The 57671-nt window shown below is 69.9% G+C and carries 53 protein-coding genes (2 of these 53 running past the window's edge); 23 read left to right on the top strand and 30 right to left on the bottom strand.

Going from position 1 to position 57671, the window contains the following annotated elements:
* The 4 genes in view from L6E10_RS20485 to macS are tightly spaced (at most 36 nt apart) and all read right to left on the bottom strand, a layout consistent with a single transcriptional unit that may run on beyond the window.
* Window positions 1-194 carry the 5' portion of an SDR family oxidoreductase gene (locus tag L6E10_RS20485; protein ID WP_236221072.1) on the bottom strand. 1261 nt of this gene lie to the left of the window's left edge, so only the first 194 of its 1455 coding nucleotides appear in the window; it begins with the start codon at window positions 192-194; its stop codon lies off the left edge, out of view.
* A 36-nt stretch (window positions 195-230) separates the two neighbouring features.
* The gene (locus L6E10_RS20480) at window positions 231-767 is read right to left on the bottom strand and encodes a DUF1707 domain-containing protein (protein ID WP_236221071.1); all 537 of its coding nucleotides are present in this window, start codon (window positions 765-767) and stop codon (window positions 231-233) included.
* Window positions 764-1411 (bottom strand): response regulator transcription factor, encoded by a 648-nt coding sequence (locus tag L6E10_RS20475; protein ID WP_236221141.1) that lies wholly within the window; start codon window positions 1409-1411, stop codon window positions 764-766. Before L6E10_RS20475 ends, L6E10_RS20480 begins: the two co-directional genes overlap by 4 nt.
* Window positions 1412-1422: 11 nt before the next feature.
* Window positions 1423-2583: a MacS family sensor histidine kinase gene (gene macS, locus L6E10_RS20470; RefSeq protein WP_236221070.1), complete on the bottom strand. Its 1161-nt coding sequence runs from the start codon at window positions 2581-2583 to the stop codon at window positions 1423-1425.
* 117 nt (window positions 2584-2700) lie between these two features.
* On the opposite strand from macS, the gene L6E10_RS20465 reads away from it, so the two are divergent.
* Entirely contained in the window at window positions 2701-3903 is a 1203-nt protein-coding gene (locus tag L6E10_RS20465) for a diguanylate cyclase (RefSeq protein WP_236221069.1), read from the top strand.
* Window positions 3904-3907: 4 nt separating this feature from the next.
* Here the strand turns inward: L6E10_RS20465 and L6E10_RS20460 are convergent, their stop codons facing one another.
* On the bottom strand, window positions 3908-5059 hold the full coding sequence (locus tag L6E10_RS20460; RefSeq protein WP_236221068.1) for an AI-2E family transporter: 1152 nt from the start codon (window positions 5057-5059) through the stop codon (window positions 3908-3910).
* An 80-nt stretch (window positions 5060-5139) separates the two neighbouring features.
* Between L6E10_RS20460 and L6E10_RS20455 the strand changes: the two genes are divergently transcribed.
* The 3 genes from L6E10_RS20455 to L6E10_RS20445 all read left to right on the top strand — a co-directional run bounded on the left by L6E10_RS20455 (window position 5140) and on the right by L6E10_RS20445 (window position 11600).
* On the top strand, window positions 5140-7317 hold the full coding sequence (locus L6E10_RS20455; RefSeq protein WP_236221067.1) for a hypothetical protein: 2178 nt from the start codon (window positions 5140-5142) through the stop codon (window positions 7315-7317).
* A gap of 139 nt (window positions 7318-7456) precedes the next feature.
* Window positions 7457-8218, top strand: a complete 762-nt coding sequence (locus L6E10_RS20450) for a hypothetical protein (RefSeq protein WP_236221066.1) — start codon at window positions 7457-7459, stop codon at window positions 8216-8218.
* 196 nt (window positions 8219-8414) lie between these two features.
* Entirely contained in the window at window positions 8415-11600 is a 3186-nt protein-coding gene (locus tag L6E10_RS20445; RefSeq protein ID WP_236221065.1) for a chaplin family protein, read from the top strand.
* Between the two features lie 194 nt (window positions 11601-11794).
* Here L6E10_RS20445 and L6E10_RS20440 read toward each other — a convergent pair whose 3' ends face one another.
* The gene (locus tag L6E10_RS20440) at window positions 11795-12649 is read right to left on the bottom strand and encodes an SDR family oxidoreductase (RefSeq protein ID WP_236221064.1); all 855 of its coding nucleotides are present in this window, start codon (window positions 12647-12649) and stop codon (window positions 11795-11797) included.
* Window positions 12650-12772: 123 nt separating this feature from the next.
* On the opposite strand from L6E10_RS20440, the gene L6E10_RS20435 reads away from it, so the two are divergent.
* Window positions 12773-13369, top strand: coding sequence for a TetR/AcrR family transcriptional regulator (locus L6E10_RS20435; RefSeq protein ID WP_236221063.1), 597 nt, complete (start codon window positions 12773-12775; stop codon window positions 13367-13369).
* 112 nt (window positions 13370-13481) lie between these two features.
* The gene (locus L6E10_RS20430) at window positions 13482-13718 is read left to right on the top strand and encodes a hypothetical protein (protein WP_236221062.1); all 237 of its coding nucleotides are present in this window, start codon (window positions 13482-13484) and stop codon (window positions 13716-13718) included.
* Between the two features lie 220 nt (window positions 13719-13938).
* On the opposite strand, the gene dnaB is transcribed toward L6E10_RS20430, so the two are convergent.
* From dnaB to L6E10_RS20400, 6 genes are all read right to left on the bottom strand, one after another.
* Window positions 13939-15897: a replicative DNA helicase gene (gene dnaB, locus L6E10_RS20425; RefSeq protein WP_374237109.1), complete on the bottom strand. Its 1959-nt coding sequence runs from the start codon at window positions 15895-15897 to the stop codon at window positions 13939-13941.
* A 665-nt stretch (window positions 15898-16562) separates the two neighbouring features.
* On the bottom strand, window positions 16563-17018 hold the full coding sequence (gene rplI / locus L6E10_RS20420; RefSeq protein ID WP_236221060.1) for a 50S ribosomal protein L9: 456 nt from the start codon (window positions 17016-17018) through the stop codon (window positions 16563-16565).
* Between the two features lie 17 nt (window positions 17019-17035).
* Window positions 17036-17275 carry a 30S ribosomal protein S18 gene (gene rpsR / locus L6E10_RS20415; protein WP_030465683.1) on the bottom strand — a complete coding sequence of 80 codons (240 nt, stop codon included), beginning with the start codon at window positions 17273-17275 and terminating at the stop codon, window positions 17036-17038.
* 59 nt (window positions 17276-17334) lie between these two features.
* A complete protein-coding gene (locus L6E10_RS20410; RefSeq protein ID WP_086666964.1) occupies window positions 17335-17838 on the bottom strand; it encodes a single-stranded DNA-binding protein in 504 nt (167 codons plus the stop codon).
* Between the two features lie 29 nt (window positions 17839-17867).
* A complete protein-coding gene (rpsF, locus tag L6E10_RS20405) occupies window positions 17868-18176 on the bottom strand; it encodes a 30S ribosomal protein S6 (protein WP_236221059.1) in 309 nt (102 codons plus the stop codon).
* Window positions 18177-18277: 101 nt separating this feature from the next.
* Complete coding sequence (locus L6E10_RS20400; protein WP_236221058.1) at window positions 18278-19204, bottom strand: hypothetical protein; 927 nt, start codon at window positions 19202-19204, stop codon at window positions 18278-18280.
* A gap of 131 nt (window positions 19205-19335) precedes the next feature.
* Here L6E10_RS20400 and L6E10_RS20395 point away from each other — a divergent pair, with 131 nt between their 5' ends.
* The 3 genes from L6E10_RS20395 to L6E10_RS20385 are packed head-to-tail and all read left to right on the top strand — an operon-like array spanning window position 19336 to window position 22532.
* Complete coding sequence (locus L6E10_RS20395) at window positions 19336-20106, top strand: deoxyribonuclease IV (protein ID WP_236221057.1); 771 nt, start codon at window positions 19336-19338, stop codon at window positions 20104-20106.
* On the top strand, window positions 20103-21506 hold the full coding sequence (locus tag L6E10_RS20390) for a glycosyltransferase family 87 protein (protein ID WP_374237065.1): 1404 nt from the start codon (window positions 20103-20105) through the stop codon (window positions 21504-21506). The genes L6E10_RS20395 and L6E10_RS20390 overlap by 4 nt, the downstream gene beginning before the upstream one ends.
* An 18-nt stretch (window positions 21507-21524) precedes the next feature.
* Window positions 21525-22532, top strand: coding sequence for a GDSL-type esterase/lipase family protein (locus L6E10_RS20385; protein WP_236221056.1), 1008 nt, complete (start codon window positions 21525-21527; stop codon window positions 22530-22532).
* Here the strand turns inward: L6E10_RS20385 and L6E10_RS20380 are convergent.
* The 3 genes from L6E10_RS20380 to L6E10_RS20365 form a co-directional block, all read right to left on the bottom strand.
* Window positions 22444-24057 (bottom strand): glycosyltransferase family 87 protein, encoded by a 1614-nt coding sequence (locus tag L6E10_RS20380; RefSeq protein ID WP_236221055.1) that lies wholly within the window; start codon window positions 24055-24057, stop codon window positions 22444-22446. The genes L6E10_RS20385 and L6E10_RS20380 overlap by 89 nt on opposite strands.
* A 150-nt stretch (window positions 24058-24207) precedes the next feature.
* A complete protein-coding gene (locus L6E10_RS20375; protein WP_275676716.1) occupies window positions 24208-26655 on the bottom strand; it encodes a transglycosylase domain-containing protein in 2448 nt (815 codons plus the stop codon).
* Window positions 26656-27059: 404 nt separating this feature from the next.
* Entirely contained in the window at window positions 27060-27458 is a 399-nt protein-coding gene (locus L6E10_RS20365; RefSeq protein ID WP_236221054.1) for a DUF5318 domain-containing protein, read from the bottom strand.
* Window positions 27459-27623: 165 nt separating this feature from the next.
* Between L6E10_RS20365 and L6E10_RS20360 the strand changes: the two genes are divergently transcribed.
* Window positions 27624-28169, top strand: a complete 546-nt coding sequence (locus L6E10_RS20360; RefSeq protein ID WP_236221053.1) for a PadR family transcriptional regulator — start codon at window positions 27624-27626, stop codon at window positions 28167-28169.
* A 31-nt stretch (window positions 28170-28200) separates the two neighbouring features.
* Window positions 28201-29286, top strand: coding sequence for an inositol-3-phosphate synthase (locus tag L6E10_RS20355; protein WP_236221052.1), 1086 nt, complete (start codon window positions 28201-28203; stop codon window positions 29284-29286).
* Between the two features lie 37 nt (window positions 29287-29323).
* Here L6E10_RS20355 and L6E10_RS20350 read toward each other — a convergent pair whose 3' ends face one another.
* Complete coding sequence (locus L6E10_RS20350) at window positions 29324-30058, bottom strand: SDR family NAD(P)-dependent oxidoreductase (protein WP_236221051.1); 735 nt, start codon at window positions 30056-30058, stop codon at window positions 29324-29326.
* Between the two features lie 99 nt (window positions 30059-30157).
* Complete coding sequence (locus L6E10_RS20345) at window positions 30158-30787, bottom strand: HAD family phosphatase (RefSeq protein WP_236221050.1); 630 nt, start codon at window positions 30785-30787, stop codon at window positions 30158-30160.
* 249 nt (window positions 30788-31036) lie between these two features.
* On the opposite strand from L6E10_RS20345, the gene L6E10_RS20340 reads away from it, so the two are divergent.
* The 3 genes from L6E10_RS20340 (at window position 31037) to L6E10_RS20330 (ending at window position 36087) form a co-directional block, all read left to right on the top strand.
* The gene (locus L6E10_RS20340) at window positions 31037-33058 is read left to right on the top strand and encodes a PhoX family phosphatase (RefSeq protein WP_236221049.1); all 2022 of its coding nucleotides are present in this window, start codon (window positions 31037-31039) and stop codon (window positions 33056-33058) included.
* Window positions 33059-33187: 129 nt separating this feature from the next.
* Complete coding sequence (locus L6E10_RS20335) at window positions 33188-35281, top strand: PhoX family phosphatase (RefSeq protein WP_236221048.1); 2094 nt, start codon at window positions 33188-33190, stop codon at window positions 35279-35281.
* Window positions 35282-35547: 266 nt separating this feature from the next.
* Entirely contained in the window at window positions 35548-36087 is a 540-nt protein-coding gene (locus L6E10_RS20330) for a DUF3455 domain-containing protein (RefSeq protein ID WP_236221047.1), read from the top strand.
* On the opposite strand, the gene L6E10_RS20325 is transcribed toward L6E10_RS20330, so the two are convergent.
* Window positions 36060-37235, bottom strand: coding sequence for an MFS transporter (locus tag L6E10_RS20325; RefSeq protein WP_236221046.1), 1176 nt, complete (start codon window positions 37233-37235; stop codon window positions 36060-36062). The two genes, L6E10_RS20330 and L6E10_RS20325, sit on opposite strands and share 28 nt — an antisense overlap.
* 12 nt (window positions 37236-37247) lie before the next feature.
* On the opposite strand from L6E10_RS20325, the gene L6E10_RS20320 reads away from it, so the two are divergent.
* A complete protein-coding gene (locus L6E10_RS20320) occupies window positions 37248-37925 on the top strand; it encodes an SDR family oxidoreductase (RefSeq protein ID WP_236221045.1) in 678 nt (225 codons plus the stop codon).
* A 427-nt stretch (window positions 37926-38352) separates the two neighbouring features.
* Here L6E10_RS20320 and L6E10_RS20315 read toward each other — a convergent pair whose 3' ends face one another.
* The 5 genes from L6E10_RS20315 to L6E10_RS20295 form a co-directional block, all read right to left on the bottom strand.
* Window positions 38353-39660: an amidohydrolase family protein gene (locus L6E10_RS20315; RefSeq protein ID WP_236221044.1), complete on the bottom strand. Its 1308-nt coding sequence runs from the start codon at window positions 39658-39660 to the stop codon at window positions 38353-38355.
* A gap of 430 nt (window positions 39661-40090) precedes the next feature.
* Window positions 40091-41254, bottom strand: coding sequence for a sensor histidine kinase (locus L6E10_RS20310; RefSeq protein ID WP_236221043.1), 1164 nt, complete (start codon window positions 41252-41254; stop codon window positions 40091-40093).
* Between the two features lie 298 nt (window positions 41255-41552).
* Window positions 41553-42659: a nitric oxide synthase oxygenase gene (locus L6E10_RS20305; protein WP_308102830.1), complete on the bottom strand. Its 1107-nt coding sequence runs from the start codon at window positions 42657-42659 to the stop codon at window positions 41553-41555.
* A 132-nt stretch (window positions 42660-42791) separates the two neighbouring features.
* Window positions 42792-43436 (bottom strand): tRNA (guanosine(46)-N7)-methyltransferase TrmB, encoded by a 645-nt coding sequence (gene trmB, locus L6E10_RS20300; RefSeq protein WP_236221137.1) that lies wholly within the window; start codon window positions 43434-43436, stop codon window positions 42792-42794.
* A 68-nt stretch (window positions 43437-43504) separates the two neighbouring features.
* Entirely contained in the window at window positions 43505-43909 is a 405-nt protein-coding gene (locus tag L6E10_RS20295; RefSeq protein ID WP_236221042.1) for a hypothetical protein, read from the bottom strand.
* A 260-nt stretch (window positions 43910-44169) separates the two neighbouring features.
* Here L6E10_RS20295 and mycP point away from each other — a divergent pair, with 260 nt between their 5' ends.
* Entirely contained in the window at window positions 44170-45339 is a 1170-nt protein-coding gene (gene mycP / locus L6E10_RS20290) for a type VII secretion-associated serine protease mycosin (protein ID WP_236221041.1), read from the top strand.
* On the opposite strand, the gene L6E10_RS20285 is transcribed toward mycP, so the two are convergent.
* From L6E10_RS20285 to L6E10_RS20275, 3 genes are all read right to left on the bottom strand, one after another.
* Window positions 45305-46207: an ABC transporter ATP-binding protein gene (locus tag L6E10_RS20285; RefSeq protein ID WP_236221040.1), complete on the bottom strand. Its 903-nt coding sequence runs from the start codon at window positions 46205-46207 to the stop codon at window positions 45305-45307. The genes mycP and L6E10_RS20285 overlap by 35 nt on opposite strands.
* An 89-nt stretch (window positions 46208-46296) precedes the next feature.
* A complete protein-coding gene (locus tag L6E10_RS20280) occupies window positions 46297-47046 on the bottom strand; it encodes a hypothetical protein (protein ID WP_236221039.1) in 750 nt (249 codons plus the stop codon).
* Window positions 47047-47051: 5 nt separating this feature from the next.
* On the bottom strand, window positions 47052-47963 hold the full coding sequence (locus L6E10_RS20275) for an ABC transporter ATP-binding protein (RefSeq protein WP_236221038.1): 912 nt from the start codon (window positions 47961-47963) through the stop codon (window positions 47052-47054).
* A gap of 130 nt (window positions 47964-48093) precedes the next feature.
* Between L6E10_RS20275 and L6E10_RS20270 the strand changes: the two genes are divergently transcribed.
* Window positions 48094-48528 carry a PPOX class F420-dependent oxidoreductase gene (locus L6E10_RS20270; RefSeq protein WP_236221037.1) on the top strand — a complete coding sequence of 145 codons (435 nt, stop codon included), beginning with the start codon at window positions 48094-48096 and terminating at the stop codon, window positions 48526-48528.
* A gap of 6 nt (window positions 48529-48534) precedes the next feature.
* Here the strand turns inward: L6E10_RS20270 and L6E10_RS20265 are convergent, their stop codons facing one another.
* Window positions 48535-49323, bottom strand: a complete 789-nt coding sequence (locus L6E10_RS20265) for an HAD family hydrolase (protein WP_236221036.1) — start codon at window positions 49321-49323, stop codon at window positions 48535-48537.
* A 48-nt stretch (window positions 49324-49371) separates the two neighbouring features.
* Between L6E10_RS20265 and L6E10_RS20260 the strand changes: the two genes are divergently transcribed.
* Genes L6E10_RS20260 through L6E10_RS20250 form a run of 3 tightly spaced genes read left to right on the top strand, consistent with a single transcriptional unit; the run spans window position 49372 to window position 51276 of the window.
* Window positions 49372-49899, top strand: coding sequence for a TetR/AcrR family transcriptional regulator (locus tag L6E10_RS20260; protein ID WP_236221035.1), 528 nt, complete (start codon window positions 49372-49374; stop codon window positions 49897-49899).
* Entirely contained in the window at window positions 49899-50372 is a 474-nt protein-coding gene (locus L6E10_RS20255; RefSeq protein ID WP_236221034.1) for a pyridoxamine 5'-phosphate oxidase family protein, read from the top strand. Before L6E10_RS20260 ends, L6E10_RS20255 begins: the two co-directional genes overlap by 1 nt.
* Window positions 50356-51276 carry an SDR family oxidoreductase gene (locus tag L6E10_RS20250; protein ID WP_236221033.1) on the top strand — a complete coding sequence of 307 codons (921 nt, stop codon included), beginning with the start codon at window positions 50356-50358 and terminating at the stop codon, window positions 51274-51276. Before L6E10_RS20255 ends, L6E10_RS20250 begins: the two co-directional genes overlap by 17 nt.
* A gap of 323 nt (window positions 51277-51599) precedes the next feature.
* On the opposite strand, the gene L6E10_RS20245 is transcribed toward L6E10_RS20250, so the two are convergent.
* From L6E10_RS20245 to L6E10_RS20235, 3 genes are all read right to left on the bottom strand, one after another.
* Window positions 51600-52256 (bottom strand): response regulator transcription factor, encoded by a 657-nt coding sequence (locus tag L6E10_RS20245; protein WP_236221032.1) that lies wholly within the window; start codon window positions 52254-52256, stop codon window positions 51600-51602.
* A gap of 9 nt (window positions 52257-52265) precedes the next feature.
* Window positions 52266-53444, bottom strand: coding sequence for a sensor histidine kinase (locus L6E10_RS20240; protein ID WP_308102829.1), 1179 nt, complete (start codon window positions 53442-53444; stop codon window positions 52266-52268).
* Window positions 53445-53912: 468 nt separating this feature from the next.
* A complete protein-coding gene (locus L6E10_RS20235; RefSeq protein WP_236221031.1) occupies window positions 53913-54350 on the bottom strand; it encodes a hypothetical protein in 438 nt (145 codons plus the stop codon).
* Window positions 54351-54398: 48 nt separating this feature from the next.
* Here L6E10_RS20235 and L6E10_RS20230 point away from each other — a divergent pair, with 48 nt between their 5' ends.
* The 3 genes in view from L6E10_RS20230 to L6E10_RS20220 are tightly spaced (each overlapping or abutting the next) and all read left to right on the top strand, a layout consistent with a single transcriptional unit that may run on beyond the window.
* Window positions 54399-55907, top strand: coding sequence for a dynamin family protein (locus L6E10_RS20230; RefSeq protein ID WP_374237106.1), 1509 nt, complete (start codon window positions 54399-54401; stop codon window positions 55905-55907).
* The gene (gene grpE, locus L6E10_RS20225) at window positions 55904-56269 is read left to right on the top strand and encodes a nucleotide exchange factor GrpE (protein ID WP_236221029.1); all 366 of its coding nucleotides are present in this window, start codon (window positions 55904-55906) and stop codon (window positions 56267-56269) included. Before L6E10_RS20230 ends, grpE begins: the two co-directional genes overlap by 4 nt.
* A protein-coding gene (locus L6E10_RS20220; RefSeq protein WP_236221028.1) for a dynamin family protein crosses the window boundary here: on the top strand, window positions 56266-57671 show its 5' portion. 415 nt of this gene lie beyond the right edge of the window; 1406 of the gene's 1821 nt are visible here — the first part of the coding sequence; its start codon is at window positions 56266-56268; its stop codon lies off the right edge, out of view. Before grpE ends, L6E10_RS20220 begins: the two co-directional genes overlap by 4 nt.

Genomic DNA, 57671 nt, shown 5'->3' with positions numbered 1-57671 from the left:
TCGACGTCCCGCATGGCCTCGCCGAGGTCGCCGAGCACGTCACCGCGCACGATCTCGACGTCAGCGGCCCACGGGACGTCGCGCAGCTTCTCGGGTGAACGCACCAGGCAGCGGACCTCGTGCCCCTCGGCCAGCAGCCGGGGCACGAGTCGTCCGCCGAGGTATCCGGTCGCGCCGGTCACGAGGCATCGCATGCCCCGATCCTGCGGCTTGGGAAGTCGCCGTGCAGATCAGCGCTTGCTGCGCTTGATCACCACGGTTCCCCCGCGCACCACGCCCTTGAGCTGGAAGTGCGGGTTGCCCACCGTGCTGCGCACCTTGTCCTTCACCTCACCCGCCGTGATCTCGACGGCGTCGACGTTGACCGAGGAACCGGCGGGCAGCACCAGCTTCACCGTGCCGAGCGACACGTCCAGGTCGACGTTCACGACCGGCGGCACGTCGGCCGCGGTGAAGTCGAGGTTCGTGGTGCCGAGCGTGTTGCGGATGACGAGCTCCTGCGGCACGACCCAGTGCCCCTTGCGGGTCGTGGTGCTCATCGTGTTCTTCAGTTCCGTGCGCGCGTGGGCCAGCTCGTTGTTGACCATGCCGGGCAGGTCGACCAGCACGACGTTCAGGTCGGCCCGCGTCGTGGCTGCCAGGGCGGTGTCCGTGCGGACGGTGAACTCGTCCAGCGTGATCATGCCGCGGCCCACCGCCTTGTTCAGCAGGCTGACGACGTGCTCGCGTTCCGCGTCGGACACGCGTAAGTCTCTGGGGTCTGTCATTTCTCTGCCTCCGGTTCGGCGTCGAGACCGTGCTCGATGGCATAACGCGCCAACTCCACCCGGTTGTGCAGTTGGAGTTTCCGCAAAGTCGACTGGACGTGGTTCTCGACCGTGCGGTGGGAGATCACCAGGCGGTTCGCGATCTGCCGCGCGGTCAGGCCCTTGGCCACGAGCCGCAGCACCTCGGTCTCCCGTTCGGTGAGCTGCGGCTTGTCCTCCGCGTCGTCCGGCGCGGCGGCCATGCGCCGGTACTCGCCGAGCACCAGGCCCGCGAGCCCCGCGGTGAACACGGCGTCCCCGGCGGCGGTGCGGGACACGGCCTCGACCAGTTCCTCCGAGGACGCGGACTTCACCAGGTAGCCGGACGCACCGGCCTTCACGGCCTGCAGCACGTCGTCGTGCTCGCCGGACGCGGACAGCACCAGCACGCGCGTGTCCGGCAGCTCGCTGGTGATCATGGCGGTGGCGTCCACTCCGGACAGCTCGCCGAGGTTGAGGTCCATCAGGACCACGTTCGGCCGCACCGCCTTCGCGATGCGCACCGCCGAGGGCGCGTCGCCCGCGGTCGCCACGACCTCGAAGCCGCGCTCCTGCAGGTCGCGCGCCACGCCTTCACGCCACATCGGGTGGTCGTCCACGACCATCACCGAGACCGTCACCTTGCCGCCCCCTTCCTGAACACCCGAACCTCCCACTCCGTGCCCTCCCCCGGCCCGGTCTGGAGCTCCAGCGTTCCGCCGAGCGACTCCACCCGGCCTTTGATCGACTTCTCGATGCCCATCCGGCCTTCCGCGGCAGCGAGCGCGAGGCGGCCTTCCGGAATCCCCGGTCCATCGTCCCTGACGCTCAGCACGATCTCCTCGCCGAGGTCTTCCAGCAGCACCCAGGCCCGCGTGTCCTCACCGCAGTGCTTGTCCACGTTGGACAGGGCCTCGCGCACGAGCGACGTGAGCTCGCCCGCCGCGGCGGCCGCGAACATGACCCGCGTGGCGGGCGTCGAGACCTGGATCCGCGGCGTGGCGAGGACCTGCAGACCGGGCCGCAGGTCGATCTCCCCGTCCACGGTGGAGTCGACGGGGGCGGCGGCCACGAGGTTCCTCAGCGCGACCTCCTGCTCACCGGCCATCTGCGCCAGCTCGGCCGCCTCGCCGCCGACCTCCAGACCGCGCTTGCGCACGCGGGCGAGGACCTGCAGCACGCTGTCGTGGATCGAACGGGCGAGGCGCTCGCGTTCCGCCGTCGCGGCTTCGGCTCGCAACGCCTGCGCGAGGAGCACCGCGGACCGCCGTGCGGTGGCGGACGCCATGCCGACGACCATGCCGGCACCCGCCAGCAGCACGACGTCCCGCAGCAGGTCGAGGCTCGGCACGCCCTTCGACAGGTAGGTGGAGAGACCGACCGCCAGCCCGCCCGCGAAGCCCGCGTACGGCCCGCCGAGCGCGCCCAGGGCGACCGCCGGAACGCACGCCCAGATCGTCGTGATGAGCGGGACGTTGAGCGTCAGCAGCTGGTGGTCGGACATGATCAACTGCGACAGCGACATGAGTCCGCAGGTCAAAGCCAGGTCGACGAGCACGAGCGGCCACCGCCTGCCCCACGTCGTGCTGTACGCGCGGCTGGTGAAGACGGACCACAGCGCCATCACCCCGAGCGTGGTCCACGCGAGCCACGGCCGGATGTACTCGGAATGGTTCGCGATGACGTTGGCCGCCGCGAAGAGGAATGTGACTATGCGTAGCGCGATCGTCCCTCGCCACAGGGGTGTGGCCGGGTCGTCGATCACCTTCGTCACACGTTCGGCTGGCTCTTTGGGCACGCTGTGCTCCTTTCGGCCACCATCCTGCCGCGTGAACGTGGCGTAGCTAACCCCCAGGTGGCCGTCTTCTGCCAAACGGAGGAATGTGCGACGCTCTCCGGGTTCGGGGGAGGAGTGGTGCGGGTGCGCGATTGGCCGGTGTGGACTTTGCGGCGGCCCGCGCTCTGCTACTGGCTGTTGATCGACGCGGCGGCCCTCGCCACCGTCACCTACGCGATCGTCGCCTCCGAAACGCCGTCACCCTCCGAAATCGCCAGGTTCGCCGCCATCGCGGGCACCGCGGGCGCGGTCGTCATCGGCAGCTCCATCTACAGCCACCGCCTGGGCGAGACCGAACGCAACCCGTGGGCGGCGCACCTCTGCTACCTGACCGCGGGCATCCTCGCCCTGCCGCCGAACCTGATGGTGCTGCTGCTGTTCGGCCCGGCCCTGCACTGCCTGCTCGCCCAGCGCCCCGAGACCTACCGCTGGCTCTTCACCCTCAGCGCCACGACCCTCGCCGTCTTCGCCACCCGCTACCTGCTCGGCTGGGTCGACCCGGACGCGAACCTGCTGTTCATGACCCTCGGCGCCAGCGCCCTGCTGATCCTGCGGGCGGCCCTGATCGCGTTCGGCCTGAAGCTGCGCACCCCCGACGCGACCTTCGAGGAGAACGTCGGCGAACCCATCGACGCCGTCCTCGGCATCGTCGCCGTGTCGATCGGTGGCCTGATGGGCTGCGTGGCGGAGTCGAACGCCATCCACGTCCTGATCGCCGGCCCACCGCTCGCCCTGCTGGAACGGGCGGCCCAGCTCCCCCAGTGGCGCCGCTCGGCCCAGCGCGACGCCAAGACCGGCCTCGCCAACGCCGTCCATTGGGACAGCCGGGCCCGCTACGAACTCGCCAAGGGCTCCACCCGCACGCGCCCGATGGCCGTGATGCTCCTGGACCTCGACCACTTCAAGAGGGTCAACGACGAGGTGGGCCACCTGGCGGGTGACGCCGCCCTGGCCGCGATCTCGCTGCTGCTGCGCGGCACCGTCCGCCGGGGAGACCTGGTGGGCCGCTTCGGCGGCGAGGAGTTCGTGATCCTGCTGCCCGACGCCACCCCGGACGAGGCCGAGTCGGTCGCCGAACGCGTGCGCAAGGCCGTGGCGGCCCTCCGCGTGCCCACGATGGCCACCGACGGCAAGCCGCACGAGCTGCACGGCCTGACAGTCTCCATAGGAGTGTCGACGACGACGAGGTTCGGCTACGAGCTGCCGGACCTGCTCGTGGCCGCCGACGCCGCGTTGCTGGCGGCCAAGGCGTACGGCCGCAACCTCGTCTCGATGGCCTAACGGGTCAGAGTTCCTCGACCCGTTCGCTCTTGTCGTCCTCCGGAGCCGTCTCCTGCGGGTCCAGCACGTCCACCTTCTGCGGGTTCTGCTCCGCGTCCGCATCGGACACCAGCGACCGGATGCCGGAGTTCAGCACGGCCAGCAGCGGCACCGCCAGCAACGCCCCGGCGATGCCCCCGGTCACCAAACCGCCCGCGATCGCCAGCACCACGGCCAACGGGTGCAGCTTCACCGCACGCCCCAACAGGATCGGCTGCAGCACGTGCGACTCCAGCTGCATGACGCCGATCAGCACAGCCAGCACGACGAGAGCAGCGATAGGCCCGTTGGTCACCAACGCGATCAACACGGCGACCGCGCCCGTGAACACCGCACCGATGATCGGGATGAACGCACCGAGGAACACCAACGCGGACAACGGCACCACGAGCGGCACGCCGATGATCGCCAGACCGATACCGACACCGACGGCGTCCACGATCGCGACCACAGCCGTCGCGCGCACGTACGAAACGAGAGAGCTGAACCCGCGACGGCCGGCGACGTCCACACGCTGGCGCACGTCGCGAGGAACCGCACGAGTCACGAAGCGCCAGATGCCGTCGCCGTCGTGCAGGAAGAAGATGAGGGTGAAGAGCGCCAGCAGCAGGCCGGTCAGCACCTCGCCGAGGGTCGCGGCGGTCGTCAGGGCACCGGACGTGATCTCCGCCTGGTTCTCCTTGATCGTCTGCACGATCTCGTTGACGTAGGTCTGCAGCTGCTGGTCCGACAGGTGCGCCGGCCCGTCCTTGAGCCACGTCTGGATGGTGTCGAGCGAGTTCGCCACCTGCGACTGCAGCTCCGGCAGGCCGCGGGAGAACTCGCTGATCACGAACGTCAGCACGCCGCCGAGCACGCCGAGCCCGATGATCATCATCACGGTCACGGCGACACCACGCGGCACCCGCCACTCGACGAGCTTCGACACCCCCGGCGACAGCAGCGCGGCCAGCAGCAGCGCGATTGCGACCGGGATCACTATCGACGCCAGGAAGCCGAACACGTACGCGACCACGTACAGCGCGGCCACCACGACGACGAACCGCCAGCTCAGCGCGGCACTCACCCGTAGCAGCAGCGGAACGCGACTGCTGATCTCCGACCCCGGCGCCCTCATGGACCTCACGTTAACTGTTCGGACCCTCGCCAAACCGGAACATCGTTGGGGATGATCCGACTCGTCAGGGGGAGGACGAAGTGATCAAGCCGGAAGACTTGACCGAAGTGGAGCGCCAGGTCGCCGGGGCCTACGCGAGCGGCACCGAGATCGACCTGACCGGGCAGAGCACGCGCGGCGAGGTGCTCACCGGTCTGCTGACCGGCATGTACCGCGTTCCGCGCAAGGGATTGCCCGCGCTGCGATTGCGAAACGCCCGGATCACCGGCAGGTTCGAGCTGGAGGGCACGCGCGTCACGAGGGTCATCGACCTCACGCACTGCACGTTCGAGAACCCCCTCGACCTCCGCATGGCCCGCCTCATCGGGCTCCGGCTCCGCGGCACCCGCGTCCCCGGCCTGCAGGGCCGCAACCTCCGCGTCTTCAGCGACCTCGTCCTCGAAGCCGGCTTCACCTGCACCGGCACCGTCGACCTCACCGACGCGGCCATCGACGGCACGCTCCGGCTCGCGGGCGCGGTGCTGCGCTCCGGCACCGACCACGCGCTGCTCGCCGCCCGGCTGCGGGTCAGCGGGTCGGTCCAGGCCATCGCGCTGCGGGCCGACGGCGAGGTGCGCTTCCGCGGCGCGTCCATCGGCGGCAGCGTCCACCTCGGCGGCGCACGCCTGATCAACACCGGCCGCGACGCGCTGGAGGCGTCCGGGATCGTGGTGGCGGGCAACGTCTTCTGCAACGCCGAGGGCGGCCGCTTCACCGCGGACGGCCGGGTGCTCTTCGACGGCGCGCGCGTCGGGGGCAACCTCGAGTTCACCGGCGCCCGCCTGCACTCCACCCACCGCGTCGACCACCAGGTGCTGGTCCTGCCGCACGGACTGGCCGACGAGGCGGCGACGCTGGTGGCCGACCGCATCCGGGTCGAGGGCAACGTCGAGCTCGACAGCGGCTTCACCTCCACCGGCACGGTCCGGCTGCCCAACGCCATCGTCGGCGGCTACCTGCGGCTGTCCGGCGCGGTGATCGGGCCGCGCGACGTCGCCGAGGAGCTCGCCGGTGACGTCACCAACCGGATCCCCGTCGCCCTGCACGCCGACGGCATGCAGGTGCGGGGTGACGTCGAGGCCCGCAGCGCCGCGAACAACGGAGGCACGCGCACACCGCCGTTGCAGACCTACGGCCAGGTGCGGCTGTCGAACGCCCAGATCCAGGGCAGCGCCAGCATGTCCGGCGTCTCGCTGCACGGCCCCGGCATCGACGTCCTGTTCGCCGACCGCCTCCAGATAGGGGGCACGCTCTTCCTGCGGGAGCTGAAGGCCAAGGGCTCCGTCCGGCTGCAGAACGCCAACATCGGCTCCACCCTCGACCTCTCCGGCGCCGAGCTCACGCTGCCCCGGCTGCGCGCGAACGGCACGCAGAAGCCGTCGCTGGACGCCCGTGCCATCACGATCGGCAAGGACCTCCTGTGCAGCCGCGGGTTCACGGCCGTCGGCGGCGTCCGGATCCGGCTGGGCGAGGTCGGCAAGATGGCGACCTTCAGCGACTCGCACCTCGGCTCGACGGCCGCGGACATCGCGCTCAACGCCTACGGCCTCACCGTCCACCAGTTCCGCCTGCACATCCCCGAGGGCCAGCAGCCCAAGGGCAAGGTCGTGCTGAGCCGGCTGAAGGCGGTGTCGGTGACCGACGGGCCGGGCCTGTGGGACGCCGAGGGCGGCGTCGCCGTGGACGACTTCGAGTTCGCCGGCATCACCGCCGACCCGGACGTGCCGGTGCAGACGCGGCTCCAGTGGCTGCGCAAGGTGCAGCCGGACTTCGCACCCGGACCGTACGAACAGCTCGCCGCCGTGTACCAGCAGGGCGGCGAGGAGGAGTTGGCGCAGAAGGTCCAGCTGGAGAAGCAACGCCGCCGCTACGCCGAACTCGGGCCGGCGGGGCGGGTCTGGGGCGTGGTGCAGAGGTGGACCGTCGGCTACGGCTACCGGCCGTGGCTCGCGATCTGCTGGCTCGCCGTCTTCTGGCTCTTCGGCGCGCTGTGGTTCAACTGGCACCCGATGGCCAGGCTCAACGACGACGAGAACCCCGTGTGGAACTCCGCGCTCCTCGCGCTCGACCTGCTGATCCCGATCATCGACTTCGGCCACGACGGCAAGTGGCAGTTCACCGGTGCGTCGCAGTGGGTGTCGTCGCTGCTCGTGGCCGTGGGCTGGGTGCTCGCGTCGACCGCTGCCGCCGGTGCCGCAAGGGTTTTGAAGCGCGTGTGATCGTCACACGATGTAGTTAATCGGACGCTCTGGGCGTGCTTTCCGGGTGGCGGGACTGGCAAAGTCGCCGACGTCGACTTGATCAGTTGGTCGTCGGCGATTTCCCCCGAGTGCCATCCGAGTAGCGAGGTTTCCTGCGTTGTCCGCTGATCTGCGAGCGAAGACGGGAGCGAACGGCATCCGCCGGTTCGCCACCCGAGCGCTGCTCGCCGTCGGCGGGGCGATCGCGGGAACCGCCGTTGCCTGGGTGCTCACCACGTCGTCGGCCCACGCGGCGGACGACGCGCAGCAGTTCGACGTCGTCAGCGAGATCGTCGCCAAGACGGACGAGAAGCTCCCGGTCGTCGCGCCCGCTGCCGAGGCAGTGCACAAGATCGACGAAACGCTGCGTGCCGAGCACGAGAAGGCTCGCACCTCCATGCCGGACGTGCAGGTCCCCCCGGTGGTCGCGCAGATCACCGAGCGGGTCCTGCCGCAGGTCGACAGGACCGGTCAGTCCGACAGCGCCGCCACGGCGCGGTCGATGGACGTGACGTTCCCGGAGATCCCGGCCACCCCCACCGCCGAGGTCGAGCAGTCGCCGGCACCGGTGGTCCCGCAGTTCACCGGCCCCTCCGGTGCTTCGTGGACGGACCTGTTGGAGCACAACGACTCTGTCGTGCCCTCCGAGCAGCGTCCGTCCCTGCCCAGCAACCCGTTCCCGAAGCTGCCCGCCCCGGCGCCCGCGCCTGTGCAGTGCTCTTCGTGCAACGACGGTTCTGGTTCTGCAAAGGGCAGCGCCACCGCTGCTCTCGCTGCGTCCGGCAACGCTCACGGCATCTCGTCGACGCGCGCTCTCGCGCCGTCCACCGACGAGGTCACCGTGACGCCGGGCAAGCAGCCCGGTATCAACCCCGACTGATTCCAGCGCGCGGTCCGCGGCAGCCCACTCCCCTGGCTGTCCGGAAGTCGACCGTCGCGCTTTTTTCTTGCGCTCCTTCGGTCGATCACCGCGTGCGACTCCCCCGGTGATGACGCGCCTTCCCCTGCGCGTTTCGGCCCCACCCCCCATGAGCCCCCCGTCGCTCGCAGACGGGAAATTGGAAGAAGGAGATCTAATGCAGACCTGGGCAAAGCGCGGACTTCAGACCGCGTTTGTCACTGGTGGTTTGCTGATGCTCGGTACGGGCATCGCTTCTGCCCAGGAGAACGTCGACCCGGACGCGCCACCTTCGCCCGTCGACGTCGCGGCCTCGGTTCCGATCAAGGCTGACCAGAACAAGCTGGCCACGCCGGCCAGGGAAGTCACGGTTCCCAAGGTCGACCGCACGGTCAGCACGGACCGCGTCACCAGCGCGGTGCCCACCCGCACGGCCGCGCCCGTCGCGAACCCGCTGGTCCGCCAGACGCACGAGCGCCTGCGCAGCACCCCGACGCAGCACGTCGTGCGCGGCAACAGGATGCAGGGGCACCTCGACGTGCCGATCAACATCTGCGGCAACGCGATCGCGGTTCTCGCCGACACCGAGGCGACCGGCGCCTGCTCGCAGGCCGCGCACCGCGACGGCACCGTCGCCACCGATGGCGCGGGCCAGTCCCTCGCCGGCAACGTGTTCGCCGTCGGTCACGTGGTCCCGGTCCAGGCCACCGGCAACGCGGTCGGCGCGGGCGGCAACGCCGCCACGAGGACCAGTGACGCCGAGCAGGTCACGACGACCGGCGGCGACATCACCACGAGTGGTGAAAAGGGCACGATGTCCGGCAACGTCGTTGCCGAGCGGGGTGCGACCCCGGTTCAGGTCACCGGCAACGGTGTGGGCGCGGGCGGCATCGCCGAGGCCGACTCCTCCGCCGCCACGTTCGCCTCGTCCGAGGGCGACATCGTCACGAGCGGCCGGAACGGCTCGATGTCCGGCAACGCCATGCCGGTGCCCGTGGCCCCGCTGTTCGAGGTCAACGGCAACTCGGCCGGCGCTGCGGGTAACGCCGCCAGCAACTCGACGCAGACCGGCGCCGCGTACGCCGGCGGCAAGACGATCACCAACGGCGACCCCGCCACGCTGGCCGGCAACATCGCCGAGCCCTCGTTCGCCGGCCCGGTCACGGTCGACGACAACGCCGGTGCCCTCGGTGGCAACGCGGCCGCGGTCAGCGACACGACCAACGACTCCCGCGCCGGCGGCTCGAAGCACACCACGGGCAACGGCTCGACGGGTTCCGGCAACGTCGCCGGTGCGCCCGTCTCGCTGCCCGTCGCGGCCGGTGGCAACGGTGGCTCGGTGGTCGGCAACGCCGTGACCGACCACGCGAACGAGGCCAACTCCACCGCCGGTGGCGAGGCCTACACGATCGGCGACAAGTCGGTCCTGTCCGGCAACATCGCGGACCTCCCGCCGGCCACGGCCGTGGACGCCTGCGGCAACGGCGCCGGTGTCGTCGGCCAGTCCACGGGCACCTGCGAGAACAACGTCAAGTCGGTCACGTCCGGCTACCAGGGCACGACGGGCAACGACTCCGTCGGCTCCGGCAACATCGGCTCGATCCCGGTCGCCACGCCCGCCGAGGTCTACGGCGTGGCGGGTGCGGTCGGCGGCCAGGCCCACGGCTCGGCCGACGAGGTCAAGGAGGTCCGCTCCGGCGGCACCCCGAACACCGCGGACGACCGCGGCACGGTCTCCAGCAACATCGTGACCGCACCGACCGCGGCCGCACCGCAGGTCTTCGCGTTCACCGCCGGCGTGGTGGGCAACACCACGTCGGACGCGTCGAACGACACCACGGTCACCGCGGGCAACGCGCCGCAGGCGACCGGCAAGAAGAGCTCGGTGTCCGGCAACATCATCCAGGCCCCGACCTCGACGCCCGCCCAGGTCTTCGCCGACGGCTTCACCGTGGTGGGCAACAACTCCACCACGGGCGACAACGCCACCGACATGAAGGCGGGCGGCGACGCCGTCACCACCGGCGAGAACGGCTCCATCGCGGGCAACGCCGTCTCGACCCCGGTCGCGACCGGCTCGCAGGTGCTCGGCTGGTCGGCCGGTGGCGGCAGCAACGTCGACTCCACGTCCACCAACGACCTGTCGTCCGTCGCCGGTGGCGACGTCAGCAGCAACGGCGACGGTGGTTCCGTCTCCGGCAACCTGGTCGGCGCGCAGCCGGCCGTGCTCCCCGCGGTTCCCGGCAACAGCGTCTCGGCGGCCGGCATCACCGAGTCCGACTCGGTGTCCGACACCAACGTCGTGTCCGGTGACGACAGCTCTTCCTCGGCCGAGGACGCCTCGCTCTCCGGCAACCTGGTCAACGCCCCCGCCAACGCCTTCACCGGCGTGTACGCGGACGCGGTCGCGGCGGCGGGCAACGCGACGACGGTCACCGACAAGTCGTCGCACAGCAAGGCCGGCGGCGAGATGACCACGGAGGGCAACGGCCCGCTGACCGCCCGCGAGACGACCGTCCCGGTCGAGGCGGCCGCGAAGCTCGCGCGCATCCCCGTCGAGGTGCTCGGGCAGGCCATCGTCGAGGGTGTCGACGACGACGAGCAGCTCACCGGTGAGGACACCGGCACCCTGCGCGCCACGCAGCTCAAGGGCATCCAGCTGCCCAAGGGCATCGACAGCCTGATGAAGGTCGACGAGGTCCCGGCGTTCCACGGTCTCGACAAGCTGCCCGTGAACCAGCTGCCGAACCCGGCCGCCCTGCTCGCCGTGACCAACCAGCTGCCCCTCCCGGCGCTGCCCGGCCAGCTGCCCGCCCCGGCTCTGCCCGGCAAGCTCTCCGCTCCGGCGCTGCCCGGTCTGGCGAAGCAGCGCGCCGGGCTGCCGCTGAACGGCGGCACGGCTGGCATCACGCCGAACGTCCAGGGCCTGCCGCTCGGCCAGGTGCTGGAGGTCGCGAAGCGCCTCGTCCCGTTGGGCGCCACCCAGCGCGCCGGGCTGCCGCTGAACGGCGGCACGGCCGGCATCACGCCGAACGTCCAGGGCCTGCCGCTCGGCCAGGTGCTGGAGGTCGCGAAGCGCCTCGTCCCGCTGGGTGCCACCCAGCGCTCGGTGCCGTCCGTCCCGGTGACCGCCCCGGCCCTGCCGCTGCCGGTGCAGCTGCCCGCGGTGCCGACCGAGCGCTCGCTGCCGACGCTGCCCGTCAACGGCCCGGCCTCGCTCTCGGGTCTCGACCTGAACCCGACCCGCGGCCTGGCCCCGCAGGCCGAGGAGCGCTCGCTGCCGCAGCTGCCGCTGGCGAACAACCCGGCGCTCACCCTGATCGACCCGGCCAACCTGTTCCAGAAGGTGACCGGCTCGCTGTAACACCCCCGCAGTTGTAACACCCTCCTCCGGTAAGAAGCCGAGCCCCGGCGACACGACGGTGTCGCCGGGGCTCGGTGCCGTCCAGGGGTTCCGCGCCGTGGCGAGCACTTCGTCGGGCCTGGCGTCACCAACGTGCCGCGGGTGCGAGCGCGGACCGGCACCGCCGTCCCGTACAACCCCGCACGGGTGAGCCGTCATGAAGCCGTCGGTGCGGGAACCGCCTTCTCCGCGGCCCGGCTGGTCTCCTCCCAGGCGGCCCAGGTGTCCATCCGCCGCCGGGAGATGTCGAAGGCGACGTCGTAGACCATGCTGCCGAGCAGGAGCCGCAACGGCGGTTCGTCGCTCGCGACCAGCTTCATCACCGCTTCGGCGGCAAGCCGGGGCTCGCTGTCGACAGACCCCTCGGCCCACTGCTTCTCGAGCTCGGCGCGGAGATCGCCGTAGACCGGGTTCGGCTCGGTCGCCCTGCTGCTGGTGTAGAGGTCGGTCCAGTACCCGCCGGGCTGGACGATGGTGACCTTGATGCCGAACTGCGCGACCTCGGCGGCGAGGGCCTCGCTCATCCCCTCCAACGCGAACTTGCTGGCGCTGTAGAGCCCGGTGCTCGGAAAACCACCGAGCGCACCGACGCTGGAGATCTGCAGGAGGCGTCCTCCCCCGGCGGCGCGCAGGTGCGGCACCACCGCCTGGCTCACCCAGAGCGCGCCGAAGAAGTTGAGCTCGACCTGCGCGCGGGCCTCGGCCTCGCCGAACTCCTCCACCATGCCGGTGAACAGCGCGCCGGCGTTGTTCACGACGACGTCGAGCCGTCCGAAGTGCTCGACCGCCCTGCCCACGACCTCGAAGACCGCCTCCCGGTCCGTGACGTCGAGACCCAGCCGGAGGAGCGCCTCGGGGTGCCGCTCCGCGAGGTCGTCGAGCGGCGAGAGGTCGCGGGCCGCGCCGACGACCCTGTCTCCGGCGGCCAGCGCGGCCTCGGTGAAGGCGCGGCCGAGACCCCGGCTGGCACCCGTGACGAACCAGACCTTGGAACTGGCTGACGTGACCACATCGTCCCCCTGGAGTCAGTGGCGAGACGAACCGTCTCGTCTCGCCGATGGCCACAGCTTGCCCGCGTTCCTCCGCCTCGTCAAGACGGACCGTCTCGTCTCGCCCGCCGCTAGACTCCCCGCGTGCCCACGAAGGTCGGTCCCGATCCCAGCCGCCGCAACGACAACGCCCGGCGCGCCATCCTCACCGCCGCCATCGAACTGGTCGGGGAGGTGGGATATCCGAAGCTCAGCATCGAGGGCATCGCCCAGGCTGCCGGCGTCGGCAAGCAGACGATCTACCGGTGGTGGCCGTCGAAGGGCGCGCTGCTGTTCGACGCCTTCCTCTCGTTCGCCGGCGAGGGCGAGGCCGCGGCACTGCCCGACACCGGCGACCTGTCCGCGGACCTGAAGCTCGTCCTCAAGGCCACGGTCGACGAGCTGGAGGACCCGCGCAACGACAAGGCCATGCGCGCGATGCACGTCGAGATCGTCACCGACCCGGCCCTCGCCGCCGACTACCGGGCGCGACTGGACCAGCCGATGCGCGAGCTGAAGAAGGAACGCCTCCGCGCCGCCCAGCGCGCCGGCCAGCTCGCCGAGGACGTCGACCTCGAGGTCGCCGTCGACCTGATCTTCGGCCCTGTCCTCAACCGGTGGCTGCAACGCACGGGTCCACTGACCCACGAGTACGTCGAGCACGTGGTGGACACGGCACTGCGCGGCCTGGAGCCGAGATGACCCTGATCTGGGTGACCGGCACGTCGGAGCCGGCAAGTCCACCGCCGGCGACCTGCTGAAGAGCAGGGGGCACCAGGCGTTCGACGCGGACTGGGAGGGCTGCAACCGGTGGGTGGACCGGCGGAGCGGCGAGGTGGTCCTCGCCCCTCCCGACCCGGTGCCCGCCGGCTGGCTCGACCGCTACGGCTGGAGGATCAACCGGGACGAGGTCGAGGCACTGGTCGCGAGAACGCACGCCGAGACGGCGTTCTTGTGTGGAAGCGTCGAGAACGAGGAAGAGGTCCGGGGCCTCTTCGACCTCGTCGTGTGCTTGGTGATCGACGACGAGACGCTCCGGCACGCCTCCTGAGCCGCACCACGAACGCCTTCGGCAAGCACTCGGAGGAACTGGCCGCCTCACTCGGGCACAACGCACAGGTCGAGCCCACGCACCGGCGGCTGGGCGCGACCGTCGTCGACGGCTGCCGTCCGCTGGAGGAGGTGGCCGATGCGGTGTTGGAGGCCACCCGGCACTTCGCCGGAGGTCAGCCACCCGTGACCGGGCGGACGGATGTGCCTGGACGTGGCGCTTAGGTCTGCGCCAGGTCCGTGAAGCGGCTGTAGTGCAGCTGGTGCGCGACGGTGATGGTGGCGGTCGGGCCCGCGCGGTGCTTGGCGATGATCAGGTCGGCCTCGCCGGCTCGCGGGTCGTCGCGTTCCCAGGCGTCGGGGCGGTTGATCAGGATGACCATGTCGGCGTCCTGCTCGAGCGAGCCGGACTCGCGGAGGTCGGAGAGCATCGGGCGCTTGTCGGTTCGCTGTTCCGGGCCTCGGTTCAGCTGGGAGATCGCGATGACCGGGACTTCGAGCTCCTTGGCGATCAGCTTGAGCGACCGGGAGAACTCGGAGACTTCCTGCTGGCGCGACTCGGTCTTCTTGCCGGACGACATCAGCTGGAGGTAGTCGACGACCACGAGCTTGAGGTCGTGGCGCTGCTTGAGGCGACGGGCCTTGGCCCTGATCTCCATCATCGTGAGGTTGGGGCTGTCGTCGACGAACAGCGGGGCCTCGCTGATCTCGCTCATGCGGCGGGCCAGGCGGGTCCAGTCGTCGTCGCTCATCGTGCCGCCTCGCATGTCGCCCAGGCGGATCCGCGCCTCGGCGGAGAGCATGCGCATCACGATCTCGGTGCGGCTCATCTCCAGGCTGAAGATGGCGCTGGTCAGGCCGTGCTTCACCGAGCACGACCGCGCGAAGTCGAGGCCGAGCGTCGAGTTGTGGGTCGGGATCATCGTCTCGCCCGCGAGGTACAGGTGGTCGTGGTTGTCGACCTCCACGCACCTCACCGGAACGGAGGCGATCGGGCACACCGCGACGATCTCCACCCGGTCGTGGCGGCCGAGGCTCGCGACGAGCTCGTCGACGTCGCGGCGGAGGCGGGCGAAGCGGCCGTCGATCCGCAGCGCTGCCAGCAGTTCCTCGCGCTGCCGGCGGGACGCGCGCAGGTACGCGGCGGGGATGTGCGGGACGTCGGCCAGGCCGAGTTCCTTGGCGACGCGCAGTTCCTCGTCGGTCAGCTCCAGGTCCCCCAGGCCCGAGAGGAACAGGCCGAGAGCGCGCGGCGAGAGGGGCAACGGCAGCGCGGGCAGTTCCCAGGCGGCGGACATGCGGATGAACTGGCGGCACAGGCCGGAGCGGTCGAACAGCTGCGCGGTGGTGCGGATCGCCCAGAAGCCGCCGGTCTCGCTGCACGACTCCGTCAGCCACTGGTGCTCGGCGTCGGCCACGATCACGGTGCCGTCGGAGAACTCCACCTCGAAGCACGGGCGGCCCGTCATCACCTCGGTCGCGGCGACCACCCTGGTCGGACGGCCGTCGGCACCGATCAGGAACGAGCCGACCTCCACCTCGCCCATCGTCGTCCAGCCGGACGGGGTGGGCAGCGGGGTGTCGAGGGCGAGCGCCTTGCCGACACCGGGGCGGGCGGCGACGATGATCATCTGGCCGCCGTGCAAGCCGTTGGTGAGCGCGTCGAGGTCGGCGAAGCCGGTCGGGATGCCCTGCGAGATGCCGCCGCGGGACGCGATCGCGTCGATCTCGTCCATCGTCGGCTGCAGCAGGTCTTCGAGGGCCACGTAGTCCTCGGTCGTGCGGCGGTCGGTGACCTCGTAGATCGCGGCCTGCGCCCGGTCGACCACCTCGTCGACGTCCGCGCCCTCGGCACCGTTGTACCCGAGCTGCACGATGCGGGTGCCGGCCTCGACCAGGCGCCGCAGCACCGCCTTCTCGGCGACGATCTCGGCGTAGTAGCCGGCGTTCGCGGCCGTGGGCACCGTCGCGATCAACGTGTGCAGGTACGGCGCGCCACCCACGCGCAGCAGCTCGCCGCGGCGCTCGAGCTCGGCGGAGATGGTGATCGGGTCGGCGGGCTCGCCGCGGCCGTACAGGTCGAGGATGCAGTCGTAGATCGCCTGGTGCGCCGGGCGGTAGAAGTCGTTCGGCGCGAGCGCCTCGATGACGTCCGCGATGGCGTCCTTGGACAGCAGCATGCCGCCCAGGACGGACTGCTCGGCGGCCAGGTCCTGGGGAGGCTGACGCTCGAATGCGGGCTCCGCCATGCCCCGGTCGTCCACGAGCGCCACTGCTGAATCACCCCTGCGAAGAGTCGAGAGCCGGTGCCTGGTCCCCTAGTTGTACTTCACTGCACCGACAATTTCGGGCGGCCACGCTGCGCGATGGCCTCTCCCTGGCAGCGACGCTAGAGGGACCCGTCCGGAGCAGGCAAACCAGCGTGTGGATCGCCCTGTGGACAACTGGGGGACAACCTGTGGATGGTTGCCCACAGGGCTCATGACGCTGGGGACAACCTGTTGACAACCGGTGGAGTGACAGAAGTAACTCCAGCTCAAGGGCTGTGTACAAGTTGTGGAAAAACTTGTGGGGCGCACCGTCGGCGTGTCGTGAAGAACACCTTCTTCGGCGTGTCGCCGACACGCTGTACGCCGCGTTTATCCACAGGGCGTGGACAGATCAACACTGGTCCGAACGAGCGAAAGCGCCACCCGCCCGGAGCATTCCGGGCAGGTGGCGCTTCGGCAATCCGAACCGCAGGCGAACCTGCCGACGAGTCGTCATCGGGGTCTGCGGGGTCGCCCCCGCAACGGACACCCGAAGCCGAGCCCTGCGAAGCCGCGTCAGCGGCGAGCAGGACTGGTCACTCGGCGGAGGTCACGTTCAGCGGCAGCGCGACGGTGACCTCCGGGTGGAGGCGAACCGTCACCGAGTGCTTGCCGGTGGTCTTGATGTGACCCGGCAGCTCGATGGCGCGCTTGTCCAGGACCGGACCACCGGCGGACTTGACGGCAGCCGCCACGTCCGAGCTGGTGACCGAGCCGAACAGCTTCTTCGAACCCGAGGCGGCCTTCGCGGTCAGGGTGACGCCACCCAGACCCTCGAGAGCGGCCTTGATCTCCTTCGCGTGGTCCAGGTCGCGCACGCGGCGGGTGTCCTGCGCGCGGGTGATGACCTGGATCTGCTTCTGCGCGCCGCGGGTCGCGACGATCGCGAGGCCGCGCGGGAGCAGGTAGTTGCGGCCGTAGCCGTCCTTGACCTCGACGATGTCGCCGGGAGCGCCGAGGCCGGAAACGTCAGCGGTGAGGATGAGCTTCATCGCGGTGTCCCCTTTCCTTAGCGAGCGGTCGAGGTGTAGGGCAGCAGGGCCATCTCACGGGCGTTCTTCACGGCAACAGCGACGTCGCGCTGGTGCTGCGAGCAGTTGCCCGTGACGCGGCGGGCACGGATCTTGCCGCGGTCGGAGATGAACTTGCGGAGGAGCGTCGTGTCCTTGTAGTCGATCAGGTTCGCGCTCTTGTCCTTGCAGAAGGCGCAGACCTTCTTCTTGGGCTTGCGCACAGGCGGCTTGGCCATGTGTCTCTAACTCCTGGATACGCGGTGAATGAAGTACTGGGTGACCGGTGCAGTTCGGTCTAGAAGGGAGGCTCGTCGGCGAAGCCACCGGAGCCGGCCGGCGGGGCGGAACCCCACGGGTCGTCCGCCGGAGCGCCGCCGCCACGAGACTGCTGACCGCCGCCGCCGCCGAAGCCGCCGCCACCGCCGCCGTCTCCACGGCTGACCTTGTTGACCTTCGCGGTCGCGTAGCGCAGCGAGGGGCCGATCTCGTCGACCTCCAGCTCCACGACAGTGCGCTTCTCGCCTTCCTTCGTCTCGAAGGAACGCTGGCGCAACCGTCCGGAGACGAGCACTCGCGAACCGCGGGTGAGCGACTCGGCCACGTTCTCGGCGACCTGCCGCCACACGTTGCACCGCAGGAACAGCGCTTCGCCGTCCTTCCACTCGCCGGACTGGCGGTCGAAGGTGCGGGGCGTGGAAGCGACCGTGAAGGACGCCACCGCGGCACCGCTCTGGGTGAAGCGGAGTTCCGGGTCGGCGGTCAGGTTCCCGACCACCGTGATCGTCGTCTCACCAGCCATGTCTTGGGAGCTCCCCTAATCGAGGTTCGTCAGGCCTTGGCGGCCGACTTGGCGGGCTCGCGGCGCAGGACCTTCGTCCGGAGCACCGTCTCCTGCAGACCGAGCTGGCGGTCCAGTTCCTTCACCGCGTCGGGAGTCGAGGTCAGGTCGAGCACCGCGTAGATACCCTCGGTGTTCTTGTTGATCTCGAAGCTCAGCCGGCGCTTGCCCCACACCTCGACCTTCTCGACGTTTCCACCCGTGGTGCGGATGACGCCGAGGAACGTGTCGAGGGACGGCGCGATCGTGCGCTCGTCGAGACTGGGGTCGAGGATGACCATCACTTCGTAATGACGCATGAGGACCACTCACCTCCTGTGGACTCGCGGCCACGGGCTCTCCGTGGCAGGAGGGTCGTCGCGTCAGCAACTGAAGAAGGTTAACAGGGCGCGTCCACCGACTACGCAGGGGTGCGGCGAAGCGCCCAGGTCCTCACCAGCGCGCCCGTCACCAGGGCCAGCATCAGCACCGCGACCAGCACCGGAGCGCCGACGCCACCGGGACCGCCCAGCCTGGGCAGCGCCGTCGCACGGCCGGCGGCCTGCACCGAGTCGCCCTCGATGCCGTTGCCGCTGGACGCGCGCGGGACCTGCGAGCCGTAGCGCACACCGGGCGACGGCGAGTACAGGCCGGGCATCGCGAACGGCAGCGAGCCGTAGCTGAACAGCGGCACGCGGCCGAAGTTCGCGCCGACCGGGTACAGCGAGAAGTCGCGGTTGCTCGGCGCGCCCGCACCCGTGCCGGGAACACCGGGCTGGGTGCCGGGCTGACCGGGCGGCGTACCGGGCCGGGGCTGCTGTGCGGGGGGCTTGGGTGCGCCGGGGACCGCGCCGACGGCCTGCTGGGAGGCGTCCGCGACGGCCTTGCTGCCGTCCTGGATCGGCGCCGCGACCTGGTTCACGCCGGTCACGGTGACCTTGCAGCCGCTCGTGAGCGTCGCGCGGACGGTCTGGTCGAGCGTGCCGAGGATCGGGCCGAGCAGCGGGATCTTCGCGACCTCGACCATCACCGCGTTGGCGATCGTGCCGCCGCTGATGGTCGTCGTCCCGGCCTGCACCGCACCGATCGGGATGGGCTTGACCTGCGAGAACGCCTGCTTGAACGGCTCCGCGAGGGGTGGTCCGAGCAGGGGCACCGCGCGCACGAGGTCCGTGATGGGCTGCGTGACGGCGGCGGGGCTGAGTGAGACGGGGGTGCCGGGCGCGCCCTGGATCGACGTCGCACAGCTGCCGATGACGATGGGCTCCGCGGCCGTGGCCGGACCCGCCCCCACGCCGGCGGAGGCCAGCGCCAGACACGTCGCGGCGGTGACGCTCAGCAGTCGCATGCCAACCCCTTTCCTACTCTCTGGTAACGACCGTAGGTCCTGGTGGTGACGCGAACCACCCCCAGTTTTTCCGATTACTCCTATCGGCGGCGGCTGCGATGGCGTTGCGGGTGCCGACTACCCTCCTGTGCATGCGCATCGGGGCCCATGTACGCGACGACGACCCGGTCGGCGCCGCGGCCGAACGCGGGGCCGAGGTCGTCCAGTTCTTCCTGTCGGACCCCCAGGGGTGGAAGAAGCCCAAACCCCATCCGCAGACGGAGGCGCTGCTCGCCTCCGACCTCGAGGTGTTCGTCCACGCCCCGTACCTGATCAACGTCGCGTCGCTGAACAACAAGATCCGGATTCCGAGCAGGAAGAACGTGGTCCAGCACGCGGAGGCCGCCGCGGCCGTGGGCGCGAAGGGCCTGGTCGTGCACGGCGGCCACGTCACGAAGGGCGAGGACCCGGCGGAGGGCTTCGCGAACTGGCGCAAGTTCTTCGAGCGCCAGGTCGCCGAGGGCGGCTTCGCGGTCCCGGTCCTGATCGAGAACACCGCGGGCGGCGAGAACGCCATGGCCCGCACGTTCGACTCCCTCAAGCTGCTCTGGGACGCGGTCGGCGAGTTCGGCGCGGGCTTCTGCCTCGACACCTGCCACGCGTTCGCCGCCGGTGAGGACCTGGTCGGCGTCGTCGACCGGGTGAAGGCCATCACCGGCCGCATCGACCTCGTGCACCTCAACAGCTCGCGCGACGAGTTCGGCTCCTCGCGCGACCGGCACGACAACATCAGCACCGGCACCATCGACGCCGAGCAGCTGGCCGCCGTGGCCGCCACCGCCGGATGCCCCGTCGTGGTGGAGACACCGGACGAGGGCCAGGCCGCCGACATCGCCTTCCTGCGCGACCGCGCCGGCCGGTGAGCACCGTGCACGAGGTGGTGAGCGTGACGCCCGAGCGAGGCGAAGCCCGGCGTTTCGCGAACCGCTTCGGCAGCGCCGCCGCTGCCGTGCTCGTGCTCCTGTGCGGCCTCACGATGCTGCTGGGCTTCATCAACAAGGACCGCTGCACGGGTCCTGCGTTCGACCAGTGGGGCCGCACGCAGCCCGACTACGACGAGCGCAACAAGGAAGACGTCTGCTACTCCGACATCCAGCACCTCTGGATCGGGCGCGACATCGACCGGCACGTCTTCCCGTACGTCGACGGCGGCATCAACGACAAGGGCGTCCTCGTCGGCGGCTCGGTCGAGTACCCGGTGCTCTCCGGCCTGATCATCTGGGCCGGTGCGATCTTCGCGCACAACGACGCGGAGTACCTGCTCTACTCGTCGCTGCTGATGGCGCCGTTCGGCCTGCTCACGGGCTGGTTGCTGGGCAAGCTCGCCCGCTGGCGCGCCTTGCTGTGGGCGATCGGGCCACCGCTGGTCCTCTACGCGTTCCACAACTGGGACCTGCCGGTCGTGCTGTGCTCGGTGGCCGCGGTCTTCGTGGTGCACCGCTGGAACCGGCCGCTGGTCGAACGGGCCGTGGTCGCGTCGGTGCTGCTCGGGCTCGGGTTCGCGTTCAAGGTCTACCCGGCGGCGTTCGTGCTGCCGCTGATGCTCTTCGTCGCCACCGGCGGCTGGCGCGGCCAGGAGATGCCCGAGGGCAAGAAGGTCGACGTCGCCGGCGCGGCCAAGGTCGCCCTCGCCTCGATCGTCACGGTCGTGCTGGTCAACCTGCCGTTCGCCTTCGCGGGCTACGACGGCTGGCTCGCTTCGTTCGAGTTCCAGCAGCTGCGCCGCGTCGACATCACCACGAACTCGATCTGGTACTGGGGCCTGCGGCCGTTCATCGGCGACGACGCGATGCAGTCGCTGGTCGGCGTGATCTCGCCGATCACGATCCTGCTCTCGTTCGCGATCGCCGCCGGCTACGGCTGGCTGCGCTTCCGCCGCGAGGGCACCTACCCGTGGATCGCGGTGTCCGGCGCGATGCTGTGCGGCTTCATGCTGCTGCACAAGGTCCACTCGCCGCAGTACACGCTGTGGCTGGTGCCGTTCCTCGTGCTCCTGCGCGTGAAGCTGGTCTGGGCGTACGTCTACTTCGTGGTCGACCTGGCGATGGGGATCGGCATCTTCCGCTGGTTCTGGGCCATCGAGTTCGGTCAGCCGGCCGGCATCTACGACAGCTTCTCCGCGCAGGCCGTGATGATCGGCGTGTGGGGTCGTGCGGCGCTGCTGGTCGCGCTGTTCGTGGTCTTCCTCAAGGCCCGGGGCGTGACCGAGGACGACCGGGAAGACCTGAAGTTCCTCCGCGGGGCAGTGGCAGCGAAGAGCTGATCGTCGCAGACTTCACCCGTGAGGGTGATCATCGTGCTGGCGTTGCTGCTGGCCTGCGGCGCCTCCGGCGTGCCCCCGCGGTCGGAGGTGATCCGCTGGCTGCCCGTGTGGCAGGCCGTCCCGACCCTGTCGGGAGCGGTGCCCGACCGGAGCGTGCGGACGACGATCGACCTCACCGCGGGCGGCACCTCGGTCCGGGTGCGCCTGTCGAACCTCATGGGCACCGAACCCGTCCGCGTCGAGCAGGTCACCGTCGCGGCCGGCGGTGAGACGCGGCAGCTGACGTTCAACAGGTCCCGCGCCGTCACGATCAGGGCCCGCGACGAGGTCTACAGCGACGCCGTCCAGCTCGCGGTCACCAAGACGCTCGACATCAGCACGTACACCCCGGCCGGCACACCGTGTCAGGCACGCGCACACCGCACCATCACCTCCACACGTGAGCACATCTGCCTGGTCTCGGCGGTCGAGGTCGCGGGCTTCACGGCACCGGGCGCGGTGGTGGCGCTCGGCGACTCGATCACCGAGGGCTTCTACGACGACACGTGGCCCTCGTTGCTCAAAACCGACCACGCGGTGCTGAACGCGGGCATCAACGGCAACGGCGTGGTGCTGGGCAACGCGCCGATGGTCATCCGCATGTCCCGCGACGTGCTCTTCAGCCGGGAAGTGCGGAAGGTCTTCCTGCTGGGCGGCATCAACGACCTCCAGAACGGCGTCAGCGCCGAGAACGTCATCGCGGGCATCCGCACGATCCAGCGGCGTTGCGAGAACGCGGGCGTGCAGTTCCACCTCGGCACCATCACGCCGTGGCGCGGCTGGTACACCTGGACCGAGGCCAAGGAGCAGCAACGGCAGAAGGTGAACGCGTGGATCCGCGCCACCTTCCCCGGCCACGTCGACTTCGACGCCGCCGTCCGCGACCCCGCCGATCCGCTCAGACTGCGTCCGGAGTTCGACTCCGGTGATCACCTGCACCCGAACGCGGCCGCATTCGATGCGATGGCTCGCCTCGTGCGGGTGTGATGAGCTGCCGGTCCGGCGCATCGACCAGGACGCCCGCCAACGGGTCGTCGCCCGCCATGCGCACGAGGTCCCGCTCCGGGTTGTAGATCTCCCTCAAGATGAAGACGCACAACGCGATGACGGCCGCGTCCCGCAGCAGCACGGCGCCGAGGAACCAGTCGATCGGCAGTCCCTTGTTGTCCGTGCCGAGGTAGAAGTACATGCGCGGCACCCACACCAGCGCGTCGACCGCCATCCAGGCCAGCAGCAGCTTCCAGCGCGGCAACGCGAGCACCGCCAGCGGCACCAGCCACAGCGAGTACTGCGGGCTCCACACCTTGTTCGTCAGCAGGAACGCCGCCACGACGAGGAAGCCGAGCTGCGCGAGCCGTGGCCGCGTCGGAGCCGAGAGCGCCACGTAGGCGATGCCGGCGCAACAGACCAGGAACAACACCATGCTGACCGTGTTGAGCACCGTCGGCGGTTGTCCCTGCGCCAGTCCGGGGTCGAAGCCCTGCCACCCCGTCCACTGCACGAGCACGTTGTAGAGGGTGTCGGGGTCCGCGTTGCGCTCGGTGTTGAGGCGGAAGAACTCCCTCCACCCCGTGTGCGAGGCCGGGTTCAGCGCGATCGGTGCGTTGACGAGTGCCCACGCGCCTATGGCCGCCGCGGTGGTGGTGAGACCCACCTTGAGTCTGTTGGACCGCCAGCACAACAACAGCAGCGGTCCCAGCAAGAACAACGGGTAGAGCTTCGCCGCGCCACCGAGCCCCAGCAGCACACCGGCGAGCACGGGCTTCTTCCGCGCCCAGGCCAGCATGCCTGCCGTGGCGAACGCCGTTGCGATCGTGTCGAAGTTCGTGAACGCGTGGACGATGACCAACGGCGACACGGCGACAATCGCCGCGTCCCACATCCGGCGACGCGCAATGCGCGCAACGCAGAACACGGTGACAAGCCACGCCACGGCCAACCAGAACGCCGTCACGTTGAAGAACACGATCACCGTCATCGGCATGCCCGGCACGAGCGTCACGAGACCCTGCGCCACCCGCGCGTTGAGCCACATGAACAGCCCCGTGACCACCGGGTACTCCATGTACCGGACGTGCTCGGTCGGCTTGCCCTCGTCGTCCTTCCACGACGTGATGTACGGGAAGGAACCGCGCTGGTCGAGCCGCTCCGCCGTGTACAGCGGCACCGTGTCGGAGTAGCAGAGGGCCGTGAACTGCCTGCTGCCCCGCCAGTCGAGCTGCACGACGCCCTTGTCGTCGACGTACTGCTGGATGCACGGCGACTTCTGCACCCACCCCAGCAGCAACGTGACCACGGCGAGCATCAGCACGACCCGCACCGCCGTCCAGAAGTAGTTCCTGCCGACGAGCGCGTGCTCGCCGAGAGGACCGCCGAACGGTCTGCTCAGGCCGCGGGCGAGCGACTCGGTCCACGTGGGTGCGACCCGCTCTTCACGGGTGAGCGAGACGGTGTCCTCGGCGTGGTCCTCGGTCGGGACCTCGGCGGGAAGCTCGGCAGGGCTGCTGGGCACCTCGCGGATGTTACGGCCAAGACCGTTTGACCGTGGTCAACATCCCTGGACCGATCTCGGTCCGGCCGTGCGGTGCCGGGCAACGGAACGGGCCCGGCGCATCGGCGCCGGGCCCGTTCGGTGTTCAGTTCCTCAGATCAACCCGGGCGTTCAGGTGTCGCCGGGGTCGCGGCCCCCCGTCGGGTTTCCGGGTCCCGGCTTCGACGACGTCGAGGTGTTCGGGTTGCTCGGAGGACAGATCAGGCCCTGGCACGGCTCGCCCGTCGGCTTGGTCGGCCTCGTCGGGGACTCCGGCGTGTTCGACGACGGCGTGTTCGACGGGGTGTTGGACGGCGTGTTGGACGGGGGTGGCGGCTCCGACTTCCGCGGCGGGTTGAAGTTGCCGAGGGGCTTGGGCTTCGCGAACGGCTCCTTCTGAGCGCCCGCGAGAGCCCCGTCCATGAACTTCTTCCAGATCTGGCCGGGGAGACCCGAACCGAAGATCGCCCTGCCTTCCTTGTTCTTGATCGGCACGTTGCCGGCGTCCTTGCCCATCCAGACCGAGGCGGCGAGCTGCGGCGTGTAGCCGACCATCCACGCCTTCGAGTTCTGGTCGATGCTGCCGTCGAGCTCGTGCGTACCGGTCTTGCCGGCGCACTCGCGGTTGCCCGCGCAGCCGATCTTCGAGTAGGTCGGGATCTCCTTCAACGCCTCGGTGACGTTGTCGGCGATGTCGCGGCTCTTCTCCTCCACCGGGTCGAAGGCCGGGACCGGCTGGTCGACGTGCTGGTAGAGGACGTCGCCGTTCGGGCCCGCGATCTTCGTGACGAAGAACGGCGCGCGGTAGATGCCGCGGGCGGCGAACGTCGCGTAGGCCGAGGCCATGTCGAACGGCCGCACCTGGGCGTTGTCGGCGCCGATGGCGATACCGGCGTTGGGCTTGCCGCCGCCTTCACCGACCAGCAGCTGCTTCGCCTTGCCGTCGACCATGACGCTCTTCGGAATGCCGGCCTCGTACGCCGCGTTCGCGACGGCGACCGTGCCCGTGCCGTTCGGGCTCGCCACCATGTCGTAGAACACGGTGTTGAGCGACTCCTTCATGGCCTGCCTGATCGTGCATTCCTTGCCGCACGTCGTGTTCGAGGCGTTGCGGATCGGAACGCCGGCGATCGTGCGCGGCGTGCTGTCGTAGGTGTCGCCGATGCCCTTGCCCATCTTCAGGGCGGCGACCAGGTCGAACGGCTTGAACGACGAGCCGGCCTCCTGGATCGTGCCCTTGGCGTAGTCGATGCCCTTCAGACCGTCCTTGCCCGGGTAGTACGCCCTGACGGCGCCGGACTGCGGCTCGATCGCGCTGAGCGACGTGCGCAGCTCCGGGTCCTGGCCCTGCATGACGGAGTTCACGGCGTCGACCGCGGCCTGCTGCATCTTCGGGTCGATGGTGGTGTGGACCGTGACGCCGACCTTCTGCGCCTTCTCCATCGTGAGACCGATCAGCTGGCTGTCGATCTCGTTCTGGACCTGCTGGCTCACGCGGGCGAGCGGGCCGTCGAGACCGGCGGGCTGCGTCTGCTCGAACGGCAGGGGCGTCGGGTACTGGCGCGCGTCGTAGTCGGCCTGGCTGATCCACTTCTTCTGAAGCATCTGGAGCATCACGAACTCCCAGCGCTTCTTCGAGTACTCCTGGTCCTCCGACCACGAGGGCGTCTGGATCATGCCGGCGATGAGGGCCGCCTCGGAAGGCGTGAGCTCCTTCATCTCCTTGTCGTAGTAGACCTGCGCCGCCGCCTTCATGCCGTTGGCGCCACGACCGAAGTACACCGTGTTCAGGTACGCGGTGAGGATCGTGTTGTGGTCCGACTCGTTGCTCATCTTGTAGGCCTTGACGAGCTCCGTGAACTTGCGGGTGATCGTGGCTTCTTCCTTGCCCGTCGCCTTCTTGATGTACTGCTGCGTCAGACCGGAACCACCACTGCTGCCGCCGGTCGCCTGGATCCAGACGGCGCGGACGATGGCCTTGGCGTCGAAGCCGGGGTTGTCGTAGAAGTTCGCGTCCTCCGCGGCCATGACCGCGTTCTTGACGGTGTCCGGGATCTCCTCGTACGTCAGCATCGTGCGGTTCTGACCGGGTGAGGTGATCTTGCCCATCTCGGTGCCGTCCGAGTAGAGCAGCGTGATCGTCTTGTCCTGGTCGGCCGCGATGTCGTTCGGCCGCGGCCAGTCGACCAGCGGGTACGCGACGGCGACGGCGATCACCGGCCCGAGGATCATCAGGCCGATCGCGACGAACGCACCGATCCGGACGCGCTTCCAGAGCTTCTTCTTGCGCAGGCGGCGCTCCTCCTCTTCGGTGAGCTCCGGCTCGTCGTCGTACTCGTAGTCGTCGTCATCGTCGGCGACACCGGCACCGACGCCCGCCATGAGGAACTCGTCCTCCGGCTCGCGGTGGGTGATCAGCTCCGGTTCGCGCTGCGTCGGCCGGTTGACCGGCGGCATCTGCGTGGTGCGTTCCTCACCGGGGTTGCGCGGGGGAACGCCGGGACGACCGGGACCGCCCTGGGGGCCGGGACCGCCGGGACCACCGGGGCGGCGGCCACCGGGAGGCGGGGCGATCGGCATGCCGCCGGGAGGCGTCGGGGGACGGCCGGCGGGACCGCCGGGTCCACCAGGACCGCCGGGACCGGGCGGACGGCCGGGACCGCCCTGCGGGCCACCGGGCCCACCCTGCGGACCGCCTGGTCCGTTCGGGCGGCGTGGGGGCTGCTGCTGTGGGAAACCACCGGGCGGCGTGCCACCCTGGGGAGGGCGCGCGAAACCGCCGGGCGGAGTTCCCGGTCGCGGCTGATTCGGGACATCGCGTCTCGTGCCGCCGCCGTCCGGGTCGTCCCCGGTCGGCCATTGCGGTTCGCCTCCGCGCTGCCTGTCATCATGCTGGTCGTTCACGTGAAAAGGCCTCCCAGACCGGCGTGCGTCAGCACACGGTTCGGTGGTCGTACTTCATTCGGAGCAGTGTCACCTGTGGGTCATTCCGCCGCGGTCCTCCTGCGTGGCTTTTCCAGCCCACGCTTCCCCAGGACGTATGACTGCACCAGGTGGTTCCAACTGCACGTGCGGCAAACCTCCACCACGTACACGGAGAACTCCTCGAAGAGGTTCGCCATCTTCGCGAGTTCTTCGGGTGCGCGGGCCGAGCCGGCCGCGTGCTTGAGCTCGTCGCCGTAGACCCACGAGACGTGCGTGAGCGGTTCCTTCCGGCAGACCGGGCACGGCACTTCGGTCGCCGTTCCGTGGAACTTCGCAGCTCGCAGCAGGTACGGGGACGCGTCGCAGACCTCCATGGTGCCCGTGCGACCGGCATAGACCTCCGCCAGCAGCGCGCGGCGCTGCAGCGAGTAGTCCACCACCTGTCGTTGGGTCAACACGAGACAAGAGTACGTGCCGGCCGCTTTGGCCATGATGGGCCGTTCAGGGCAGCGGGCCCGGACGCGGTATCACGGTGTGCCACATCCCACAGTTGAGAGGACCCACCGATGTATCGCATCGATATAATCGCCTCACCTATCGGTGCAGGCGCGAGGAGGTGACTCGTGTTCGAGTTCGCGCTGCTCGGCCTGCTGCACGAGGCGCCCATGCACGGCTACGAGCTGCGCAAGCGCTTGCATGACCTGCTCGGAGCGTTTCGAGCGTTCTCGTACGGATCGCTGTACCCAACACTGCGGCGACTCCAGCGTGCGGGCCTGATCGTGGAGGAGGGGCCGGAAGAGTCGGCGCTTTCTTGGGGACGTCGGGCGCGCAAGGTCTACAAGCTCACACCGGAGGGCAAGGAGCGGTTCGCCGAACTCCTCTCCGACGCGGGCCCGCAGACCTGGGACGACGACTCGTTCGGAGTCCACCTGGCGTTCTTCTCACGCACGCCGGCCGACGTCAGGATGCGCATCCTGGAGGGCCGCCGGCGGTGTGTCGAAGAACGCAGGGAGGGGCTGCGCGAGCGGCTCACGCGCACGGGTGAGCAGATCGACCGCTACACGCGTGAGCTGCACAGGCAGGGCCTGGAGAGCACGGAGCGCGAGGTGCGGTGGCTCAACGAGCTCATCGCGCACGAGAAGCACGAACTGTCCGAGCAGGACGAGTAGGACTTCAAAGTTGATCAAGGAGGACTCGGCAATGGGCGAAAACCGCCGCACCGTTCGAGTGGCCATCGTCGGGGTTGGCAACTGCGCGGCGTCGCTGGTGCAGGGCGTCCACTACTACCGTGACGCCGACCCGAGCACCCGCGTGCCCGGTCTGATGCACGTGCAGTTCGGTGACTACCACGTGCGCGACGTCGAGTTCGTCGCAGCGTTCGACGTGGACGCGAAGAAGGTCGGTGTCGACCTCGCCGAGGCGATCGGGGCCAGCGAGAACAACACCATCAAGATCGCGGACGTGCCGCCCCTCGGCGTCGTCGTCCAGCGCGGGCACACCTACGACGGTCTCGGCCGGTTCTACCGCGAGACGATCGAGGAGTCCGACTTCGAGCCGGTGGACGTCGTCGCGGCGCTGCGCGAGGCCGAGGTCGACGTGCTCGTCTCGTACCTGCCGGTGGGGTCGGAGGAAGCGGACCGCTTCTACGCCCAGTGCGCCATCGACGCCGGTGTGGCGTTCGTCAACGCCCTGCCCGTCTTCATCGCCTCGGACCCGGAGTGGGCGGAGAAGTTCCGCGCCGCCGGCGTCCCGATCGTCGGTGACGACATCAAGTCCCAGGTGGGCGCCACCATCACGCACCGCGTGCTGGCGAAGCTCTTCGAGGACCGCGGTGTGCAGCTCGACCGCACCATGCAGCTGAACGTCGGCGGCAACATGGACTTCCTGAACATGAAGGAACTGGAGCGCCTGGAGTCCAAGAAGGTCTCCAAGACCCAGGCCGTCACGTCCCAGGTGGACCGCGAGATGGGCAAGCGCAACGTCCACATCGGCCCGTCGGACTACGTGGCGTGGCTCGACGACCGCAAGTGGGCCTACGTGCGCCTCGAGGGTCGCGCGTTCGGCGACGTGCCGCTGAACCTCGAGTACAAGCTGGAGGTCTGGGACTCCCCGAACTCCGCGGGCATCATCATCGACGCGGTCCGCGCGGCGAAGATCGCCCTCGACCGTGGCATCGGCGGCCCGATCCTCTCGGCGTCGTCGTACTTCATGAAGTCCCCGCCCGTGCAGTACTCGGACTCCGAGGCGCACGAGGCCGTCGAGGCGTTCATCCGCGGCGAAGCCTGATCGGAGGAGGGGCCGCCTTCCCGGGCGGCCCCTCTTCTCAGCGCTTCGAGAGCCTGAGCTTCTGCCAGCTGCCGTCCGCGGTCCACCCGCCGTCGACGGGCAGTGCGACACCGTTGACGTACTTCGCGTTGTCGCTCGCCAGGAACCGCACGGCCTGCGCGATGTCGTCCGGCGCCGCGAACCTCCCCGCCGGCACGTGGTCGGTGATGTCGTCGTCCACGTAGTAGCCGCCGGCCTGCGACTCGACGTCCATCTCGGTCTTGACCCAGCCGGGGCACACGGCGTTGACCCTGATCCCCCGCCCGCCCCACTCGACGGCGAGCGTGCGCGTCAACCCGATCAACCCGTGCTTGGTGGTGTTGTAGGCGGCCCGGTCCGCCACCCCCTGCAACCCGGCGACGGACGCGATGTTGACGACGCTGCCGCCGCGCTGCTCGAGCATCACCCTGCCCAGCGCCTGCGTGAGCAGGAACGGCCCGGTCAGGTTGACCGCCATGATCCGCTCCCACTGCTCGAGGCTCGTGTCCTCGAACGGCACGATGCCCGCGATGCCGGCGTTGTTGACCAGCACGTCGACCCGTTGGTGGGTGTCGAGGACGTGCTCGGTCAGGCGCTGGACGTCCGCGGCGCTCGCCACGTTGCCGACGATCCCGCCCTCGCTCTCCCGCAGGTCGAAGCCGACGACGGCGTACCCGTCCTCGCGCAGCACCTCGGCGATGCGCCGACCCATGCCCTGCGCGGTGCCGGTGACCACAGCAACTCGTTGCGTCATGGACGCCACGCTAAGGACAGACGGCGCCCTGCGGGAGGCACCTGGCCGTGGTTCTGGTGCTCAGCACCAGACCTGCCGGCAGAGGCAGCAGGAGATGCGTCACGCCAGCGCAGCCGGCAGCTCCGAGATCGACCCCAGCACCCGCACCTGCTCCAGCACCTCCGCGGCGGGCGGGAAGTGCGGGTTCGGCACCGCGAGCACGGTCATCCCCGCGGCCAGCGCCGCCTTCAACCCGTTCGTCGAGTCCTCGACCGCATAGCAGGAAGCGGCGGACACCCCGAGCCGTGCAGCCGCCAGCAGGTACACGTCCGGCGAGGGCTTCCCGGCAGCGCACTCCTCCGAAGACACGGCCACGGGCACCGGCAGCCCTGTCACGTCGAGGAAGACCCTGATCAGCACGGCGGGCGCCGAGGAAGCGATCGCCACCGGGAACCGCGAGGCCACCGCGCGAACAGCCTCGACGGCACCGGGAACCACCGGCAGGTGGGCCGCGTAGGCCTTCTCCATCTCGGCGATCACCCCGGCGGAGGCCTCCTCGGGCTCCAGGCGCACCCCGACCGCCTCGACCAGGTACGCGCCCCACTCCGGCGTCGACATCCCCTGCATGTCACGGGTGGCGGTGGCCGTCCACGTCCCGCCGTGCGCGGCGGCGAACGACTGGCGCACCTCGTCCCACACCTGCTCGGAGTCGATCAGCACGCCGTCGAGGTCGAAGATCACCGCATCCACACCGGGAACCGTACCCGCGCGGTCGTCGCCGCGACGGCGCGGTTCGGGGCCAAGCGCACGCTCGTCGGCGGGCCCGCGCTGGTCGTCGTCGCCACGCCGGCGTGCTCTGCCGACGTTCAACCGCGCGGGCACAAGGGGCGTTCCGTCCGAAGCTGTGCTCGCGGGTGAACAACTTGTGGGTTAACAAAGCATGAACGGACGCCTACGGTCGGGTGCGGTTCCCCAGCCGACCGTAGGAGGCCCTCCACCATGATTCCTCTGCCTCTCGTCAACCACCGCGTCGGCAGAGCAGCGGTGACGTGCGAGTACCGCTGCGGGGACGCGTGCTTCCACGACGTCCCGAACACCTCCGACAACCCCTACTTCGGCGACCTGGTCAGCCGCCGCACCGCCCTCAAGGCCGGTGCCGTGGTCGCGGCCACCGCGACGGTCGCCCTGCCCGCGACCGCCGCCGCGGCCCCCGCGCAGGCGCAGGGCCACCGCCCGCCGAAGGGGCTCGACTTCAAGCCCGTCGAGGTCAACACCCTGGACGAGGTCGTCGTCCCCGAGGGGTACGAGCAGGGGATCGTGATCCGCTGGGGCGACCCGCTGTTCCCCGGCGTCCCCGAGTTCGACTTCGACGACCAGACCGCCGCCAAGCAGGAGAAGCAGTTCGGCTTCAACTGCGACTTCGCCGCGATCCTGCCGCTGGACCCGCTGGAACTGAGCGGGATCATGGTCACGAACCACGAGTACACCAGCGAGACGTTCATGTTCCGCGGGTACGACCCGAACAACCCGACCGAGGAGCAGGTGAAGATCGGCTGGGCCGCGCACGGCCTGTCCGTCTTCATGATCAAGCGGTCGCTGTTCTCCGGGCACTACCGGCCGAAGTTCAGCAAGTACAACCGCCGCATCACGCTGCACACGCCGTTCGAGGTGCGGGGTCCCGCCGCGGGCAGCGACCTGCTCAAGACCTCCGTCGACCCGACCGGCCGCAGGGTGCTCGGCACGATCAACAACTGCGCCGGCGGTGTCACGCCGTGGGGCACGATCCTGTCCGGCGAGGAGAACTTCAACCAGTACTTCGCCAACGCCGCCGGCCGCAACGACCCGCGCCTGACCCGCTACGGCGTCACCGGGAACGCGACCACCCGCAAGTGGGAGCGCTTCGACAAGCGCTGGGACCTCGCGCAGGAACCCAACGAGGTCAACAGGTTCGGCTGGGTCATCGAGCTCGACCCGCACGACCCGGACTCCACCCCGGTCAAGCACACCCACCTCGGCCGCTTCAAGCACGAGACCGCGAACATCCGCGTCGCCGACGACGGCCGCATCGTCGCCTACTCCGGTGACGACGAGCGGTTCGAGTACATCTACAAGTTCATCTCCAACGGCAAGATGAAGCGCGGCAACAGCAAGGCCGCACGCCGCCACAACATGACGCTGCTCGACGACGGCACCCTGTACGTGGGCCGGTTCAAGGGCGACAGCCCCGTGAGCGAGATCGACGGCACCGGGAAGCTGCCGAGCGACGGCAAGTTCGACGGCACCGGCGAGTGGATCCCGCTGGCGGCGGGCGACAGGTCCTTCGTGCCCGGCATGACCGCCGAAGAGGTGTACGTGTTCACGCGCCTCGCCGCGGACAAGGTCGGCGCGACGAAGATGGACCGCCCCGAGGACATCCAGTGCCACCCGCGCACCGGTACGGTCTACTGCGCGCTCAGCAACAACGTCGAACGCGGTGTCACGCCCGGCAAGGAGGGCGCGACCGAGCCGAACCCGCGGGTCAACAACCGCCACGGCCAGGTGCTGGAGATCACCGAACGGCGGGGCGACGCGCTCGCGCTGACGTTCGACTGGGGCCTGTTCCTCGTCTGCGGCTTCCCCGACGACCCGGGCACCTACTTCGGCGGCTACGACAAGTCGCAGGTCAGCCCGATCTCCAGCCCGGACAACGTGGCGTTCGACCGGCACGGCAACCTGTGGATCTCCACGGACGCGGACGGCAAGCTCGACGGGCTCAACGACGGCCTCTACGGCGTGCCGCTCGAAGGGCCGGAACGCGGTCACCTCAAGCTGTTCCTCACCGTGCCGCGCGGCGGTGAGACCTGCGGACCGGTGATCGGCGAGCGGGTGATCACCGTGTGCGTGCAGCACCCCGGCGAGGTGGACGGCGCGAGCGCGGACAAGCCCGTGTCGAACTGGCCGGACCGCGGCACCAGCAGGCCGCGTCCGTCGGTCGTCGCCGTGTGGCGCAAGGGCCGCCGTCAGCTGGGTGAGATCGGTTGATCACCCTGCGTGCTGTCGTCGTAGGGGTGTAGTACGAGTTCGCCTGCCGTTCACCTGCAGGACGGCGGGCGATCTCGTTCGGCTCTTAGGTTCGGCCAGTTCCCACACTGACCGATCTCGGAGGCCTGCGTGTCCTCACCCACCGATCGGGGCCGCCGCCTGCTGCCCCTGCTCCCGACGAACCACCCGCTCGGGCGTCAGGCGGTCACCTGCGAGTTCCGTTGCGGCAACGCCTGTGCGCACGACGCGCCCAACACCTCGCGCAACGCGTACTTCGGTGACGTCGTCAAGGAGGTCGTGAGCCGTCGCGGCATGCTGAAGGCCGGTGCCGTCGTCGCGGCCGCCGGTGCCGGTGCGCTCGCGTTCTCCGGTTCCGCCGCCGCCGCTCCGGCGCACGCCGACGCCGAGGCCCTCGGGCGCGGCGGCCACGGCAACGACGGTCTGAACTTCGAGCCGGTGGCGCCCAACACCCTCGACCAGATCTCCGTGCCGAAGGGCTTCCGGCAGGACGTCGTCATCCGCTGGGGTGACGCGGTGCTGCCCGACGCGCCGGAGTTCGACTTCGACAACCAGACGCCCGAGGCGCAGGCCAAGCAGTTCGGCTTCAACAACGACTTCTGCGGCCTCGTCCCGGTGCCGGGCTCCTGGGACAGCTGGCTCATGGTGAGCAACCACGAGTACTCGTCCGAGTCCTTCATGTTCGAGGACTGGGCGGCCGACAAGGTCACCGAACGCCACGCCAAGATCGCGTGGGCCGCGCACGGCATGTCCGTCGTGATGGTCGACCGCGACCACCGCACCGGCAAGCTCGTCGTCTGCAAGGACGACATGAAGAAGTACAACCGCCGGGTCACGGTCACCTCGTCGTTCGAGGTGCGCGGTCCCGCGGCCGGGTCGAAGTACCTCAAGACCTCCGCCGACCCGTCCGGCAAGAAGGTCCTGGGCACGCTGAACAACTGCGCCGGTGGCGTCACGCCGTGGGGCACGATCCTGTCCGGCGAGGAGAACTTCAACCAGTACTTCGCCAACGCGAGCCAGGTCACCGACCCGGACACGAAGGCCAAGCTCGCCCGCTACGGCATGAGCGGCGGCGCGACAACGCGCCAGTGGGAGAAGTTCGACAAGCGCTTCGACCTGGCCCAGGAGCCGAACGAGGCCAACCGCTTCGGCTGGATCGTCGAGATCGACCCGCTCGACCCGAAGTCGACGCCGGTCAAGCACACCGCGCTCGGCCGCTTCAAGCACGAGGGCGCGAACGTCATCGTCGCCAAGGACGGCCGTGTCGTCGCGTACATGGGTGACGACGAGCGCTTCGACTACATGTACAAGTTCGTCACCGACGAGCGCTACATGAAGGGCAACTCGAAGCGCGCCCGCGAGCACAACAAGAAGCTGCTCGAAAAGGGAACGCTCTACGTCGCCAAGTTCACCGGTGACAGCCCGGCCGCCGAGATCGACGGCACCGGCAAGCTGCCCGCGGACGGCGAGTTCGACGGTTCGGGCGAGTGGATCGCGCTGGCGCACAACGACAGGTCGTTCGTGCCGGGCTTCACCGCCGAGGAGGTCTACATCTTCACGCGCCTGGCCGCCGACAAGGTGGGCGCCACCAAGATGGACCGCCCGGAGGACGTCGAGCCCTCGACGCACAACCGCCGGATCTACGCCGCGCTCACCAACAACACCGACCGCGGCAAGGTGGGCAAGGAAGGGCCGACCGAGGTCAACCCGCGCAACGGCAACAAGCACGGCCACGTCCTGGAGATCGAGGAGCGCCGCAGCGACAACACGGCGCTGACGTTCTCGTGGAAGCTGCTGCTGGTCTGCGGTGACCCGAAGGACCCCGGCACGTACTTCGGCGGCTTCGACAAGTCGCAGGTCAGCCCGATCTCGTGCCCGGACAACGTCGCGTTCGACACGCACGGCAACCTGTGGGTCTCCACCGACGGCAACGCGCTGGGCTCCAACGACGGCCTGTTCGCGGTGCCGGTCTCCGGCAAGCGCCGCGGTCAGGTCAAGCAGTTCCTGACGGTGCCGAAGGGCGCGGAGACCTGCGGCCCGGTCATCACCGAGGACTTCGTGCTGGTGTCGGTGCAGCACCCCGGTGAGGTCGACGGCGCCTCGGCCGCCAACCCGGTGTCGCACTGGCCGGACGGTGGCACCTCGCAGCCGCGTCCGTCGGTCGCGGTGGTGTGGCGCGAGGACCGCCGCAAGATCTGCGACTGATCATCTCCGTGGTCCGGCTCACGCACGCCCGGTGAACCGGTGCAGCCGCTCCTCCGGGTGAGGGGTGGCTGCACCGCGGACAGCCAAGGGAACGTCCACATCGGCTGTCTGCTTCGAAGTGGTTGTGCGTCGTGCTGGTCCACTGCTCCTCTTCTGGTCTGGCGCGCAGACGTCCGTGCCCTGCAAGGCGCTCCGCACCTTCTTCAAGTCCGCCGGCTGAGACGGAACTGAACCGGTCCGTTGACCTTCCCGTAGGCCCGGACGTGATGAAACGCGCAGGCTTGGTCCTGGTCTCGTCCACTCTCCTGGGCATCCTGGCGGGAGGCGTCGGCTCCACCGCCGCGCCGACGCCGGCTGCCACGAGCGAAGCCGCCGCGAGGGTCGCACCCGCGGTCCAGGTTCCGCCCGGCAACAAGGTCGTCGAGAGGTTCTACGCGAAGGGCGTGCAGACCTACACCTGCACAGCGGGGGCGTGGAAGGGCCTCGAACCCGCCGCCACCCTGGCCGACCGGCTCGGCAGGGCGGTCGGACTGCACTCGCGCGGTCCGGTCTGGGTCTCCACCGTCGACGGCAGCGCGGTCGAGGCGGCGCCGGTCGACGGCGCCCGCAGCGAGGTCGCCGGAGCCGTTCCGGAGCTCCTGCTGAAGGCGAAGTCCACCAGGGGCTCCGGGGTGTTCGCCGGGGTCAGCTACGTGCAGCGCCTCAACACCAAGGGCGGTCTCGCGCCGACCGGCGGCTGCACCGAGGGCGCCCAGACCTCCGTCCGCTACGAGGCGCTCTACACCTTCTCCGTGCCCGCCCTCTGAACGAGCGCGACCACCGCTGCCGCGACCATCGTGACGCCGACGACCCAGAGGCCCGTCTTCTGGGTCCCGGTCAGGTCGCTCAGCCACCCGGTGACGTACGGCGCCGCGAAGCCGCTCACGTTGCCGAGCGAATTGATCAACGCGATGCCACCCGCCGCCGCCGTGCCGCCGAGAAAACTCGTGGGAAGCGCCCAGAACGTCGGCAGGGCGGCGCAGACCCCGATGGCGCACACCGACACGGCCACCATCGCCGCGACGGGGTTCTCCAGGTAGAGGGCCACGGGGATCGCCGCGCCACCGAGCAGCATGGGTGCGGCGACGTGCCACTTCCGTTCCCCGGTGCGGTCGCCGTGCCTGGCCCACAGGACCATGGCGACCGCGCCGAGGACGTACGGGATCGCGTTGATCAGCCCGCGCTCGACGATGCCCGCCCCCGGCGCCAGCCCCTTGATGATCGTGGGCAGGAAGAACCCCAACGTGTAGAGCCCGTACACGATCCCGAAGTACACGAAGCTCAACGCCAGGACCCGCGGGTGCGTGAAAACCTTCTTCAACGGCCAGTGCTCCTCCCGCGGCTGCTCGACGGCTTCGGCGGGCTTGTCCGGCAGCCAGAACCACGTCACGAACGCCAGCGCGATCGCCGGCAGCCCCTCCACCAGGAACATCGTGCGCCAGTCGAACCACTGGATCAGCAACCCGCTGAACGTCGCCCCGAGCGCCGTCGAGATCGGCACCGCCACCATGAACAGCGCGACGATCCGCGCCCGGTCCTTCTGCGGGTACCAGTAGGTCAGGTACAGGATGATCCCGGGGAAGAACCCGGCCTCCGCCACACCGAGCAGGAACCGCAGCACGATCAGCACGGTCCCGTTGGGCACGAACGCCATGGCCGTGGCGACGATCCCCCAGCTGACCATGATCCGCGCGATCCACCTGCGAGCCCCGAACCTGTGCAGCGCGAGGTTGCTCGGCACCTCCAGCAGGAGGTAGCCGAGGAAGAACACCCCGGACGCGAACCCGAACACCGTCGCGCTGAGCCGGAGCTCCTCCGACATGCCGTTCGGCCCGGCGAAGCCGATGTTGACCCGGTCCAGGTAGTTGATGAAGTAGAGCAGGCACAGGTACGGCAGGATCAACTTCTTGGGCACTACAGTTCCCCCATGAGTGATCGTCCGGTCGCCCTCGTCACCGGGGCATCCAGCGGAATCGGCGCGGCCATCGCCCGCAGTCTGGCCCCGACCCACGACCTCCTGCTAGGCGGACGTGACGAATCGTCGCTCTCGGTGCTCGCCGCCGAGCTCCCCGGCGCGCAGGCGTGGCCGTTCGACCTGACGAACGTGGCCTCGGCGGACCTCACGGCCGTCTCCCGCCTGGACGTCGTCGTGCACAGCGCCGGCATCGCCCTGCTGGGCCCGCTCTCGGAGGCGACGCAGGCCGACTGGCGCCAGACCTTCGACGTGAACGTCTTCGCCGTGGCCGAGCTGACCAACCTGGTCCTGCCCCAGCTCCGCGCGGCGGGAGGCCACGTGGTGCTGATCAACTCGGGCGCCGGCCTGAACGCGAACCCGGGCTGGGGCGTCTACGCGGCCTCGAAGTTCGCCCTGCGCGCCTACGCCGACGCCCTCCGCGGCGACGAGCCGGCCCTGCGCGTCACCACGGTCTACCCCGGCCGCACCGCCACGCCGATGCAGGAGTCGGTCCGCCGCCAGGAGGGCGGCGAGTACGACCCGTCGAAGTACATCGACCCGGCCTCGGTGGGGCGGGCGGTGGCGTCGGCCGTGCTGGCGACGCCCGACGCCCACATCACCGAGATCAACGTGAGGTCGCGCCCGCACTGACAGTTGTCCACAGGTTCATCAACAACCTGTGGTCAGACGCTGACGGACGGTAAGATCAAAACTGGGGGAACCCGGCGCGCACCTGCTGCTGCGCGCCGCTCTCGGTCCGTGGCGCCACTATCGGTTCGTGACGCCGCGCTCAGCCCGTGATGCCGCTTTCGGTCCGTGGCGCTGCTCTCACCCTGAGGCGCCGCTATCGGCCCGTGACGCTGCTATCGACCCGTGACGCTGCTATCGGTCCGTGGCACCGCTATCGGCTCCCAGACGCTAGCGGCCGGTGGGCAACCCACGACGTCGTAACCCCCAGCAGGTGGCCGGGATCGACGCGGGCTGCAGGGCCCGGACTCCGGAACGCCGCCGCAGCCCGGTCCCGCACAGCCGCAACCGATCCGCAGCCCACCGCCGCGGACCGGAAACGCGCCGCGGATCAGGCGGACCGCAACCGCGCGGCCACCGCCGAAACCGCCGCCTGGGCCTCCTCCCGGTCCACCCTGGTCGACTCCCCACCGGCCACGACGTGGTCCCCGGCCACCCACACGTCGGTGACCCTCCGCGACCCCGACCCCCACACCAGGTTCGCCAGCAGCTGCGAGTCCGGCGAGTCCAGCCCGGTGGCGAAGGCGGGGTCGTCGGCGGCGATGTGCACGACGTCGCCCCACCGTCCGGCCTCCAGCGCGCCGATGTCGGACCGCCCCAGGGCGGACGCCCCGCCCCGCGTCGCCATCAGCAGCGCCTGGGCGGCCCCGAGCACGGTGGCGTCCATCTTGGACACGCGGGCGAACAGCCCGGCCAGCCGCGCCTCCTCGAACAGGTCCAGGTCGTCGTTGGACGCGGGCCCGTCGGTTCCCAGGCCGACCGGCACGCCGGCCGCCAGCATCTCCGGCACCCGCGCGATGCCGGAGGCGAGCTTCGCGTTGGACCCCGGGCAGTGCGCCACGCCGACGCCGAACGACGCGTAGAGGGCGATGTCGTCGTCGGACAGGTGGACGGAGTGCGCGGACAGCACCCGTCCGCCCAGCACGTCGGACGCCTTCAGCAGCGCGGGCACGGAGCCGTACTCGGCGCGGACGGCTTCGTCCTCGAACGGCGACTCCGCCACGTGCACCATGAACAGCGCCCCGCGCGCACGGGCCTCGACGGCGATGGCCGAGAGCTGGGCCGCCGACAGGGTGTAGGCGGAGTGGGGGCCGTAGGCCAGTTCGACGCGCTCGCCGGGGCCGAAGCGCAGGCCGTCGGAGTCGATCCACGACGAGATGTCGTCGGTCAGCGACTGCCACGACATGCCCGGCACGTCCAGGATCGCGCCGCCGAACACCACGCGCGAGCCCGCCTCCAGCACCGAGGAGACCAGTTCGGGGCCGTGGAAGTACATCTCGGCGGACGTGGTCACGCCGTGCCGCAGCATCTCGACGGCGCCCAGCAGCATGCCGGTGCCGACGTCCTGGGCCGTCATCCGCGCCTCGTTCGGCCAGATCTCCTCCTGCAGCCAGCGCAGCAGCGGCAGGTCGGAGCCGAGGCCGCGCAGCACGGTCATCGGGCTGTGGGCATGGGTGTTCACGAGACCGGGCAGGAGGATGCCGGTGAGCGAGCGGACCTCGCCGTCGAACGCGGGTGCCGACGAGATCGGGCCGACGTGGGTGATCCGGCCGTCGACGATGTCCACGACCGCGTCGCGCACCACCGTGCAGGACTCGTCGCAGGGCAGGACCACCGGGGCGTGCAGACGCAGTGACATGCGGGGAATCCTGCCATTGTGATGCCGGTCACATCCATGCATACATCCGGAGGGGATGGGCATCCTGGCTCTGTCGGGTGCGGGCCGACCCCCAGGGTCCGCCCCGACCAAAACTTCCCCCCATCCAAGGGGCCCGTTACGCGTCATGCGGCGGGCCCTTTGTGCATCCACAGGCAACCACGGGCAGGACAGGGGCGTCTCAAGATCATGTCGAAGAAGCCGTGCACGTCCAGTGGGCAGTTCCGCCGCGCGCAGAAGCCCGCCACCCCCAAGCCGCCGACCCGGCGCTGAGTTGGCATGATCACCCCGCACGGGTAGCGGCGTGATCATGCGGAGGCATCAGTGGCCGACATCGACCCCCAGAACGACGACCAGCTCACCGATCTCGAGATGACCCAGGAGTTCGAGGTCATCCGCGACGACAGCTGAGCTAGGCGATCGGCAGCTCGGCGCGGACCGTCCACCCAGTCGGTTCGCGTCGGCCTGCGGAGAAGCGCCCGCCCAGCAGGTCCACGCGCTCGCGCATGCCGACGAGCCCGTAGCCACCCGATCCCCCGACGGGAACGCCCGAGGCCACCCCGTCGTCCGCCACCTCCAGGTGCAGCAGCCCGTCCCCCGAAGTCAGCGACACGTCCACTGAGGACACCGCCGCCGCGTGCTTCCGGGTGTTCGTCAACGATTCCTGGACCAGTCGCAGCACCGAGCGGGCCAGTTCCTGCGGCACGGCGTCCCGCAGGTCGAACGAGAGCCGCACCGGCAGACCCGATTCCCCTGCCAGCGCGCGCACGTCGTCCATCAGCGACGAAGAAGCGGCCGGGCCGGCGGACTCACCGTCCCGCAGCGTTCCCACCAGGCGGCGCATCGCCGTCAGCGCCTCGTGCCCGGACGCCTCGATCGTCGGCAGCACCTGCTCGGCGGCCGCGCGGTTCAGCTGACCCGCCCGCGCGTGCACGACGATCGCCGTCACGTAGTGCGCCACCACGTCGTGCAGCTCCCGCGCCAGCGCCATCCGCTCGGAGTTCTGCGCCGCCGCGACGGAGGCCGCCAGCTGCGACGCGCGTTCGTTGTCGCGGGCGCGGAAGTAGAGACCGGTGCCGATGGCCAGCACGAGCATGATGCACGCGCCGAACAGGTACGACGTCGGATCCGGCTGCCACTCGCGGTACTCGCGGGCGGACACGGCCGGCCACCCGAGGACCTCCGCGCTGATCATCGCCGCCACGACGAGCACGGTGCCGAGCACCGCGCGGACGCGCGAGGCCTCCCGGACGAGGATCGCGATGGTCGCCATCGCCGCGCCGGTCATCGAGATGGTGGCACCGCTGAGGAAGAAGTGCGGTTCGAACGGGATGCCGAGGAGCCGCAGGTAGAGCGCCGAGCAGGCGATCGCGAACGCCGCCGCGAGAGCCGCGTCGAACGGCTTGCGCGGAGCCAGCACCGAGATCGCGCAGACGACCAGGACGCCGGGGAGCTGCCACCAGCCGAGGTCGGTGCTGATCGCCCCGGTTTCCGCGAGGACGATGCCGGTGAGCGAGAGCGCCAGCGGCCACTGGCGTTTGGCGAGCAACCGCCAGTTCATGTCCGTGCTCTCCACCCGGGCAACAGTAGGGCCGAAGGGGTGATCCCGCGTCCGACTCCGGTCTACCCGCGGGTCAGCCGGAAGGCTGAGTGGGCGACCTGCGGAAATACCCTCACGGCGGATGCCGGATCACACGCCGGTCACGGACTCTGGAGGAGCGGAAGACGAGAGACGGAGGACACCATGTTGTCAGTTGTTTTCACCTGGGCGGCCGCGGTGGTCGGCCTGCTGGTCCTCGCGCTGATGGCCCTGTCGGGCGTGATGATCGACTCGAAGCACTAGTACCGCGACGGACCAGCGTGTGATGGGGAAGTCAGGCGCTGGTCAGGGAGTGGTGCTGGCGGAGCAGCTCCGCCAGCCTGCTCGTCGGCTGGGGACGGGTCTCGTCCAACGCGGTCGTGAAGCGCGCCGGGGAACCGGTCCGTGCGCGCGCCGCGGCCGCGGTGTCCAGCCGGAACGCGGGCCGTGCGGCCGACGGGCGCTGGCGCGAACGCAGCCAGGCCAAGCGGTGCAGCGCCTCCGCGTGGTGGTCCGTGATCGTGACGGCCGCCTTGTCGAACGAGTGCAGCACTGCCGCGTTCAGGTGAACCGTGGCGAAGTCCCGCCACAGCGTGCGTTCGGACGACGTGTCGAGCCCCAGCGCCTCGGCCACCTGACGCGCCACGCCGTAGGCGCCTTCCTCGGCCAGTGACCGCGTGCCGATCTCGGCGCCGACGAACCACGAGTTGAACGGCGCGGCCGGGTAGTGCACGCCGCCGATCGACAGCCTCATGTTCGAGATGACCGGGACCGCGTGCCAGCGCAGGCCCATCTCGCCGAACCACGGCAGGACCGGGTGCTCCAGCGGCACCTCGTGCACGACCTCGGACGGCAGCGTGAACAGCCGCGGCCCCTCGTGCCGGGTCTCCACCACCAGCGGCAGCAGGTCGAACCGCGACCGCCGCGCCGGTGGACGCCACCCCATGCCCTGCATGGTCTCGGTGAACTGGGCGTACCGGCGGTCCCCCGTGCCGTCGGCGTACCCGGCGTACCGGACGAGCTGCTCGTTCCAGATCACCGGTCCCGGCGCACCGGGCGCGTCCGGCGCGAAGACCGTGACCAGCGGGCGGATTTCGCCGCCGTTCGTCGCGAGGCGCAGGTGCTCGACGCACTCGCCGGCGACGGCGGCGGCGTTGCGGTAGCCGCGCAGGTCGCGGACCTTCAGCCGGCGCCACGGCACACCCGAGGTGCACCAGCCGGAGTCGCGCAACGCGATCCTCGCGCCGTAAGCGAGCTCGTGGGTGGTGTGGCGGTAGGTTCCGGTCTCGGCGATCTCGGCGCGCACCTGTGCGATGCGGGCGGACAGCGAGCCTGCGTCGGAGTGCGCCGCGTGGAACATGCGGACGAACTCCTCCGCGACGGGGAGGACGTCGGGGGTCACGGAGCGGAACGCTAAGCCCGGAAGAGCTTCACGCGTCACTGCCACTCGGGGCATTTCGGGTGATCAACACCAGCCACTCCGACGAGTGAACGCAAGACCCACGGTGCTCGCTCGTTCGGCTTGAGACCTCGATCAGGTGAGGTCGTTCCGGCGGAACATCAGGTCGTGGGAGATCCGGCCCTCGTTCACCGCGCGCTGCTCGAACTTCGTGACGGGCCGCCAGTCCGGCCGGGGCGCCCAGCCGTCGTGCACGTTCGTCAGCAGCCGCTCGCCGGAGCACACCTCGAGCATCTGCTCCGCGTAGTTCTCCCAGTCGGTCGCGAGGTGCAGCACGCCACCGGGCTCCAGGCGCGACGCCACGAGCGACACGAACTCGGGCTGCACGAGCCGGCGCTTGTGGTGCTTCTTCTTCGGCCACGGGTCCGGGAAGAAGATCCGCACGCCGTGCAACGACGCGGGGGCGATGTGGTCGGTCAGCAGGTCGACGGCGTCACCGCGCAGCACGCGCAGGTTGCCGAGGCCTCCGAGGTGCTCCGCGCGCAGCAGCAGCTGGGCCAGTCCCGGCTTGTAGACCTCGACGGCGACGTAGTTCAGCTCGGGCGCGGCGGCCACGAGCTGGGAGGTGGTCTCGCCCATGCCGGAACCGATCTCCAGCAGCACGGGAGCGGAACGGCCGAACCACGACGTGAAGTCCAGCGGGCCCTCGGGCAGGGACTTCACGTCGTTGCCCATCTTCTCCCAGTGCGTGTCCCAGGCACGTTCCTGTCCCACGGTCATGCGCTCGCCGCGCTGCACGAAGCTGACGATGGAACGGTGGTGCTCAGGCCTGGTCACGACCGGAAAGCCTAGGCGATGAGCTCGATGTCCTCGATTTGCGCCCGCAGGTCGGCGACCGTGAAGTCGATGGCGTGGGGGTGACCCGGCCCGCGGTGGGCGGGAACGAGGTGGACGAAGCCGCGGTGCGAGTCGGTGAACTGCACGGTCGTGGGGGTGGCGGGACCGTAGACACCACTTTCGGAGGGGACGTACTCCCAGTACCCGACCTCGCCGAGGTCGACCCACGGGACGAACACCCAGCCGGGACGGGACGAGAGCAGTTCGCTCACGGCGTCCTCGACGGCATGACCTTCGGCACGGGAGCGCAGACGCCCCCGGTCCAGCGCACGCAGCCACCACGGCGCGGGCGCGTCCTCGACGGACCGCACCGAGCGGTACATCGTGAGCACTTCCTCCTCGGGGGCGCGGTTCACCCAGGAACGACGCGCCTGTGCAGGGGTGAGGGGGATTTCGGCAGGATTGGGAGCTTCGAGAGCACTGGACCACTCGAGGCCGAGCATTGCTTCCACACGGACCACTGGCCACCTCCGCAGCGGGGATAACCCAATTGAACGTGAACTCAAACGCCGGTGATGTCCAGATTGCCTGGTTTCACAGTTTGTTAACAGCTCTCTTACGCAACGTGTGACACCAGGCACGTTGCACCGTGACCTGGAAACACGATGTAGCTGGCGTGGCCCTGCTTCCCGCGCTCTCCGTCGCGCTGCCCCTGCTGCTCGCCGCGCAGACGATCGAGGAGCAGGAGTGGCACCTCGACGCGCTCGACGTCTACTCCGCGCAGGCCCAGGCGCGCGGGGACGGCGTGGTCGTCGCCGTGATCGACTCCGGCGTCGACGCCCAGCACCCGGACCTGGCAGGACAGGTGTTGCCGGGGGCCGGGTTCGGCAGCTCGAAGGGGACCGACGGCACGACCGACACCGACGGCCACGGCACCGCGATGGCCGGGATCATCGCCGCCACCGGCCGTGACGGCGGGGCGCTCGGCATCGCGCCCGGCGCCAAGATCCTGCCGGTCGCGAGCTCCGAGAAGGAGCAGTTCACGCTCGACGTCGTCGCGGAGAGCATCAGGTGGGCCACCGACCACGGCGCCAAGGTCATCAACATGTCCCTCGGCTTCTCCAGCTCGATGACGCCGACCCTCGTCAAGGCCGTGAACTACGCGATCGAGAAGGACGTCGTCCTCGTGGCCGCCACCGGCAACGAGGGCAGGGCCGTCTCGGCGCCCGCGAACATCCAGGGCGTGATCGCGGTCTCCGGGACGACCAGGGACGGCAAGCCGTGGGCGTCGTCGAACGTCGGCGCGGACACGGTGCTCTCGGCTCCGGCGGCCGGCATCGTGACGACCTCGCCGAAGAGCGTCTACCCCAGCGGCTACGCCGAGGTGGACGGCACGAGCGCGGCGTCGGCGATCGTGTCCGGGGTCGCGGCGCTGGTGCGGGCCAAGCACCCGCGGATGCCCGCGAAGGACGTCGTCAACGCGTTGATCAAGTCCGCGAAGGACCTGGCGGAACCCGGCAGGGACGCGACGACGGGCTTCGGCGTGGTCGACCCGGTGGGCGCGCTCACCGCGCAGCTCCCGCCGGTGGAGCGCAACCCGCTCCTGCCGCCGCCGAAGCCGTCGACCACGAAGCCCGCGCCGACGCCGGCGCAGACCGCCCAGCGCCCGGACGTGGACCTGGGGAGCCGGATGCCGTTCATCGCGGCCGTCGCCGGTGGCACCGCGGTGATGACGGGCCTGCTGATCGCGTTGCCCGCCATCAGGTCGCGCCGTCCCCGCCCGCAGGCCACCGTGCACGTGCTGCCGCCGCTCAGTGGGAGTGGTACTCCACCGACTCCTTGGTGAGCTGCATGAAGGCCTCCTCCAGCGAGCCGCGCTGAGGACTGAGCTCGTGCAGCACGACGTGGTTCTCCGCCGCGATCTCACCGATCCGCTGCGCCGGGATCCCGTGCACCACCAGGGCTCCGCTCGCCGAGTCGTCCGTCACCGTGGCGTGTGCGGCGAGGATTTCGCGCAGCTTCGCGGCGTGCGGCGAGCGCACCCTCACGTGGTCCTGCGTGGCGTCGGCGATGAACTGCTCGGTGGAGGTCTGCGCGATCAGCCGCCCCTTGCCGATCACGATGAGGTCCTGGGCCGTCTGCGCCATCTCCGAGAGCAGGTGGCTCGACACGAACACCGTGCGGCCCTCCTCCGCGAGCCGGTGCATGAACTGCCGGATCCAGAGGATGCCCTCGGGGTCGAGGCCGTTGACCGGTTCGTCGAAGAGCAGCACCTCGGGGTCGCCGAGCAGTGCGCCCGCGATGCCGAGCCGCTGGGACATGCCGAGCGAGAACCCGCCGGCGTTCTTGTGCGCGACCTCGGTGAGGCCGACGACCTCCAAGACCTCCCGCACCCGGCTGACCGGGATCTTGTTCGACACGGCGAGCCACTTGAGGTGCGACCGCGCGGAGCGGTTGGGGTGCACCCACTTCGCGTCGAGCAGCGCGCCGACCTTGCGCAGCGGCTGCTTGAGCTCGGCGTAGTGCTTGCCGTCGATCCTGACGTCGCCGCCGGTGGGGGTGTCGAGGCCGAGGATCATCCGCATGGTCGTGGACTTGCCGGCGCCGTTCGGGCCGAGGAACCCGGTGACCCTGCCCGGCCGCACGGTGAACGACAGGTCTTCGACGGCCTTGGTCCTGCCGTAGTGCTTGCGCAACGCCACTGCTTCGATCACGGCATTCTCCCGTTCGCTCGGTGGAAGGACTGATCGGGACGTGGGTCATCCCCCGACGGATGACCCACGTCCCGCTCCCCCTTGCCCGGTCACGCGTCCCGGCGCTTGGCGACGATCAGCGCGACCACCAGCAGCGCCACGGCGATGCCGGCGAAGTAGCCGAGCGAGCCCCATTCGCTCAGCTTGAAGTCGACCCCGGTGCCACCCTGTTCGGGGCTGTCCGCTCCCATCGACACGAAGTGGGTGGCGTTCATGAACGGCAGCCACGCTTGGATGTTCTGGCCGGCCTTGGGGATGATCCCGATCAGGTTCTCGGCGAGCATCTGCCACACGAGCAGGATCGCGACGGCACCGGCGGTCTGGCGGACCAGGATGCCGACGGCCACCGCGATCACCGCGCCGACGGCGTAGATCAGGCCGATGCCCGCCACGTGCCGCCACTCGGCGGCCGTGTTGATCGCGAGGTCCGAGCTCGGCGAGATCAGCTTCGCCACACCCCACGAGCCGAAGGCGATGATCTCGCCCAGCACGCCGGCGATGAACGCGACGACGACGGCCTTGGCGACGAGCGCGGACGTGCGGTTCGGCACCGCGAGGAACGTCGAGCGGATGGTGTTGAAGCGGTACTCGGTGGTGACCGCGATCGCCGACATCACCAGCACCACCGCGATGGCGAGCTGGCTGCTGCCGATCTGGGTGAGGCCGAGCGGGATCGGACCGTCGCCGGCCGCCGCGAAGATCGCGGTGAGCCCCACGCCCAGGACGATGGCGAGTGCGCTGCACCAGTAGGGCGAACGGGTCGAAAAGAGCTTGATTCTCTCCACTGCCAACAGGGTCATCAGACTCACTTCCCGATCTCTGCGTGGTACTCGACAGCATCGCCGGTCAGCTGCATGAACGCCTCTTCGAGCGAACCGCGCTGCGGGCTCAGCTCGTGCAGCACGACGTCGTTCGCCGCCGCGATGTCACCGATCTGGTCACTGGTGGCACCCGTTACGGACAACGCGCCGTCCGCGCCGTCACGAACCGTGAAGCCCTTGTCGACGAGCAGCGGGCCGAGCTTGAAGAGCTGAGGGCTGCGCACGAGCACCGAGTTGCCCGTCGAGCGCTCGATGAACTCCTGCGTGGTGCTCTGCGTGATCAGCTTCCCCCGGCCGATCACCACGAGCTCGCTGGCCGTGAGCGCCATCTCCGACAGCAGGTGGCTCGACACCAGGACCGTGCGGCCCTCGGCGGCGAGGTTCTGCATGAACGTGCGGATCCAGAGGATGCCCTCGGGGTCCAGGCCGTTCACCGGCTCGTCGAACAGCAGCACCTTCGGGTCGCCGAGCAGTGCCGCCGCGATCCCCAGCCGCTGCGACATGCCGAGCGAGAACCCGCCGGCGTTCTTGCCCGCGACCTGCGTGAGGCCGACGGACTCGAGCACCGCGTCGACCCGCGACTTCGGCAGGCCGTTGGACACCGCGAGCCACTTGAGGTGGGCGCGGGCCGAGCGGTTCGGGTGCACCCACTTGGCGTCGAGCAGTGCGCCGACCGTCCGCAGTGGACGCTTGAGGTCGGTGTAGGACCTGCCGTCGATCAGCACGCGGCCTGCCGTCGGACGGTCGAGCCCCAGGATCATCCGCATGGTGGTGGACTTGCCCGCGCCGTTCGGACCGAGGAATCCGGTCACCCGTCCAGGTTGGACGGTGAACGACAGGTCGTCGACCGCGACCGTCCTGCCGTATCTCTTGGTGAGGCCGATTGCCTCGATCATGGGCTTCCCCTCTCGGTGACGGGACAACTCTCGCGCTCCGAGGGGGTTCGGCACATCGACCTGCGGTCTTCGAGTGCCGTCAACTTCCGTCGCCGGGTGGCGCTACCTCCGTCGTAGTTGAATGAGCCACATGGGATACACGGAAGCTCCCGAGGGCTGGTGGCGCGAGTTCGTCCTGGCCAAGCCGGCGCGCACCGCCAAACTGGCCGTCACCCGCAAGGACGGATCGCCGCACGTCGCGCCGGTGTGGGTCGACCTCGACGGCCCGGACGTCGTCTTCCTGACCGGCCGCGACACGGTCAAGGGCAGGTCGATCCTGCGCGACGGCCGGGTGGCGCTCTGCTTCGACGACGAGAACCCGCCGTTCAACTTCGTGACGATCACCGGCCAGGCCGTCGTCGACGAGGACGCCGAGCAGCTGCGGTACTGGGCCGGCCGCACGGCCGCGCGCTACATGGGCGACGACCGCGCCGACGAGTTCGCCGAGCGCAACGGCGTGCCCGGCGAGCTGCTCGTCCGCGTCAAGGTCGACAAGGTCGTCGCCAAGGTGAACGTCTCCGACTAGGGGTTCCTAGGCGGGGAAGAACCTCGTCAGGACCTGGGCCGCGCCGTCCTCCAGCACGGTCGGCGCGACCTCGTCCGCCACGGCCCGCACGGTCGCGGGCGCCTGCCCCATCGCCACGCCGAGCCCCGCCCACTCGAGCATCTCGACGTCGTTGCTGCCGTCGCCGATCGCGAGCGCGTCGCGCGGGTCGATGCCGAGATCCCGGCTGAGCTCGTCCAGCGCCGTGCCCTTGGTGGTGTTCGGCGGCACCGCGGTCAGCCACGCCTCCGTGTGGTCGACGGACCACTCGATGCCCGGCAGTTCGAGGTCCTTCACCGCGAACGACAGCTCCGGTGGCGTGCGGTCGAGCCAGCGCATCACCAGCCGTGGCGTGCGGACGGCCGCGATCTCGTCGAACGTCGCGCTGGTCGTGACGCCCCACAGGTCACCCGGCAGGAACTCGCCGAGCGAGAGGTTGCCGACCCCGGTCTGCTCGACCGCGAACACCGAGTCCGGCAGCAACGCCCGCAGCGCCTCGATCGTCGGACCGGGCTCGAACGTCGTGCGCTTGACGACCTCCGCGCTCACCGGGTCCCACCACACGGCGCCGTTGGAGCACACGGCGAACGAGGCGGGCACCTGCGCGGCGATCGGGGTGGTGCCGATGAGGCTGCGGCCGGTGCAGAGCACGACCTTGGTGCCGTGTTCCGTCACTCGGGTGATGGCCGCTTTCACGGCGGGTGAGATGTCGTTCGAGCCGACCGAGGTCAGGGTTCCGTCGATGTCCAAGGCCACCAGGCGCGGTCTCCAGTTCACGTGGAACCACCCTAGGCGACGGTTAGTGAATTGTGGTTCACTAATGCCGTGGCACGACCTCGCACCATCACCGACGAACGGATCCTGAACGCCGTCGCGGCCGTGATCGACCGGCGCGGCCCGGAGTTCACCGTCGCCGACGTGGCGGCGCAGGCCGGGGTGTCGGTCGGCGCGGTGGCGAAGCGGTTCGGGTCGAAGAGCGGTCTGCTGCAGGCGTTGACCCGCGCGGGCACGGAAGACGTGGTCCGCCGGATGCGCGAGGCGGGGTCCGTCCGCGAGGCGCTGCTGACCTGGTTCGACCGCCTGGCCGACCCGGTCGTCGCCACGAACAACCTGGCGCAGCTCGGCGTCGACCTGATCGACCCGGAACTGCGCGCGCTGCTGGCCCGGCACTACGCCGTGCTGGAAGCGGAGCTGGAAGTCCTGTGCGCGGCCGAGAACCTCCCACCGAACGCGGCCCGAGTCCTCGCCGCCCTGGTGTACGGGATCTCGATGGACTGGTCCGTGCGACCGCGCGGCGACCTCCTGGCCCGCACGGCAGAAGACGTCGACCTGGTACTGGAAGGGATGCGCTGATGGCCACCTGGGCCGAGTTCACGGCGGAACAGCCGGACATGGCCGCGTTCGTGGAGAGCAGGTTCGCCGCCGACCGGCACGCGCTGATCGCGACCCTGCGCCGCGACGGCGCGCCGCGGATCAGCGGCGTGGAACCGGACTTCCTCGACGGCGAGCTCTGGGCGGGCATGATGCCGAACTCGTTGAAGTCCCGCGACCTGCGGCGCGACCCGCGGTTCGCGCTGCACTGCATGTCGACGATCGCCTCGATGACCGAGGCCGGCGACGCGAAGATCAGCGGCACCGCGGAGTTCTGGACCGACAAGGACGTCTACCTGAAGCACCTTTTCGACCGCACGGGGTGGCAGCCGGAGGAGATCGACCTGTTCCGGTTCGACGTCACCGAGGTCGTGCAGCTCACCGTCGAGGGTGACGAGATGGTCGTCCTCTCCTGGCACGAGGGAAGGGGAACTCGGCGTGTCAGCAAGAAGTGAACCCGATCTGAGCGGGAAGGTCGCGGTCGTCACCGGCGCCACACGGGGTGCGGGCCGGGCGATCGCGGTCGAGCTCGGAGCAGCCGGCGCGACGGTGTACGTCGCCGGCCGGACCACCCGGTCGCAGCAGTCACCGGTCGGGCGGTCCGAGACGATCGAGGAGACCGCGGAGCTGGTCGACTCCGCCGGCGGCAAGGGGATCCCGGTCCGGTGCGACCTCACCTCGGTGTCCGATGTGGACGCCCTGGCCGCGCGCCTCGACCGGCTGGACGTCTTCGTCGACAACGCCTGGGGCGGCGAGAACCTCGTCGAGTGGGGCAAGTTCTGGGAGCACGACCTCGAACGGCAGCTGCGGATGTGGCGCAACGGGGTGGAGACGCACCTGGTGGCGATCCACCGGTTGATGCCGTTGGTCCTGCGGTCCGACGACGCGCTGGTGGTCGAGGTGACCGACGGGGAGGACGGGGAGGCCTACTTCGTGAACCTCCCCTACGACGCCGTGAAGTCGTCCGTCCGGCGGTTCGGGGAGGTGCTGGCTCGGGACCTCCGCGAGTTCCCGCACGTCACCGCCGTTGCCGCCACGCCGGGGTTCCTGCGGTCCGAGCAGATGCTGGAGGGGTTCGGGGTCACCGAGGCGAACTGGCGGGACGCCGTCGAGAAGGTGCCGGACTACGCGTTGTCCGAGACGCCGCACTACCTGGGGCGGGGGCTGGCGCACCTCGCCGCCGATCCGCAGCGGCGGCGGTTCGCGGGGCAGTGCCTGTCGTCCTGGCGGTTGAAGCGGGAGTACGGGTTCACGGATCTGGACGGGTCCCAGCCCGACTGGGGGCGGTGGTACGAGGAGGTGGTGAAGCCTCGGATGGCCGGGGTGGAGGTTGAGGCTGATCCTGAGTCGTACCGGTGAGGGTGGGGTTCCGGCGGTGGGCCTGGGGTGAGCCGGTGGGGCCGCTCTGTCCGTAGGTGGTCGCTTTGCGGGCGGTCGGTTGCTGTTCGGCGGTTCCCCTGGGGGCTCTGCCCCCAGACCCCCGGCAATCTGATCGGGGGCCCGCGCTTTGAGTGGGTTGATGGCACGCCTGTTTGTGTTGGGCGGCTGCCGGTTGCGTTGGTGGTTGCGTTGGCGGTGGGGTCCCGTCACAAGCCGCACCAGGAGCTGTGGCGCGACTCGTGACGGGACCCCACCGCCGGGAGCGTCTGCTCAGGACGGCTCGCCTTCGGCGTCGCGGTTGGTCAGGCGTCGCCTGGGCGTACCAGGCCCGTCTCGTACGCCAGCACCACTGCCTGGACCCGGTCCCGCAGTTCCAGCTTCGCCAGGATTCGTCCCACGTGCGTCTTCACCGTCGCCTCGGACAGGAAGAGCTTCCGCGCGATCTCCGTGTTCGACAGGCCCTTCGCGATCAGCACCAGCACCTCGCGCTCGCGTTCGGTCAGCACGTCCAGCACCGTGGCGTCGCGGAGTTCGCCGCCGCCGTCGCCGAGGAAGCGGCCCAGCAGGCGCTTGGTCACGGACGGGGAGACCACGGCGTCGCCTGAGGCGACTGCTCGCAGGGCCGAGACCAGGTCCGAGGGTGGCGTGTCCTTCAGCAGGAAGCCGCTGGCTCCGTTGCGCAGGGCGGAGAGCGCGTACTCGTCCATGTCGAAGGTGGTCATGACCAGCACCTTCGCCGTGTCGGCCTCGGTGATGCGCTTGGTCGCCTCCACTCCGTCCAGCACGGGCATGCGGACGTCCATCAGGACCACGTCCGGGCGGAGTTTGTCGGCCATCTGCACGGCGTCGAGGCCGTCGGCGGCTTCGCCGACGACGTCGATGTCTTCCTGCGCGCCCAGCACCATGCGGAAGCCCATGCGCATGAGTTCCTGGTCGTCTACCAGCAGCACCCGAATCACTCGATCACCCTATGCGGCCAGTGGGAAAGTCGCGCGGACGCGCCAGCCCCCGCCGGGGTTGGGGCCCGCCTCGAACTCGCCGCCCAGGACCGCTGCCCTTTCCCTCATGCCGATCAGTCCGTTGCCGCCGGAGACCTTGACGACGTCGTGCGGTGTGCCGAAGCCGTTGTCGACGACTTCCAGGCGCAGCTCTTCCGGGGTCCTGGCCAGGCGGACCATGGCGGTCGTGCCCGAGCCGGCGTGCTTGATGGTGTTGGTCAGCGCTTCCTGCACGATGCGGTAGACGCTCAGGCCCACGCCCACCGGGAGGTCGTCGACGTCGCCGGTGATCTCCAGTCGCACCGGGACCCCGGCGGCTCTGGTGCTCTCGGCCAGTTCGACGACTCCTCGCGCGTCCGGCTGCGGCGCCCACTGGGTTTCGGCGTCCTCGCTGCGCAGGACGCCGAGCAGGCGGCGCATCTCGGTCAGCGCCAGGCGGCCCGTGTCGGCGATGGTGCGGACGGCGTTCTCGGCCACTTCCGGTTGCGACCTGATCGTGTACGCGGCGCCGTCGGCGTGGACGATCATCACGCTCACCGCGTGGGCGACCACGTCGTGCAGTTCGCGGGCTATGCGCGAGCGTTCCTCGCCCACCGCGATCTTGGCCTGCTGGTCGCGTTCGGTCTCCAGCAGGACCAGGCGTTGCTCCATCTCCCGCTGGTAGGCGCGGCGGGCTCCGACGAACTCGCCCATCGCCCAGCTGAAGCCGAAGATCACGAAGACCATGAACACCAGGAACACGGCCTGGAGCTCGCCCACCTGGAAGATCGCCCAGAGCAGCGTGCCCGCCAGCAGCCAGCCCGAGTAGATCAACGCCGTCTTGCGGTTCGTGGACGCGACGAGCGTGTACAGCGCTATGGCCAGCGCGAAGTCGGACATCCGGACCGGGATGCCCAGGTCGTAGCTGCCGTGGCTGAAGAGTTGGAGGAACGCTCCGCCGAGGATCAGGTAGCTCGAGCCGAGCGGGTGGTGGCGGCGGAACGGCAGGGGTCCGAGCATCAGCAGCGTCACGGCCAGGTAGGCCGAGAACGACACCCCGCGGTCGACCGCCTCGACGCCGAAGCCCAGGTCGAAGAGCAGCAGAAGACCGGCGATCAGGGAGTCCCCGAACGCCGGATGAGCCTTCATCCACAGGCTGAACCGCCGCACCGGACAAGATTAGGTGCGGATCGAACTTCCCCGCGTCGCGCCACGGGCTGACGCTTCGTACGACTTCAGTGTGAGTTGTTGTGTCGAGGGGTTGATGAGAACCGGGGGTGGTGCCGTGGCCTGGGGCTCGTGGCCGACCCCTCGAACCGCGCGGCGTTCGCTGGAGCGGTGGGCGGTGTCGGACGCGGTGCGGGTGGCGATGCTCACCCCCAGAGCGCTGTTCGACTTCGCCTCGAGATGGGTGCCTGCTACCTCCGCACCGGTCACCTCTGGGAAAGGCTCCTGTGGCTTCGCCGGGATCCGGAGACCGAAGGCGTGCTCACAACAGGACGAAGGCAGGGCACCGTGGTGGCTGCCCTGCCTTCGCATGCACCGAACCCGCTCTCCGCCGCCGCGGCGGAGAGCGTCGCCACAGCTCGGTCGCTCGGCGCCAGTGAGGGGGGAGGCACTGAACGCCGTGCGAGCCCACTACTTGGGTGAGTAGGGCGACTCGATCTTGGGTGCGGGTCGCGGTTCGCCGATGTGCGCCTGGCGTTCGTCGTAGATGCGGTGCTCTTCGGCCATCTGGTCCGCGAGCTGTTGCTGGAGCTGGCGATCCCTGATCCTGGCCAGGATCGCCATCGTGACGCCGTGGGCGAGTGCCAGGAGCAGCAGCACCACGCCGAGCTTCACGACCACGTTCTTCACCGAGTCGCCGGTGTCGACGTCGATGGTCGACACCAGTGCCAACAGGCCCAGCACGACGAGGTGGAACAGCACGGCCGTCAGCTTCATCATGCCGCCGGCCTGCTCCTCGTCGTACGAGGCGCGCCTGAGATATGCCTTGCCGCTGTGGTAGATCAGCTGGCCGTCGACCACGACCAGGACGATCCCCAGCACTAGGAACGTCACGTAGCTGTCACCCATGCGCTGTGGCTACCCGTGCACGCACGCCCACAAACCGTGGCACGATTTGTGCCCGTGACGGCGTTGCAGGGACAACAGTTGGCCGGTCCGCTGTGCGCGGCGGTCGCCAACCTGTGCATTGCCCTGCAACCGCAGGTCTCCCCGCGGACCGCGGCGGGGTTCCAGGAGGTGCTGCGCCGTCTCCACGCGCCGTTGCAGGTCGCCGTCGCCGGCCGGATCAAGTCCGGCAAGTCGACTCTCGTGAACGCTCTGATCGGCCGCCGGGTCGCACCTACCGACATCGGCGAGTGCACACGGCTCGTGACGCGCTATCAGTACGGCACGGTCGACCGCATCGAAGTCGTGCTGCGGGACGGCAGGCGGCAGGTGCTGCCGTTCGACGCGAACGGCATGATCCCCGCTTCTCTCGGCGTGGAGGGCATCTCGCACATCGAGGCGTATCTGACGAACGCGGTGCTGCGCGACTTCACCGTCATCGACACGCCTGGGCTCGGTTCGCTGGACGCGGCTTCGGTCGCCCGCACCGAGGAACTGCTCGATCCCGTGTCGCGCAACGCGGTCGCCGGTGCCGAGGCTGTTCTCTACGTCGTGACGCAGGGCGTGCGCGCGGACGACCACTCCGCCATCGCCGCCTTCACCGCCGCGACGGCGTCCCGCGAGGCCGGGCCCGTCAACGCGATCGCCGCGCTGAACAAGGTCGACGCCGTCGCGCCGGAAACCGTCGAGGGGGCGGAGGGTGACCTCTGGCGGGCCGCGGAGATCCTGGCGGCGAAGCAGGCCGAGCTGCTCAGGCCGCGGGTCGCCGACGTGCTGCCGGTGATCAGCCTGCTCGCCGAGTCCGCCGAGACCGGGGAGTTCACCTCGGCGGACGCGGAGGCGTTGCGCCAGCTCGCGGCGCTGGACGCCGAGACCCGCACGATGATGCTGATGTCCGGCGACCTCTTCACCTCCTGGGACTGCGACGTCGCGGCCGGGGTGCGGTCGAGGTTGCTGGAGAAGCTCGACCTCTACGGGATCGGCCGCGCCCTCGCGGCCCTGGACGCCGAACCCGGGCTGACGGCCGGCGCGCTGCGGCGGGTGCTGTTCGACGCGTCCGGGTTCGCCGCCGTCCGGGGCAGGCTCGACGCGGTGTTCCGGGCGCGGGCGGACGGCATCAAGGCGGCGGCGGCGCTGGCGTCGGTCACGTCGCTGAGCTCCGCCGAGCCCGGCGAACGGCAGCGCGTGCACGACGCGATCGAGGTCCTGCTCGCGAGGCCCGAGGCGCACCAGCTGAGGTTGCTGGAGGCGTTGACGCTGGTCTCGTCCGGTGCCGTGACGCTGGCGCCGGACCTGACGGAGGAGGTGCTGCGCGTCGGCAGCACGCCGGACGTCGCCGCGCGGCTGGGGCTGCCGGGCCGTCCCGGACCGGAGCTGGTCGCGTACGCGCTGGAACGCGCCGGGTGGTGGCGTTCGTTCGCCTCCTTCGGCGCGACTCCGGCGCAGGCCCGGGTGGCGCACGTCGTCCACCGGGCGTATTTCCTCATGTGGCAGCAACTACGTGCTGGGGGGCACCGATGAGCGTGAACGGAACCGATCCGGCTGAAGTGGCGTCGGACCACGGTGTGGAGACCATTGCCGACGAGCTGCTCGACCAGGCGCTGGCCGAACGCCGCGCGCTGGTGCAGCTGTGCCTGTACGCGCTGGACCGCGCCAGTGCCGGCGTGGTCCAGCGCATCGAGGAAGGTCTGTCGTCCATAGGGGTCGTGGCGGTGCGTGCCGACGGTCAGCGCTTCGACCCGTCGCGGCACGAGGCCGGTGGCGCCGTGCCGACGGACGACCTGTCGTTGCAGGGCTTGGTGGCGGAGACCGAGGTGCCCGGCTTCTGCGACCGTGGCCGCGTGCTGCGCGCACCGATCGTGACGGTCTACACGGCCCGATGAGCAACCTCTCGCAAACAGTCCGCCAGACGCGCGAACGCCTCACTGCTCTCGTGCGCGAGCTCGACCCGTCGATGGCCGACTGGGTGACCCGCCGCTCGGCGCCCGAGGTGTCGTCCGTCGTGATCGTCGGTGAGACGAACCGCGGCAAGTCCTCACTGGTCAACGCCCTCCTGGCGACCCCGGGCCTGTCCCCGGTCGACGCCGACGTGGCCACCTCGACCTACCTCGTCTTCCAGCACGGTCCGGCCTGGGCGGCGCGCGCCTGCTACCCCGGCCTGCTCGCACCCGTCAGCTTCCCGCTGCCCCTGCTGATCAACTGGGTCTCCGCCGCCCACGACCTGCCCGAGGGAGAGCTGCCGCCCCGCTACGTCGAGGTCGACGCGCCGATCCCGTTGCTGGAACGCATGTCCGTGGTCGACACCCCCGGCGTCGGCGGCCTGGAGTCGGTGCACGGTGAGCTGGCTCTCGAAGCCGTCACCTCGGCCACCGCCCTGGTGTTCGTCGTGGACGCCTCGTCCCCGTTCACCCGCGGCGAGCTCGACTTCCTCGAGCGCGTCGGCGACCGCGTCGAAACCGTCGTCTTCGCCCTGACCAAGACCGACCAGTACCGGGGCTGGCGCCAGGTCCTCGACGCGGACAGGGCCCTGCTGGCCGAACACGCCCCGCGCTTCGCCGACGCCCCCTTCCACCCGGTGTCGTCGCGCATGTTCGACATGGCCGCGCAGGCCCCGAACCCGGACGCGGCCGCCATGCTCCGCGAACGCTCCGGGATCTCCGCCCTGCAGACCGCGCTGCAGGAACTGGTCGCGGGCCGAGCGGGAATGCTGGCGGAAGCCAACGCCCTGCGCGCCCTCTCGACAGTGCTGGCGGAACTGGAAATCCGTCTCGAACACGAGAAGCGCGCTCTGTCCGTCGGCGAAGACGAAGCCGCGGTCCTCCGCGCCCGCCGCGACGAGCTGCAAACCGAACGCCGCTCCTCCACCAGGGGCTGGCAGGTGCGCCTGCGCGGCGAGGTCCAACGGGCCCGCATCGAGAACTCGCACGAGATCTCCCGCCAGATGCGCGACCTCCAGACCTGGTACCGCCAGGCCATCGACGCCGCCGACCGCACCGCCCTGGCAGGCCTGCCGCACCAGGTCGACACAGCGCTGCAGGTCGTCTCCGGCCGCATCTCCACAGCGCTGTCCGCGCGCCTCTCCCAGGTCACCGACTCCGTGCTCGCCACCCTGTTCAGCGCGGAGGAGCTGACCCTGATCCGCGGCCAGTTCGCCCGCGGCGAGCAACCGCCGATCGTGTTGCGCCCCAAGGAGAAGCGCCCTCCCACAGCCGAGGACAAGCTCCTGGTCTTCATGGGCGTCTCCGGCGGACTGGGCGCGGGCAAGCTGGCCGTGATGCCGCTGGC

The sequence above is a fragment of the Lentzea sp. CC55 genome, assembly GCF_021056325.1.
Classification (GTDB): Bacteria; Actinomycetota; Actinomycetes; order Mycobacteriales; family Pseudonocardiaceae; genus Lentzea; species Lentzea jiangxiensis.
This window is presented reverse-complemented; position numbering and strand designations above follow the sequence as displayed.

Coding starts and splice junctions, on each gene's coding strand:
- L6E10_RS20355 (WP_236221052.1), top strand. CDS start 28,201: ATGGGCGAAAACCGCCGCACCGTTCGAGTGGCCATCGTCGGGGTTGGC.
- L6E10_RS20350 (WP_236221051.1), bottom strand. CDS start 30,058: ATGACGCAACGAGTTGCTGTGGTCACCGGCACCGCGCAGGGCATGGGT.
- L6E10_RS20275 (WP_236221038.1), bottom strand. CDS start 47,963: ATGATCGAGGCAATCGGCCTCACCAAGAGATACGGCAGGACGGTCGCG.
- L6E10_RS20475 (WP_236221141.1), bottom strand. CDS start 1,411: ATGGTCGTGGACGACCACCCGATGTGGCGTGAAGGCGTGGCGCGCGAC.
- L6E10_RS20330 (WP_236221047.1), top strand. CDS start 35,548: ATGAAACGCGCAGGCTTGGTCCTGGTCTCGTCCACTCTCCTGGGCATC.
- rpsR (WP_030465683.1), bottom strand. CDS start 17,275: ATGGCCAAGCCGCCTGTGCGCAAGCCCAAGAAGAAGGTCTGCGCCTTC.
- L6E10_RS20400 (WP_236221058.1), bottom strand. CDS start 19,204: ATGCGACTGCTGAGCGTCACCGCCGCGACGTGTCTGGCGCTGGCCTCC.
- grpE (WP_236221029.1), top strand. CDS start 55,904: ATGAGCGTGAACGGAACCGATCCGGCTGAAGTGGCGTCGGACCACGGT.
- L6E10_RS20480 (WP_236221071.1), bottom strand. CDS start 767: ATGACAGACCCCAGAGACTTACGCGTGTCCGACGCGGAACGCGAGCAC.
- L6E10_RS20460 (WP_236221068.1), bottom strand. CDS start 5,059: ATGAGGGCGCCGGGGTCGGAGATCAGCAGTCGCGTTCCGCTGCTGCTA.
- L6E10_RS20410 (WP_086666964.1), bottom strand. CDS start 17,838: ATGGCTGGTGAGACGACGATCACGGTGGTCGGGAACCTGACCGCCGAC.
- L6E10_RS20375 (WP_275676716.1), bottom strand. CDS start 26,655: ATGCCGATCGCCCCGCCTCCCGGTGGCCGCCGCCCCGGTGGTCCCGGC.
- L6E10_RS20315 (WP_236221044.1), bottom strand. CDS start 39,660: ATGTCACTGCGTCTGCACGCCCCGGTGGTCCTGCCCTGCGACGAGTCC.
- L6E10_RS20270 (WP_236221037.1), top strand. CDS start 48,094: ATGGGATACACGGAAGCTCCCGAGGGCTGGTGGCGCGAGTTCGTCCTG.
- L6E10_RS20235 (WP_236221031.1), bottom strand. CDS start 54,350: ATGGGTGACAGCTACGTGACGTTCCTAGTGCTGGGGATCGTCCTGGTC.
- L6E10_RS20280 (WP_236221039.1), bottom strand. CDS start 47,046: ATGACCCTGTTGGCAGTGGAGAGAATCAAGCTCTTTTCGACCCGTTCG.
- rplI (WP_236221060.1), bottom strand. CDS start 17,018: ATGAAGCTCATCCTCACCGCTGACGTTTCCGGCCTCGGCGCTCCCGGC.
- L6E10_RS20445 (WP_236221065.1), top strand. CDS start 8,415: ATGCAGACCTGGGCAAAGCGCGGACTTCAGACCGCGTTTGTCACTGGT.
- L6E10_RS20395 (WP_236221057.1), top strand. CDS start 19,336: ATGCGCATCGGGGCCCATGTACGCGACGACGACCCGGTCGGCGCCGCG.
- rpsF (WP_236221059.1), bottom strand. CDS start 18,176: ATGCGTCATTACGAAGTGATGGTCATCCTCGACCCCAGTCTCGACGAG.
- trmB (WP_236221137.1), bottom strand. CDS start 43,436: ATGACCGTGGGACAGGAACGTGCCTGGGACACGCACTGGGAGAAGATG.
- dnaB (WP_374237109.1), bottom strand. CDS start 15,897: ATGCTGCTGTCCAAGGACGCCATCGCGGACGTCATCGAGGCGCTCGCG.
- L6E10_RS20340 (WP_236221049.1), top strand. CDS start 31,037: ATGATTCCTCTGCCTCTCGTCAACCACCGCGTCGGCAGAGCAGCGGTG.
- L6E10_RS20255 (WP_236221034.1), top strand. CDS start 49,899: ATGGCCACCTGGGCCGAGTTCACGGCGGAACAGCCGGACATGGCCGCG.
- L6E10_RS20320 (WP_236221045.1), top strand. CDS start 37,248: ATGAGTGATCGTCCGGTCGCCCTCGTCACCGGGGCATCCAGCGGAATC.